General features: G+C 65.3%; 56 protein-coding genes and 2 tRNA genes (1 of these 58 only partly in view). 37 read left to right on the top strand and 21 right to left on the bottom strand.

The window, feature by feature from the left end; all coding sequences use genetic code 11:
- The 4 genes from PV773_RS19665 to PV773_RS19680 form a co-directional block, all read left to right on the top strand.
- Positions 1–151, top strand: the 3' end of a protein-coding gene (locus PV773_RS19665; protein WP_347967978.1) for a 23S rRNA (adenine(2030)-N(6))-methyltransferase RlmJ. It extends 710 nt beyond the left edge of the window; the window shows 151 of its 861 coding nt (coding positions 711–861); its start codon lies beyond the left edge, outside the window; the stop codon is at positions 149–151.
- A gap of 54 nt (positions 152–205) precedes the next feature.
- Positions 206–649 carry a hypothetical protein gene (locus PV773_RS19670; RefSeq protein WP_347967979.1) on the top strand — a complete coding sequence of 148 codons (444 nt, stop codon included), beginning with the start codon at positions 206–208 and terminating at the stop codon, positions 647–649.
- A 15-nt stretch (positions 650–664) separates the two neighbouring features.
- Positions 665–1,381, top strand: coding sequence for a ribonuclease (locus PV773_RS19675; RefSeq protein ID WP_347967980.1), 717 nt, complete (start codon positions 665–667; stop codon positions 1,379–1,381).
- Between the two features lie 71 nt (positions 1,382–1,452).
- Positions 1,453–2,052: a glutathione S-transferase family protein gene (locus PV773_RS19680; RefSeq protein WP_347967981.1), complete on the top strand. Its 600-nt coding sequence runs from the start codon at positions 1,453–1,455 to the stop codon at positions 2,050–2,052.
- A gap of 92 nt (positions 2,053–2,144) precedes the next feature.
- Here the strand turns inward: PV773_RS19680 and PV773_RS19685 are convergent, their stop codons facing one another.
- Positions 2,145–2,804, bottom strand: a complete 660-nt coding sequence (locus PV773_RS19685) for an outer membrane protein (RefSeq protein WP_347967982.1) — start codon at positions 2,802–2,804, stop codon at positions 2,145–2,147.
- 412 nt (positions 2,805–3,216) lie between these two features.
- On the opposite strand from PV773_RS19685, the gene PV773_RS19690 reads away from it, so the two are divergent.
- The 6 genes from PV773_RS19690 to PV773_RS19715 all read left to right on the top strand — a co-directional run bounded on the left by PV773_RS19690 (position 3,217) and on the right by PV773_RS19715 (position 8,350).
- Positions 3,217–3,981, top strand: coding sequence for an SDR family oxidoreductase (locus PV773_RS19690; RefSeq protein WP_347967983.1), 765 nt, complete (start codon positions 3,217–3,219; stop codon positions 3,979–3,981).
- Positions 3,978–6,032 carry an excinuclease ABC subunit UvrC gene (gene uvrC / locus PV773_RS19695; protein ID WP_347967984.1) on the top strand — a complete coding sequence of 685 codons (2,055 nt, stop codon included), beginning with the start codon at positions 3,978–3,980 and terminating at the stop codon, positions 6,030–6,032. The genes PV773_RS19690 and uvrC overlap by 4 nt, the downstream gene beginning before the upstream one ends.
- 104 nt (positions 6,033–6,136) lie before the next feature.
- A complete protein-coding gene (gene pgsA, locus PV773_RS19700; protein ID WP_347967985.1) occupies positions 6,137–6,733 on the top strand; it encodes a CDP-diacylglycerol--glycerol-3-phosphate 3-phosphatidyltransferase in 597 nt (198 codons plus the stop codon).
- 4 nt (positions 6,734–6,737) lie between these two features.
- Positions 6,738–6,992, top strand: coding sequence for a molybdopterin converting factor subunit 1 (gene moaD, locus PV773_RS19705; protein WP_347967986.1), 255 nt, complete (start codon positions 6,738–6,740; stop codon positions 6,990–6,992).
- Between the two features lie 4 nt (positions 6,993–6,996).
- The gene (locus PV773_RS19710) at positions 6,997–7,470 is read left to right on the top strand and encodes a molybdenum cofactor biosynthesis protein MoaE (RefSeq protein ID WP_347967987.1); all 474 of its coding nucleotides are present in this window, start codon (positions 6,997–6,999) and stop codon (positions 7,468–7,470) included.
- Between the two features lie 112 nt (positions 7,471–7,582).
- The gene (locus PV773_RS19715; protein WP_347967988.1) at positions 7,583–8,350 is read left to right on the top strand and encodes a YbaY family lipoprotein; all 768 of its coding nucleotides are present in this window, start codon (positions 7,583–7,585) and stop codon (positions 8,348–8,350) included.
- Positions 8,351–8,521: 171 nt separating this feature from the next.
- Here PV773_RS19715 and ndk read toward each other — a convergent pair whose 3' ends face one another.
- Positions 8,522–8,944, bottom strand: a complete 423-nt coding sequence (ndk, locus tag PV773_RS19720) for a nucleoside-diphosphate kinase (RefSeq protein ID WP_347967989.1) — start codon at positions 8,942–8,944, stop codon at positions 8,522–8,524.
- 74 nt (positions 8,945–9,018) lie between these two features.
- Positions 9,019–9,711, bottom strand: coding sequence for a glutathione S-transferase family protein (locus PV773_RS19725; protein WP_347967990.1), 693 nt, complete (start codon positions 9,709–9,711; stop codon positions 9,019–9,021).
- A gap of 63 nt (positions 9,712–9,774) precedes the next feature.
- On the opposite strand from PV773_RS19725, the gene PV773_RS19730 reads away from it, so the two are divergent.
- The 8 genes from PV773_RS19730 (at position 9,775) to PV773_RS19765 (ending at position 18,676) form a co-directional block, all read left to right on the top strand.
- Positions 9,775–10,287, top strand: coding sequence for a DinB family protein (locus PV773_RS19730; protein ID WP_347967991.1), 513 nt, complete (start codon positions 9,775–9,777; stop codon positions 10,285–10,287).
- A gap of 211 nt (positions 10,288–10,498) precedes the next feature.
- Positions 10,499–11,122: a hypothetical protein gene (locus PV773_RS19735; protein ID WP_347967992.1), complete on the top strand. Its 624-nt coding sequence runs from the start codon at positions 10,499–10,501 to the stop codon at positions 11,120–11,122.
- 203 nt (positions 11,123–11,325) lie between these two features.
- Positions 11,326–12,594 (top strand): MFS transporter, encoded by a 1,269-nt coding sequence (locus PV773_RS19740; RefSeq protein WP_347967993.1) that lies wholly within the window; start codon positions 11,326–11,328, stop codon positions 12,592–12,594.
- Positions 12,595–12,692: 98 nt separating this feature from the next.
- A complete protein-coding gene (locus PV773_RS19745) occupies positions 12,693–14,570 on the top strand; it encodes an ABC-F family ATP-binding cassette domain-containing protein (RefSeq protein WP_347967994.1) in 1,878 nt (625 codons plus the stop codon).
- Positions 14,571–14,577: 7 nt separating this feature from the next.
- Positions 14,578–14,880: a hypothetical protein gene (locus tag PV773_RS19750; RefSeq protein ID WP_347967995.1), complete on the top strand. Its 303-nt coding sequence runs from the start codon at positions 14,578–14,580 to the stop codon at positions 14,878–14,880.
- A gap of 54 nt (positions 14,881–14,934) precedes the next feature.
- Positions 14,935–17,043: a molybdopterin oxidoreductase family protein gene (locus tag PV773_RS19755; RefSeq protein WP_347967996.1), complete on the top strand. Its 2,109-nt coding sequence runs from the start codon at positions 14,935–14,937 to the stop codon at positions 17,041–17,043.
- Between the two features lie 25 nt (positions 17,044–17,068).
- On the top strand, positions 17,069–17,962 hold the full coding sequence (locus tag PV773_RS19760; RefSeq protein WP_347967997.1) for a cation diffusion facilitator family transporter: 894 nt from the start codon (positions 17,069–17,071) through the stop codon (positions 17,960–17,962).
- 123 nt (positions 17,963–18,085) lie between these two features.
- Positions 18,086–18,676 (top strand): hypothetical protein, encoded by a 591-nt coding sequence (locus tag PV773_RS19765; protein WP_347967998.1) that lies wholly within the window; start codon positions 18,086–18,088, stop codon positions 18,674–18,676.
- Here PV773_RS19765 and PV773_RS19770 read toward each other — a convergent pair.
- Genes PV773_RS19770 through purM form a run of 3 tightly spaced genes read right to left on the bottom strand, consistent with a single transcriptional unit; the run spans position 18,673 to position 20,980 of the window.
- Positions 18,673–19,182, bottom strand: a complete 510-nt coding sequence (locus PV773_RS19770; protein ID WP_347967999.1) for a histidine phosphatase family protein — start codon at positions 19,180–19,182, stop codon at positions 18,673–18,675. The genes PV773_RS19765 and PV773_RS19770 overlap by 4 nt on opposite strands.
- Positions 19,183–19,211: 29 nt before the next feature.
- Positions 19,212–19,919: a phosphoribosylglycinamide formyltransferase gene (gene purN, locus PV773_RS19775; protein WP_347968000.1), complete on the bottom strand. Its 708-nt coding sequence runs from the start codon at positions 19,917–19,919 to the stop codon at positions 19,212–19,214.
- Complete coding sequence (gene purM, locus PV773_RS19780) at positions 19,916–20,980, bottom strand: phosphoribosylformylglycinamidine cyclo-ligase (protein ID WP_347968001.1); 1,065 nt, start codon at positions 20,978–20,980, stop codon at positions 19,916–19,918. Before purM ends, purN begins: the two co-directional genes overlap by 4 nt.
- A gap of 190 nt (positions 20,981–21,170) precedes the next feature.
- On the opposite strand from purM, the gene PV773_RS19785 reads away from it, so the two are divergent.
- Genes PV773_RS19785 through hdaA form a run of 3 tightly spaced genes read left to right on the top strand, consistent with a single transcriptional unit; the run spans position 21,171 to position 23,564 of the window.
- Positions 21,171–21,728, top strand: coding sequence for a CDP-alcohol phosphatidyltransferase family protein (locus PV773_RS19785; RefSeq protein ID WP_347968002.1), 558 nt, complete (start codon positions 21,171–21,173; stop codon positions 21,726–21,728).
- A complete protein-coding gene (locus PV773_RS19790; protein WP_347968003.1) occupies positions 21,700–22,860 on the top strand; it encodes an AI-2E family transporter in 1,161 nt (386 codons plus the stop codon). The genes PV773_RS19785 and PV773_RS19790 overlap by 29 nt, the downstream gene beginning before the upstream one ends.
- The gene (gene hdaA, locus PV773_RS19795; RefSeq protein WP_347968004.1) at positions 22,857–23,564 is read left to right on the top strand and encodes a DnaA regulatory inactivator HdaA; all 708 of its coding nucleotides are present in this window, start codon (positions 22,857–22,859) and stop codon (positions 23,562–23,564) included. Before PV773_RS19790 ends, hdaA begins: the two co-directional genes overlap by 4 nt.
- 16 nt (positions 23,565–23,580) lie before the next feature.
- Here the strand turns inward: hdaA and PV773_RS19800 are convergent, their stop codons facing one another.
- The 3 genes from PV773_RS19800 to PV773_RS19810 form a co-directional block, all read right to left on the bottom strand.
- Positions 23,581–23,859, bottom strand: a complete 279-nt coding sequence (locus tag PV773_RS19800; RefSeq protein WP_347968005.1) for a hypothetical protein — start codon at positions 23,857–23,859, stop codon at positions 23,581–23,583.
- 67 nt (positions 23,860–23,926) lie between these two features.
- Positions 23,927–25,027: a helix-turn-helix transcriptional regulator gene (locus PV773_RS19805; protein WP_347968030.1), complete on the bottom strand. Its 1,101-nt coding sequence runs from the start codon at positions 25,025–25,027 to the stop codon at positions 23,927–23,929.
- 248 nt (positions 25,028–25,275) lie between these two features.
- Positions 25,276–25,352, bottom strand: a tRNA-Pro gene (locus PV773_RS19810).
- 156 nt (positions 25,353–25,508) lie between these two features.
- Between PV773_RS19810 and PV773_RS19815 the strand changes: the two genes are divergently transcribed.
- Positions 25,509–25,814, top strand: a complete 306-nt coding sequence (locus tag PV773_RS19815; protein ID WP_347968006.1) for an ETC complex I subunit — start codon at positions 25,509–25,511, stop codon at positions 25,812–25,814.
- 39 nt (positions 25,815–25,853) lie between these two features.
- Positions 25,854–25,930, top strand: a tRNA-Arg gene (locus PV773_RS19820).
- Between the two features lie 135 nt (positions 25,931–26,065).
- On the opposite strand, the gene PV773_RS19825 is transcribed toward PV773_RS19820, so the two are convergent.
- Both PV773_RS19825 and PV773_RS19830 read right to left on the bottom strand, forming a co-directional pair.
- Positions 26,066–26,701 carry a sulfotransferase family 2 domain-containing protein gene (locus PV773_RS19825; RefSeq protein ID WP_347968007.1) on the bottom strand — a complete coding sequence of 212 codons (636 nt, stop codon included), beginning with the start codon at positions 26,699–26,701 and terminating at the stop codon, positions 26,066–26,068.
- A 365-nt stretch (positions 26,702–27,066) separates the two neighbouring features.
- The gene (locus PV773_RS19830) at positions 27,067–28,242 is read right to left on the bottom strand and encodes a cystathionine beta-lyase (RefSeq protein ID WP_347968008.1); all 1,176 of its coding nucleotides are present in this window, start codon (positions 28,240–28,242) and stop codon (positions 27,067–27,069) included.
- Between the two features lie 79 nt (positions 28,243–28,321).
- On the opposite strand from PV773_RS19830, the gene PV773_RS19835 reads away from it, so the two are divergent.
- From PV773_RS19835 to PV773_RS19860, 6 genes are all read left to right on the top strand, one after another.
- Positions 28,322–29,122 carry a phosphatase PAP2 family protein gene (locus PV773_RS19835; protein ID WP_347968009.1) on the top strand — a complete coding sequence of 267 codons (801 nt, stop codon included), beginning with the start codon at positions 28,322–28,324 and terminating at the stop codon, positions 29,120–29,122.
- A gap of 252 nt (positions 29,123–29,374) precedes the next feature.
- Entirely contained in the window at positions 29,375–30,403 is a 1,029-nt protein-coding gene (locus PV773_RS19840; protein WP_347968010.1) for an amino acid ABC transporter substrate-binding protein, read from the top strand.
- Positions 30,404–30,465: 62 nt separating this feature from the next.
- A complete protein-coding gene (locus tag PV773_RS19845) occupies positions 30,466–31,656 on the top strand; it encodes an amino acid ABC transporter permease (protein WP_347968011.1) in 1,191 nt (396 codons plus the stop codon).
- A 9-nt stretch (positions 31,657–31,665) separates the two neighbouring features.
- Positions 31,666–32,823: an amino acid ABC transporter permease gene (locus PV773_RS19850; protein WP_347968012.1), complete on the top strand. Its 1,158-nt coding sequence runs from the start codon at positions 31,666–31,668 to the stop codon at positions 32,821–32,823.
- A gap of 23 nt (positions 32,824–32,846) precedes the next feature.
- The gene (locus tag PV773_RS19855) at positions 32,847–33,650 is read left to right on the top strand and encodes an amino acid ABC transporter ATP-binding protein (protein ID WP_340035804.1); all 804 of its coding nucleotides are present in this window, start codon (positions 32,847–32,849) and stop codon (positions 33,648–33,650) included.
- Positions 33,651–33,737: 87 nt separating this feature from the next.
- The gene (locus PV773_RS19860; protein ID WP_347968013.1) at positions 33,738–34,448 is read left to right on the top strand and encodes a TIGR02117 family protein; all 711 of its coding nucleotides are present in this window, start codon (positions 33,738–33,740) and stop codon (positions 34,446–34,448) included.
- Here the strand turns inward: PV773_RS19860 and PV773_RS19865 are convergent.
- The gene (locus tag PV773_RS19865; protein ID WP_347968014.1) at positions 34,406–35,623 is read right to left on the bottom strand and encodes an FAD-dependent monooxygenase; all 1,218 of its coding nucleotides are present in this window, start codon (positions 35,621–35,623) and stop codon (positions 34,406–34,408) included. The two genes, PV773_RS19860 and PV773_RS19865, sit on opposite strands and share 43 nt — an antisense overlap.
- A gap of 10 nt (positions 35,624–35,633) precedes the next feature.
- Positions 35,634–35,882: a zinc-finger domain-containing protein gene (locus PV773_RS19870; RefSeq protein WP_340035928.1), complete on the bottom strand. Its 249-nt coding sequence runs from the start codon at positions 35,880–35,882 to the stop codon at positions 35,634–35,636.
- A gap of 150 nt (positions 35,883–36,032) precedes the next feature.
- On the opposite strand from PV773_RS19870, the gene PV773_RS19875 reads away from it, so the two are divergent.
- Both PV773_RS19875 and ppx read left to right on the top strand, forming a co-directional pair.
- Positions 36,033–38,240: an RNA degradosome polyphosphate kinase gene (locus PV773_RS19875; RefSeq protein WP_347968015.1), complete on the top strand. Its 2,208-nt coding sequence runs from the start codon at positions 36,033–36,035 to the stop codon at positions 38,238–38,240.
- Positions 38,240–39,775, top strand: coding sequence for an exopolyphosphatase (gene ppx / locus PV773_RS19880; protein ID WP_347968016.1), 1,536 nt, complete (start codon positions 38,240–38,242; stop codon positions 39,773–39,775). Before PV773_RS19875 ends, ppx begins: the two co-directional genes overlap by 1 nt.
- Before the next feature lie 5 nt (positions 39,776–39,780).
- Here ppx and PV773_RS19885 read toward each other — a convergent pair whose 3' ends face one another.
- From PV773_RS19885 to PV773_RS19900, 4 genes are all read right to left on the bottom strand, one after another.
- Complete coding sequence (locus tag PV773_RS19885) at positions 39,781–40,176, bottom strand: DoxX family protein (RefSeq protein WP_347968017.1); 396 nt, start codon at positions 40,174–40,176, stop codon at positions 39,781–39,783.
- Between the two features lie 131 nt (positions 40,177–40,307).
- Positions 40,308–40,733, bottom strand: a complete 426-nt coding sequence (locus tag PV773_RS19890) for a DoxX family protein (protein ID WP_347968018.1) — start codon at positions 40,731–40,733, stop codon at positions 40,308–40,310.
- Between the two features lie 189 nt (positions 40,734–40,922).
- Complete coding sequence (gene fumC, locus PV773_RS19895; protein ID WP_347968019.1) at positions 40,923–42,320, bottom strand: class II fumarate hydratase; 1,398 nt, start codon at positions 42,318–42,320, stop codon at positions 40,923–40,925.
- A gap of 313 nt (positions 42,321–42,633) precedes the next feature.
- Entirely contained in the window at positions 42,634–42,990 is a 357-nt protein-coding gene (locus tag PV773_RS19900; protein WP_347968031.1) for a DUF4406 domain-containing protein, read from the bottom strand.
- Between the two features lie 68 nt (positions 42,991–43,058).
- Between PV773_RS19900 and PV773_RS19905 the strand changes: the two genes are divergently transcribed.
- Complete coding sequence (locus PV773_RS19905) at positions 43,059–43,871, top strand: DeoR/GlpR family DNA-binding transcription regulator (protein ID WP_347968020.1); 813 nt, start codon at positions 43,059–43,061, stop codon at positions 43,869–43,871.
- A 176-nt stretch (positions 43,872–44,047) separates the two neighbouring features.
- On the opposite strand, the gene groL is transcribed toward PV773_RS19905, so the two are convergent.
- The 3 genes from groL to PV773_RS19920 form a co-directional block, all read right to left on the bottom strand.
- Complete coding sequence (gene groL / locus PV773_RS19910; protein ID WP_347968021.1) at positions 44,048–45,691, bottom strand: chaperonin GroEL; 1,644 nt, start codon at positions 45,689–45,691, stop codon at positions 44,048–44,050.
- A gap of 70 nt (positions 45,692–45,761) precedes the next feature.
- Positions 45,762–46,058, bottom strand: a complete 297-nt coding sequence (gene groES, locus PV773_RS19915) for a co-chaperone GroES (protein WP_347968022.1) — start codon at positions 46,056–46,058, stop codon at positions 45,762–45,764.
- Positions 46,059–46,220: 162 nt separating this feature from the next.
- Entirely contained in the window at positions 46,221–46,844 is a 624-nt protein-coding gene (locus PV773_RS19920) for a DsbA family protein (protein WP_347968023.1), read from the bottom strand.
- 166 nt (positions 46,845–47,010) lie between these two features.
- Between PV773_RS19920 and PV773_RS19925 the strand changes: the two genes are divergently transcribed.
- The 3 genes from PV773_RS19925 (at position 47,011) to PV773_RS19935 (ending at position 50,269) form a co-directional block, all read left to right on the top strand.
- Positions 47,011–47,481 (top strand): MarR family transcriptional regulator, encoded by a 471-nt coding sequence (locus PV773_RS19925; protein ID WP_347968032.1) that lies wholly within the window; start codon positions 47,011–47,013, stop codon positions 47,479–47,481.
- Positions 47,478–48,617, top strand: a complete 1,140-nt coding sequence (locus tag PV773_RS19930; RefSeq protein WP_347968024.1) for an HlyD family secretion protein — start codon at positions 47,478–47,480, stop codon at positions 48,615–48,617. Before PV773_RS19925 ends, PV773_RS19930 begins: the two co-directional genes overlap by 4 nt.
- Before the next feature lie 113 nt (positions 48,618–48,730).
- On the top strand, positions 48,731–50,269 hold the full coding sequence (locus tag PV773_RS19935; RefSeq protein WP_347968025.1) for a DHA2 family efflux MFS transporter permease subunit: 1,539 nt from the start codon (positions 48,731–48,733) through the stop codon (positions 50,267–50,269).
- 75 nt (positions 50,270–50,344) lie between these two features.
- Here the strand turns inward: PV773_RS19935 and PV773_RS19940 are convergent, their stop codons facing one another.
- Positions 50,345–52,321 (bottom strand): pilus assembly protein TadG-related protein, encoded by a 1,977-nt coding sequence (locus PV773_RS19940; protein WP_347968026.1) that lies wholly within the window; start codon positions 52,319–52,321, stop codon positions 50,345–50,347.
- A 265-nt stretch (positions 52,322–52,586) separates the two neighbouring features.
- Here PV773_RS19940 and PV773_RS19945 point away from each other — a divergent pair, with 265 nt between their 5' ends.
- Both PV773_RS19945 and PV773_RS19950 read left to right on the top strand, forming a co-directional pair.
- A complete protein-coding gene (locus tag PV773_RS19945) occupies positions 52,587–53,447 on the top strand; it encodes a TIGR01459 family HAD-type hydrolase (protein ID WP_347968027.1) in 861 nt (286 codons plus the stop codon).
- 9 nt (positions 53,448–53,456) lie between these two features.
- Positions 53,457–54,440, top strand: coding sequence for a bifunctional riboflavin kinase/FAD synthetase (locus PV773_RS19950; RefSeq protein WP_347968028.1), 984 nt, complete (start codon positions 53,457–53,459; stop codon positions 54,438–54,440).
- Positions 54,441–54,513 lie beyond the last annotated feature (73 nt).

The following is a 54,513-nucleotide window of genomic DNA, read 5'->3' on the forward strand; positions in this document are numbered from 1 at the left end:
CGACGGTACCGGCATGGTGGTGGTCAATCCGCCCTACGCGCTGGAGGCCGAGCTGCGCGTACTTATGCCGGTGCTCGGCAAGATCCTCGTCCAGGACGGAACGGCCCGCTGGTCGGCCGAGTGGCTGGCCGGCGAAGCGCCGGCTGCTTGACCGGAACACGGCGACGCCGCAAACTGCCTGGCAGCAGTCTTGGAGAGGGAAGCCATGAGTCGCGTCGCCAGCACCATCCTTGCCGTAACCCTCGGTGCCGGAGCAGCTCTGCTCGGTACGGGCGCCGCCAGCGCCGCCGACCTCGCCGTCGGCGCGGACTATGGCGATCCGGGCATCTGCGGCAACGCCTCGGTCCTCAACCGCATCACCGAGCGCTTCAGCTACCAGGTGCGGCATGTGCCGAACCTGCCGGACGTGGCCATCACCGACTTCCAGCGCGTCCACGAGCATCGCTATCTGGCGGCCGACGAGGACCACCCGATCGCCCGCCGCTATTGCGGGGCGACGGTGGCGCTGTCGGACGGCGGCTCCCGCGACATCTGGTACCTGATCGAGGAAGGCATGGGCTTCGCCTCGATCGGCGACAATGTCGAATTCTGTGTCGCGGGCTTCGACCGCTGGTACGTCTACAACGGCCGCTGCCGCGTCCTGCGCTGAGGCTTGGCGATCCCGATGAGGCTTGCATTGCGCGGCCGGGTCTCCGCGCTTTCGGTCGCGGGCCTTTTTGCGCTGGGCGCCTGTGCGCCATCAGAGCAGCAATCGGCCGATGCCGCACCGCAGGCGGCCGCGAAAGCGCCCGCGGCGGTGCCGCGCGGCGAGGGCTTCGACTTTTACGTGCTCGCGCTGTCCTGGTCGCCGAGCTATTGCGAGGCGGAGGGCGGCGAGGCTGACGGCCAGCAGTGCCGGTCGGGCCGGCCCTATGCCTTCGTCGTCCACGGCCTGTGGCCCCAGTTCGAGCGCGGCTATCCAGAATTCTGCCGGACGCGCGAGGCCGACGTCGCCACTGACAGGGCCCGCTCGCTCCTCGACCTGATGCCTTCCGCCGGGCTCATCCGCCATCAGTGGCGCAAGCACGGATCATGCACCGGGCTCGCCCAGGACGACTATTTCGAGGTGCTGCGGGCGGCACGCGAAAAGGTGGCGATCCCGGCCGACTTCAAGCGGCTGGAGGCTTACCGAGCGCTCGGGCCGGGAGAGGCCGAACGTGCCTTCCTGCATTCCAATCCCGGGATGGCGGCGGACGGCGTGGCCGTGACCTGCGACCGGCGCTTCCTGCGCGAGGTGCGCATCTGCATGGACAAGGACCTCGGCTTCCGCGCCTGCCCGGAGCTGGAGCGCAGCGCCTGCAGCCGCGACAGGGTGGTGATGCCGCCGGTGCGCGGCGGTTGAATTTCCGCGCGACCCGCGTTGCCCGCGGCACGGTTGCTGCATAAGGTCCACCGCCAAAAGGGGACCCTATCATGCCGAAACTGTTCTATTCTTCCGCCTCGCCCTACAGCGCCAAGGTCCGTATGGCGGCCGCCCATGCCGGCATCGCCGTCGAGGCGGTCACCGTCGAGACCGGCCCGCAGCCGGCCATGCTCACCGACGCCAACCCGCTCGGCAAGATCCCGGTCTGGATCACCGACGAGGGCGACGGCATCTATGACAGCCGGGTGATCACGCAGTATCTGAACCGGCTGTCCGGCCAGAAGCTGTTCCCGCGCAATGCCGCAAAGCGGCTCGAGGCGGAACGGCTCGAGGCCATGGCCGACGGCATTTGCGATTGCCTGCTGGCGATCGTCTACGAGCGCCGGTCCCGGCCCGAGGACATCGTCCACCAGCCGTGGATCGACAAGCAGTGGGCCAAGGTCACCCGCGCGCTCGACCTGCTCAACGCCAATCCGCCGAAGCTGCCGAAATCCATCACCGTGGGGCAGATCGCGCTGCGCGCCGCCATTGGCTACATGCAGCTCAGATTTGCCGGCAAGTGGGAGAAGGGGCGGTCCAGGCTGACCCGCTGGGCGGCGCGCTTCGACGAGAAGTTCCCCGAACTCAAGGCGGTCATCCCGCAAGGCTGAGCCGGCGCGGCCGGCGAGCGGCTTGCAGACGACGCGGCCAACAAAAAAGCCGGGCGCGAGGCCCGGCTTCTTCGTTGTTGCCGATCTTGCGATCAGAACTTCATACCGACGCCGAACTGGATGCGGTGATCCTTGCTCGACACTTCGGTCGTGGTGCCACCGAGATTGTAGTCGTCGCTGCCGAAGTCGGTGTAGCGATACTCGACGCGGCCGAAGACCGATTCCGTCAGCTTGACGTCGGTGCCGACGCCGGCCGTCCAGCCAAGCGCGGTGTTCGTGTCTTCGCCTACGGCGTTGCTGACCTCGATGCGCTTGCCGGCGCCGCCGGCGGTACCGTAGAGCAGGATGTCCGGCGAAACGGCATAACCGAGGCGGGCGCGCAGCGAGCCTTCGAAGCCCGACTTGACGTTGATGTCGGCGTTGTCGCCTTCCACGCCGCTGTAGCCGATGTCGCCTTCGGCACCGATCACGAAGTTGTTCATCTCGTAGTTGTAGCCGACGAAGGCGCCGCCGAGGAAGCCGTCGGTGTCGACGTTGGTGCCGCCGACATCGGACTCACCGCTGAAGCCGTAGCCGAGGAACACACCGGCGTAGGGCCCGCCCCAGCTGGCGACCGGGGGCACTTCCATCGGAACGGAGGGTGCCGGCGGCTCCTGCATGACGACGTCGGCGGCGAAGGCGGGCATTGCCGCCAGGGCGACCAGGCCGAACGCCGCGGCAAGCGGGCGACCGTGCTTGAGAATGGCAGTCATTGTTTTACTCCTTAAGCCAACGAAACACTGGCTTTCTTTCAAATTGGCGCCCTAGACCCGTCCGGGGGGAGAAACGGCGTGGGCGCCGGACGGTTCCGAATGTCGTGCCGAAATGCGGCTGAACCGAACCTGAAGTGAGGTGATTGGGGGGCGCAAATGAGGCTGAAGCTTGACGTTGCTGGAATGCAACAACACTTGTCAGTAGCCTTGGCGGCCTTTGGCTTCAGCCCGCTTGGTGCAACGGGTCGAGCGTTCTATATCTCGTTGGCAGTCACAGCTCGCCGACCCGGCCGTGCGGTGGTGGGAAGCGACTTTGCCGCATTGTTGCCCCATCATTGAACGGCTTTTTACCTAGGTTACCGGCGTGGCGCGGTGGCTTGCACTGGCCGAGGAATGCTCGAGAGGTCGATTGATGGCGAAGAAAGTTGGCAACGTGCTGGTGACGGGTGGGGCCAAGCGCATTGGACGCGCCGTGACCGAAGACCTTGCCGCGCACGGCTTCGGCGTCGTCATCCACTGCAACCGCTCATACGAGGAAGCTGAACGGCTGGCGGCCACCATCAAGGCGCGTGGCGGGCAGGCCGCCGTCGTCCAGGCAGAGCTCACCGACATGGCCGCCGTCGACCGGCTGATCGCTGCGGCCGAAGCCGCGCTGGGGCCGATTTCATTGCTCGTCAACAGCGCGTCCACCTTCGACAACGATTCGGTCACCGATTTCGATTGGGAGGCCTGGGACAGGCATTTTGCCCTGCACGTGAAGGCCCCGGCGCTGCTGGCCAGGAATTTCGCCGCGGCGCTGCCTGCGGGCATGGAAGGCTTGATCGTCAACATCATCGACCAGCGGGTGCTGAAACCGACGCCGCAATTCTTCTCCTACTCGCTGTCGAAGGCGGCGCTGTGGGCCGCGACCCGGACCATGGCGCAGGCGCTGGCGCCGCGCATCCGGGTGAACGCCATCGGTCCCGGGCCGACGCTGCCGAGCGCGCGCCAGGACGAAGCCGCCTTCGCGGCCCAGCTCGACGGGCTGATCCTGAAGCATGGACCCGAGCTCGCCGAGTTCGGCGCGACGATCCGCTATCTCTGGGAGGCGCGGTCGGTGACTGGCCAGATGATCGCTATCGACGGCGGCCAGCACCTTGCCTGGCAGACACCCGATGTGACAGGCATGCCCGAATGAGTGCACGCGAATCCGATACCGGCGCGAGCCTCCGCAAGGGTGGCAAGGCTGCCGAAGACCTGCCCGACCTCGACGACGACGAGGCGGTGGAGGAGGAAGTCCAGCCGGCCGGGCCGGACCTGCCGTTCACGGCAATCGACTGGACCGTGCATGCCGGCGACGCCGACGGCCTCGTCGGGGCGGAGGTCATCCAGGCGCTGGTGAAGCGCCTGCCCAATGCGCCGGGCGTCTACCGGATGATGAACGCCGCCGGCGACGTGCTCTATGTCGGCAAGGCGCGCAGCCTGAAGAAGCGCGTCACCAACTATGCGCAGGGGCGGTTCCACACCAACCGCATCGGCAAGATGGTGCGCGAGACGGCGACGATGGAATTCGTCGTCACCCGCACCGAGATCGAGGCGCTGCTGCTCGAGGCCAACCTCATCAAGCGGCTGAGGCCGCGCTTCAACGTGCTGATGCGGGACGACAAATCGTTCCCCTACATCATGCTGACCAGCGACCACGCCTCGCCGGGCATCTACAAGCATCGCGGCGCGCGCTCGCGCAAGGGCGGCGACTATTTCGGCCCCTTCGCCTCGGCGCAGGCGGTGGGGCGGACCATCAATTCGCTGCAGCGCGCCTTCCTGCTGCGCAGCTGCACCGACAGCTTCTTCGACAACCGCACCCGGCCGTGCCTGTTGTTCCAGATCAAGCGCTGCGCCGGCCCGTGCACCGGCGAGATCTCCCCGGAGGGTTATGCCGAGCTGGTCAGCGAGGCCAAGGACTTCCTGTCCGGCCGCAGCCAGAAGGTGAAGACCGAGATCTCCGCCCAGATGCAGCAGGCGGCCGAGGACCTCGATTTCGAGCGCGCCGCCATCTACCGCGACCGCCTCGCGGCGCTGTCGCACGTGCAGAGCCACCAGGGCATCAATCCGCAGACGGTCGACGAGGCGGACGTCTTCGCCATCCACCAGGAAGGCGGCCAGACCTGCATCCAGGTATTCTTCTTCCGCACCGGGCAGAACTGGGGCAACCGCGCCTATTTCCCCAAGGCGGATCCCGCCATCGAGGCCGCCGAGGTGCTGGGCTCGTTCCTGGCCCAGTTCTATGACGACAAGCCGTCGCCGCGCTCCATCCTGCTCTCCCAGACGGTCGAGGAGCAGGAACTGCTGGCCGAAGCGCTCACCACCCGCGCCGGCCACAAGGTGGCGATCGCTGTGCCGCAGCGGGGCGAGAAGAAGGATATCGTCGACCAGGCGGCGCAGAATGCCCGCGAGGCGCTCGGACGCAGGCTCGCCGAGACCTCGACCCAGGCGCGCCTGCTCGAGGGCTTCGCCCGGACCTTCGATCTCGAAAAGCCACCCGCACGCATCGAGGTCTACGACAACTCGCACATCATGGGTACCAACGCGGTCGGCGCCATGATCGTCGCGGGGCCGGAAGGCTTCGTGAAGAACCAGTACCGCAAGTTCAACATCCGCTCGACCGACATCACCCCCGGCGACGACTTCGGCATGATGCGCGAGGTGATGCAGCGGCGCTTCACGCGCCTGCTGAAGGAGCACGGCGACGAGCCGGCGGACACCGACGACGGTCTCGAGGCCAATGGTGCGTTCCCGGCCTGGCCCGACGTCATCCTGATCGACGGCGGCCAGGGGCAGATGACGGCGGTGCGCGCGATGCTCGCCGAACTCGGCGTCGAGGACCGGGTCGTGGCGATCGGCGTCGCCAAGGGCCAGGACCGCGAGGCCGGTCGCGAGCGTTTCTTCGCCAGGGGCAAGGATTCGTTCTCGCTGCCGGTCCGCGACCCGGTGCTCTATTTCGTGCAGCGGCTGCGCGACGAGGCGCACCGCTTCGCCATCGGTTCGCACCGCGCCCGCCGCAAGAAGGAGATGGTCAAGAACCCGCTCGACGAGATCGGCGGCATCGGGCCGGCGCGCAAGCGCGCACTGCTCTTGGCCTTCGGAACGGCCAAGGCGGTGAGCCGCGCGGCAGTCGAGGATCTGATGGCGGTGGAGGGCATCTCGGAATCGATCGCACGCCTTGTTTACAACCATTTTCACGACAATTGATGGCCGCGATTGGCGTCGATGCGGGGCTGGACTATCTATAGCCAGTTGACCCCCGGCATAGCCTTCTGATTTCACTACGCAGACGAAAGAGCACAAGAGAAACCATGGCCAAGCGCGCATTCAACCTGCCCAACATGCTTACCTATGCGCGCATCGTGGCCGTGCCGCTGGTGGTGCTCTGCTTTTTCCTGGAGGGCCGCCTGCAGTCGAGCGATTTCGCCCGCTGGAGCGCGCTGGGCATCTTCATCGCCGCCAGCGTGACCGACTATCTCGACGGCTACCTGGCGCGCGCCTGGAAGCAGACCTCGAATATCGGCAAGATGCTCGACCCCATAGCCGACAAGCTGCTGGTGGCGACCTGCCTGCTGCTGCTTGCCGCAGACACCGACAACCGCGGCGGCATCGCCGGCTGGTCGCTGTGGGCGGCGATCATCATCCTCTGCCGCGAGATTCTGGTTTCGGGCCTGCGCGAATATCTCGCAGCGCTCAAGGTCAGCGTGCCGGTGACCCAACTGGCGAAGTGGAAGACGGCCATCCAGATGGTGGCGATCGCGTTCCTGCTGGCCGGTCCGGCCGGCGACAAGATCTTCCCGCTCACCACCCAGGTCGGCCTGACGCTGCTGTGGATCGCCGCCATCGTCACCCTGTATACCGGCTACGACTACTTCCGCGCCGGCCTCAAGCACATCATGGACGAATGAGGCGATGACCAAGCTCATCTATTTTGCCTGGGTGCGCGAGCGGATCGGCAAGGCCGAGGAGGACGTCGACCTGCCGGCCGAGGTGAGGACGGTGTCCGACCTCTTGCTGTGGCTCAAGTCGCGCGGCGAAGAATTCGAAAGCGCGCTGCAGCACCCGGAAGTCATCCGCGTGGCGATCAACCAGGAGCATGTCGACCATCGTGAGGCGGTGGCCGGCGCGCGCGAGATCGCGCTCTTCCCGCCGATGACGGGGGGCTGAGGCCGTGACCGCCGCGGTCGTGCCGGTGGTTCGCATCCAGGCGGCGGATTTCGACGTCGCCGCCGAGATCGCGCGGCTGACGCGTGGCAGGGCGGATGTCGGCGCGGTCGTCACTTTCACCGGGCTTTGCCGCGACGAGGCCGGCACGCTGGCGGCCCTCGAACTCGAGCATTATCCCGGCATGGCGGAGGCCGAGATCAGCCGCATCGCCGGCGAGGCGCTTGCACGCTGGCCGCTCACCGGCATCACTGCCATCCATCGCTTTGGCCGCATCGCGCCGGGCCAGAACATCGTGCTGGTGGTTGCGGCTTCCGCGCACCGGCACGCCGCGTTCGAGGCTGCGAGCTTCCTGATGGATTACCTCAAGTCGCGCGCACCCTTCTGGAAGAAGGAGCATCGGGCAGACGGAAGCGAAGGGGCCTGGGTCGACGCCAAGGAAAGCGACGACGCCGCCGCTGCCCGCTGGGCGAAAATTTGAATCGTCACGTCAGCGAAGTCATCGAACGACCGTAATTCGTTGCACATTCGGTTGCCGGATCCCGATGCCTGAATGGAGAGGCAGGGACAATAGAGCAGACGGAGTGATGGCCATGATGGGCAAGCTTGCAGAGTATTTCGTGTTCGGTGTCGCGCCGCTGCTGGTAGGCCTGCTGGCGATACCGTCGCTGGCCACCGCCGAGGACAAGACGATCAGCGGCGAGGTGCTTTACCGCGAGCGCATTGCCCTGCCGCCGCAGGCGGTCCTGACGGTTCAGCTGGTCGACGTGTCGCTGGCGGACGCGCCGGCGAAGGTCATCGGGCAGCAGAAGATCGAGCCTGCCGGCCAGGTGCCGGCCAAGTTCGCCGTCAAGTTTGATGAAGCCGCCATCCGCAGCGGCATGAGCTACGCGCTCCAGGCCCGCATCACCGTCGACGACCGGCTCTGGTTCATCAACGACGTCCGCCACTCGGTCGAGCCGCTGACGGCCGGGCCGCAGTCGATGCTGCTCAAGATGGTCAGCCAGTCGGAGCCTGCCGACGAGGCCGGCATCTTCGAGCGCGACTGGGTCGCCGAGGACATCGACGGCGGCGGCGTGATCGACAAGGCCAAATCGACCCTGCGCATCGGCAAGGACGGTGGGGTCTCCGGACGCGGCGGCTGCAACGGCTATTTCGGCAGCGCCAAGATCGACGGCAACAACATCACCTTCGGTCAGATCGGGGCGACGCAGATGGCCTGCGAGCAGGCTATGATGGACCAGGAGCACAAGTTCCACGACGCGCTCGGTCGTGTCGCCACCTACGCCATCGCCGACGGCAAGCTGGTCATGGCGGACAAGGACGGCAAGGCGATCCTCCGCCTTGCGGCTGGCAGCTGATTGAATCCGTTTCGCCGGAATTTCAGCCAAGTCGTTGAAATTCCAGCGGTCAGAGACGGCATCGCGATAGCGACTTCCGCTTGCCGGCACCTGTAGCGCAAAAGAAAAAAGCCGGGGCGTATGCCCCGGCTTTTCGATTCTGTGCCAGCGGCTTGAAGCCCGCGGCTCAGGTCAGCCGACGATCTCGGTGCCCGAGAACCAGTAGGCGATCTCTTCGGCCGCGGTCTCCGGGGCGTCCGAACCGTGCACCGAGTTCTCGCCGATCGACAGCGCATGAACCTTGCGGATGGTGCCTTCGGCAGCGTTGGCCGGGTTGGTGGCGCCCATCACGTCGCGGTTCTTGGTGATGGCGTTCTCGCCTTCGAGGACCTGGACGATCGTCGGGCCCGACGACATGAACTCGACCAGTTCGCCGAAGAAGGGGCGTTCCTTGTGGACGGCGTAGAAGCCTTCGGCCTCGCGGCGGCTCATCCACACGCGCTTGGAAGCAACGACGCGCAGGCCGGCATCCTCGAGCATCTTGGTGATGGCGCCCGTCAGATTGCGCTTGGTTGCGTCCGGCTTGATCATCGAAAAGGTGCGTTCGATCGCCATGATAGGTCCTTGTTGTCTGGGGATTTGCAGTGTGGCGGGCTCTATACAGGCCGCCCGCCGCATTGCCAAGTGGCCTATGCTGCCGCAGCGACGCGCCGCCCCGTGCCGCCGTGCAGGTCGAGGCAGCGCTCGAACCAGCCGGCAACGGGGTCTTCCTGTTCGAGCAGATGGAACGGCGAGGCGACGCGGGCCCACTGCAGCGCGCCGAACACGATATAGTCGGCAAAAAGCGGACCGTCGCCGCCGATCCAGGGCTGATAGGCGAGCATGTTGCGCAGCGGCTCCAGCGACGCGCGGAAGGCTGCGAGGCCGGCGTCGCGGCCCGCGGTCACCTCCTCGAGCGTCTTGCCGAAGCGCGCTTCGCGACTTGCACGGAAATAGGCGGCGTTCGGTTCGTCCTGCATTGCGTGGAGCGCGGTCAGCGCGGCGACGGCGAGATAGGGATGCAGGGTCAGCTGCGACCAGCGTTCGATGAAGCGCGCATGGGCCTTGCCACCCGAGCCGCCGAACAGCGTCGCCCGGTCCGGGTAGGCCGCTTCGAGATGGAGCGCGATGGCAAAGGAGTCGGCGATCGTCTTTTCGCCGTCGCGGATGACCGGGATGGTCTTGGAGGCGCCGTCCTCGATGCGCGGCACGTCCAGGAAGCGCGTCGGCACGATGCGGTGGCCGAGGCCCTTGTGCGCCAGCGCCATCGCCACTTTCCAGCAATGCGGGCTGAACGGACGCGAGCTGTCGCGGCCCACGAGGTCGTAGAAGACAATAGTCATTGGCGATGCTTTCCGATGGACTTAGGAAGGACTGGAAGGTTTCGAAGCACCGAAGGAAGTTCGATGAAACAGCATTTCATGATGATGGCCGCCTATAATCAATGGGCCAATGAGAGGATTTACGAGGCCGCCGCCGATCTCAGCGACGAGGAATTCGGCCGCGATACCGGCGCCTTCTTCAAGTCGATGCGGGGGACGCTCAACCACCTGCTGGTCGCCGACCGCATCTGGATGAAGCGCTTCAGCGGCGAAGGCGATGCACCGGCTGCGCTCGACACCGTGCTCCACGCCGATTTTGCCAGGCTCCGGGTGGCCCGCCAGGCAGAGGACAAGCGCATACTGGATTGGGTCAACGGCTTGAGCGAAAAGGCCTTTGCCGGCCGCTTCACCTACATGACGGTGACCGACATGCGGACCATCTCGCAAAGGCTGGCGCCTGCGCTCGATCATTTCTTCAACCATCAAACACACCACCGCGGCCAGGCGCACATGGTGCTCACAGTGTTGGGGAGATCGTCTACTGTCCTCGACTTGGTTTATTTCCAGAGGACGGAAGACGGGCGCGCCTTTGCCTAATGATCTTAAAATTTTATGCTTTAAAAGCAAATTGTAAAAAGGATTCATGTGTTTACTCTGCTCAGTGACGCACATTGACTCTCTGTTTAGAAAACACAGAGTGAAGCAGTTGGGCGAAACTATTTGCCCGATCGAAGCGTTGCTGGTTAGGCGACTGGCCTTTTTATAGAAGGCCGGATCGCCGGGGTTTGGTAACCACAGGGAGACATCCATGACTGGTATTTCGAAGGCATTAGCAACGGCATTGGCTGGGGGCATGGTATTCGCCGCGCTCAGCGCGCCGGTCAGCGCGATCGAAATCGGTGACCGCAGCGGCGGGCTGGGCGTATCGGTCGACTCCGGAGGAGTCGGTGGGTCCATAGGCGGTTCCGGCGGGGTCAACGCCGACATCGGGTTCGGCGGCAGCGGCTCAAGCACCAAGGCGACCGTAGGCGGCAGCAACGGGGCGAGCGTCGATATCGGGCTCGGCGGTGGCGGCGTAGGCACCAAGGCGACCGTGGGCGGCAGCGGTGGGCTTACTGCGGGTGTCGGCGCCAATCTCGGCGGCGGCCTGGCCAACGTCAACACCACTCTTGGCCTGGGTGGCAACACGCTTGCCGATATCGACATCGGCATCGGTGGGCCTGCCGGTCCCGGCGGGCCTGGTGGCCCCGGCGGTCCGGGCGGACCTGGTGGTCCTGGCGGCCCAGGCATCAATCCGGGCGTCGTGAAGGGTATGTCGCAGGCCCAGGTCGCCACCTACGTCAAGCGCTGCAAGATGGTGCTTTCGAACCCGATGGCCTTCGAGAGCGACCTGCGCGAACTCTGCAAGCTGCTGCGCACGGCCAGCCGCTGAGCGTCTTCGCGACAGTCCCGAAATTTCGAGCGGCCCGCCTTGGCGGGCCGTTTCGATTCCGTGACGGGCGGCGCGGCGGCATCGGCTGTTCTGGACCAGCCTTCGCCCTGTCGAGGTGCCTTGCCTTTCACCGCGGGCCTGACCAGAACGGTGGAGAATGCGGCAGGCCATGGCCGCCCTTCCCATCTGCGAGGAAACCAACGTTGCGTGCTCGAGGCGAAAAGCTTGGCCAGACGATCGTGCTGCTGCTCATCGCGGGGGCGGGCGCGCTCGCCATCGCCCGCGGCATGACGCTGACGTTCCTCGCGATCCGCCTGCAGCGGGACTTTGGCCTCGGCCCGGCGACCATCGGCATGCTGATCGGCGCCGGTCCGCTTCTTGGGGCCTGCGCCAGCCCGTTTGCCGGAACGCTGTCCGACCGGATCGGCCGCCGCATCGTGCTGACGGTCGCGCTGGCTTTCGCCGGCCTCGGCCTGATCGGCCTGGGGCTGGCACAGTCGGTCGCGGCCTTTACGCTCGCCCATATCGTCTCTTCCGTCGCCGCTGCGGTCTACGAGCCGGTGGCGCGGGCGCTGATGAGCGACGCCGCTCCCGAGCGGCTCAGGCTGCGCATGTTCTCGTGGCGCTACCTGGTCATCAACGCCGGCTGGGCGGTGGGGCCGATGATCGGCATCGCCATTGGCGCGAATTCTGCGGCGCCGTTCATCATCGCCGGCGTCGTGCATTTCGCCTTTTCGGCCGCGATTTTTGCCATCGTGCCGGCCGTTCTCTTGGGTAGCGCCGCCGCCGGAGCTGCGTCGCAGCTACCGGGCCTGCGCCGCCTGGGCGCTGCCCTGCGCGACCGCCGGCTGGTCTTCTACCTCGGCGGCGGAATCTTGCTGCTCGCCGTCTACGGGCAATGGTCGGTAACGCTGTCGCAATATGTCACCGCCAACCTGGAGGACGGGGTGAAGGTCTTCGCCTGGCTGGTGACCACCAATGCCACGGTCGTGGTGCTGGCCACCGCACCGGCACGGCTGCTGATCGAGAAGATCGGGCCGATGAAGGCAATGGTCGTGGGCTGCCTGCTGTTCCTCGGCGGCGAGGTCGGTTTTGCCTTCGCCACCAGTGCGACGATGCTGATCGGCTTCATGGTGCTGTTCACCGTGGGCGAGGTGCTGGTCGTTCCGGCCGAGTATGTGCTGGTCGACAAGATCGCCAGCGACGACAACCGCGGTGCCTATTTCGGTGCGCATTCACTGGCCTCCGTGGGCAACTTCCTCGGGCCGTTGCTCGGCGGGCTGGCGCTCGGCGCCTTCGGCGGGCAGGGCATGTTCATGCTCTTTGCCGTGCTTGCGGCGGGCAGCGCCGTATTGTTCGCGCTGGGCCATGCGTCGCCGCCGCCCGCATCGCTGGACGGTCGCGCAGCCGGCCTCGGCGGCGAGGTGGCCGGAGACGCCATGCACCGCATGGGCAGACCGGTTTTCGCCTAGGCCTCCGGTGCCTGCTTCGATTTTCGACCGTGCGTTGCCGCCGTGCGGTGCGCGCGCACTTGCCATCGTCGTGACACTTCGTCAGAAACCCTCTCGTCATGCTTATCATCAACGATCTCTCCCTCCGCATTGCCGGACGTCTGCTTCTCGATCATGCGTCGCTGACCCTGCCCGCCGGCACCAAGGCGGGTCTCGTCGGCCGCAACGGCACGGGCAAGACCACGCTGTTCAAGGCGATCACCGGCGACTTCAGCTCGGAAACCGGCAGCATCAGCCTGCCCAAGAACACCCGCATCGGCCAGGTGGCGCAGGAAGCGCCCGGCACCGAGGAGCCGCTGCTCGACATCGTGCTCAAGGCCGATGTCGAGCGCACCTCGCTTCTCGCCGAGGAGCAGACGGCCACCGACCCGCATCGCATCGCCGAGATCCACGTCCGCCTGGCCGACATCGACGCGCATTCGGCGGAAGCCCGCGCGGCGACGATTCTCGCCGGCTTGGGTTTCGACGACGAGGCGCAACGGCGGCCGGCGTCGTCCTTCTCTGGCGGCTGGCGCATGCGCGTGGCGCTCGCCGCCGTCCTGTTCTCGGAACCCGATCTGCTTCTGCTCGACGAGCCGACCAACTACCTCGATCTCGAAGGCACGCTGTGGCTCGAGAACTACGTGTCGAAATATCCGCACACGGTTCTCCTGATCAGCCACGATCGCGACCTGCTCAACCGCGCCGTCAACTCGATCGTCCATCTCGACCAGAAGAAGATGACCTTCTGGCGCGGCGGCTACGACCAGTTCGAGCGCCAGATCGCCGAGCAGCGAGAACTGCAGGAGAAGGGCCGGGTCAAGCAGGAAGCGGCGCGCAAGCACCTGCAGTCCTTCGTCGATCGTTTCCGCGCCAAGGCCTCCAAGGCGCGCCAGGCGCAGTCGCGTATCAAGGCGCTGGAGAAGATGAAGCCGATCGCAGCACTGATCGAAGACAACGTGCGCCCGTTCAGCTTCCCAGAGCCGGTGAAGACCGTTGCCTCGCCGATCGTCGCGCTCGACCGCGTCAATGTCGGCTACCAGGCCGACAAGCCGATCCTCAAGAAGATGACGCTGCGCATCGACGCCGACGACCGCATCGCGCTATTGGGCGCCAACGGCAACGGCAAGTCGACCTTCGCCAAGCTGTTGGCCGGACGCCTGCAGGCCGAGACGGGATCGGTGACGATCGCGCCTGGCCTCAAGGTCGCGATCTTCGCCCAGCACCAGCTCGACGATCTCCGCCCAGAGGAAAACGCCTACGAGCACGTGCGTCGGCTGATGCCGGAGGCGCCGGAATCGAAGGTGCGTGCCCGTGTCGCCCAGTTCGGCCTGCCCACCGAGAAGATGAACACCGCCGCCAAGGATCTGTCCGGCGGCGAGAAGGCGCGGCTGCTGATGGGGCTTTCCGCCTTTGACGGACCGAACCTGTTCATCCTCGACGAGCCGACCAACCACCTGGACATCGACAGCCGCGAAGCGCTGATCATGGCGCTGAACGACTTTCCGGGCGCGGTGATCCTGATCAGCCACGACCGCCATCTGCTCGAGGCGACAGCCGACCGGCTGTGGCTGGTCAAGGACGGTGCGGTCAATCCGTATGACGGCGACCTCGAGGACTACAAGACGCTGGTGACGGGTGTATCGGGCGACCGGCGCGACAAGCGCGAGGCGGAGAAGGCGTCGAAGGCCGACCGGAGGCGCGAGGCCGCGGCGCGGCGCGCGGCGCTCGAGCCGCTGGCCAAGGAAATCCGTGCCACCGAGGCGCTGATGGACCGCATCCGCAAGCGCATCGACCTCATCGAGGACCAGCTGGCGGATCCCAAGCTCTACGAGAGGGACCCAACGACCGCGACCCAGCTCGCCAAGGAGCGCTCGCAGCTTGGCGCCCAGCTCGGCCAGAACGAGGACAAGTGGCTGACGATGTCGGCAGAGTACGAGGAAGGCATCGCGGAGTAGGAGGGACATGGACGCCCTTGCTGCACTTGAGCAGGAGTTTGTTTCTCCCGACGGCTTTTTCCATCGGTTGCGCTTTGGCACCTTCGACATCGCTGCGGCGCAACGGACGTTGGGTCTGCTTCGGCAAACCGAAGCGAGCCGTGAACCGCACACAAACTATCGACTCGCCTATCTCTTGTGGTCGGCGCACGCTGAACTCGAAGGCATCTCGGTCGACGCAGGGGAGCACGTCGCCCGCTATCGAAGCCTTTTCTTCGCCGAGGTGTCGGCGCGCTTTGAGACGATTGGTAAACTTGGCGGGATGGCTTAGACCAGTGCCTGGCGCAAGCTACCAGCTTTTTGCAAATTGGGGTAAACCCCTCGCATGAACCAGCACGCCAAGATGAGGATCGGCCATTCGGCCTGTCCGCACGACTGCCCGTCGACCTGTGCCCTCGACGTCGAGCTCATCGACGACAAGCGCATCGGCCGCGTCCACGGTGCCAAGGACAATAGCTACACCGCAGGCGTCATCTGCGCCAAGGTCGCGCGTTATGCCGACCGCGTGCATCATCCCGACCGCCTGCTGAAGCCGCTGATCCGGTCCGGCGCCAAGGGCGAGGGGCAGTGGAAGGAAGCGAGCTGGGAGGCGGCGCTCGACCTGGTGGCGGAAAGGTTCATCGCGGCGGAAGAAAGATACGGCTCGGAGACCGTCTGGCCCTATTTCTACGCCGGCACGATGGGGCTGGTGCAGCGCGACGGCATCGAGCGGCTGCGGCACGCCAAGAAATATTCCGGCTTCTTCGGCTCGATCTGCACCAATCTCGCCTGGACGGGCTACGTCATGGGCACGGGCGCGCTGCGAGGCACCGATCCGCGCGAGATCACAAAGTCCGACTGCGTGGTGATCTGGGGCACCAATGCGGTGGTCACCCAGGTCAACGTCATGACCCATGCGGTGAAGGCCCGCAAGGAGCGCGGCGCCAGGATCGTCGTCATCGACATCTACGAGACCGCGACGATGAAGCAGGCCGATATGGGCCTGGTGCTGAAGCCCGGCACGGACGGCGCGCTCGCCTGCGCGGTCATGCACGTGCTTTTCAAGGAAGGGTTTGCCGACCGCGCCTACCTCGAAAAATACACCGACGATCCCAAGGGGCTTGAGGCGCATCTTGCGACGCGCACGCCCGAATGGGCCTCCACCATCACCGGCCTGTCGGTCGAGGAGATCGAGGCCTTCGCCCGGCTCGTCGGCGCGACCAAGAAGACGTTCTTCCGCCTCGGCTATGGCTTCTCGCGCCAGCGCAACGGCTCGGTCAACATGCATGCGGCGCTGTCGATCCCCGCGGTGACGGGCGCGTGGCAATATGAGGGCGGCGGCGCCTTCCATTCCAACTCGGGCATCTTCAAGCTCAACGGCGAGCTTTTGGAGGGCACGAAGTTTCGCGATCCCAACATCCGCTATCTCGACCACTCGCGTATCGGCCCGGTGCTGACCAATGCCGAGGACGCGCTCTATGGCGGCCCGCCGGTGACGGCGCTGCTGGTCCAGAACACCAATCCGGTCAACGTCGCGCCCGAGCAGCGGCTGGTCGTGAAGGGCTTCATGCGCGACGACCTGTTCGCTTGCGTGCACGAGCAGTTCATGACCGATACGGCCAAGCTCGCCGACGTCGTGCTGCCGGCAACGATGTTCCTCGAGCACGACGACATCTACAAAGGTGGCGGCAACCAGCACATCACGCTGGGGCCGAAGCTCATCGACCCGCCGGCAGGCCCGCGCACCAACCATTATGTCATAGAGGAACTGGCCAAGCGGCTCGGCGTGTCGCACATGCCCGGCTTTGGCCTGACCGAGCGCCAGCATATCGACCATATGCTGGAGAAGCGCGGCATCGGCGATTTCGACGGCCTGAAGGCCAGCCGCTGGGTCGACATGCAGCCGGAATTCGAGAGCGCGCATTTCCTGAAGGGCTTCGGCCATCCCGACGGCAAGTTCCGCTTCAAGCCGCAATGGAACGGCGGCGCCGCACCCAACAAGCCGCCGCGCAGCATGGGCATCTTCGGGCCCTACCAGCGGCTGCCGGAGTTCCCCGACCATGTCGACCTGATCGAGGTGGCCGATGCCGAGCATCCGTTCCGGCTGGCGACGTCGCCGGCGCGCAACTTCCTCAACTCGACCTTCGCCGAGACGCCGGTGTCGCGCGAGAAGGAGGGGCGGCCCGAGCTGCTGATCCATCCCGACGACGCCGCTGTCATGGGCGTTGCGACCGGAGACCGCGTCGAGGTCGGCAACAGGCGCGGCGAGGTCGTGCTGCATGCCCGGCTGTTCGACAGGATCAAGCGCGGCGTGGTCATCGCCGAGGGCATCTGGCCGAATTCGGACCACGAGCGCGGCGAGGGGATCAACGTGCTGACAGGCGCCGACGCTCCCGCACCTTATGGCGGTGCGGCCGTGCACGACAACAAGGTCTGGGTGCGCGCGGCCGCATAGCCACGGCGCCGGAGAGAGACAGGCGATGAGCGGCGACCACCAGCATGTCGACATGGAAAGCACGCCGGTGCCGCGGCTCTGGATCGCCCTCGGCTTGGCCGGCTCTTTCATGGTGGCCGAGGTGGTGGGGGGCATCGTAACCGGCAGCCTGGCGCTGATCTCCGACGCCGCGCACATGCTGACCGACGCCATGGCGCTGGCGATAGCGCTGCTGGCGATCCGTGTCGGACGCCGCCCGGCCGACATCCTGCGCACCTACGGTTATGCCCGTTTCGAGATCCTGGCCGCGGCGTTCAACGCGTTGCTGCTGCTCGGCGTCGCCTTCTACATCCTCTACGAGGCCTACAAGCGCCTGTACGAGCCGGCCGAGATCGCCTCGCTCGGCATGCTGGCGATCGCCGTGGTCGGCCTGCTGGTCAATCTCGTGGCGATGCGCATCCTCACCGGGCACAAGGACAAGAGCCTCAACGTCAAGGGCGCCTATCTGGAGGTCTGGGCCGACATGCTGGGCTCGATCGGGGTCATCGCCGGCGCCGGGCTGATCTGGCTCACCGGTTGGGAATGGGTCGATTCCCTGGTCGCCGTGGGTATCGGCTTCATGGTCTTCCCGCGCACCTGGGTCCTGCTCAAGGAATGCGTCAACATCCTGCTCGAGGGTGTTCCCCCCGGCATGAGCCTGGCCGAGGTCGAACAGACAATCGTTTCCGTGCCAGGGGTCGCGTCGGTGCACGACCTGCACCTCTGGGCGATCACCCAGAGCAAGGCTTCGCTCAGCGCCCATGCCGTGCTGGCCGAGCGCGCCGACGCCGAGACGGTGCGCCGGGCGATCGAAGCGCAGCTGCAGCAGAAATTCGACCTGCACCACACGACGCTGCAGCTGGAGCGTGAGAACTGCGCGCCGATGGAAACCATCCACTGAGCGGCCTTTGCGACATCCTGTCTCGCCGGCATTTTTCCTCTTTAACCTCTAGCAGCTGGAGGAATTAGTCTTCCGACAGCTTCGGGGAAGGCCCGAAGCGGCTGCTGTTGAGGAGGCAATCCGATGGGATGGCACGGCAAGTCCGGGCATCGCGGCAATCACGGCCTGACCAGGCGCCATGGCGCGGGCGACGGGCAAGGCGGGCGGGCCAGCGACTTGCTTGGCGCGCTCGGCATCGACAAGGCCCGCATGACGTCGGAACCGGGCCACACGCCGGAACGGGAAAAGCCGGCGAAAGTCGAATGGGGCAGGGCCGACCCTCGGCGACAGATATCCCAAGACGGGCAACGCGCCGTGACCAGAATCCCGAGGATGGGAACCGGCATGGTGCTGGCGATGCTGGCTTTGTGGACGCTGCTTGCCTGGGCGGGATACAGCCTCGTCGACGGACTGGGTGCCTGGCTGGCGGGCAATGCCAGCGCCGTCATCCAGGGCGGCAAGGACGCCGCCACCGTCGGCGGATTGGACCAGAGCCTCGTAGGCATGCTCAACGTCGATCAGGCGTCGGGTTTCGTCGCGCAGGTCGCAGCACTCGCCCGGACTATCGCCAAGCCGTTGATCGTCCTGGCCTGGTTCCTGGGCGCCTTGGCCATAATTGCCATGCCGATGGTGCTGAGGCTGCTTGCCGGCAGGTTCGGCGGCCACCAGCGCTAGCCGATATCCTTCGGCCTCAGCAGATGTGTCAGGGTCGCGCTGCCGGGGCCGCGCGTATCCCAGCCGCCGGACAGTTCGAGCCGGGCAAGCGCGCCGGTCGGGAATTTGGCCCCGACCAACCGCAGGGCGGTTTCGGCCGATGCTGGGCCGGCGAGCATGCGAATGAAGGTTTCGAGGCCCGGATTGTGGCCTAGAACAAGGAGTGTGCCGACAGTGCGCGGCACCGACTGGACCTGGGCCAGGATTTCGGCGGCGGAGGCCTCGTAGAGTTCCTGCGGATAGGTAACCGGCGGCAGCGGCTGCGGCCAGGATGCGGTGGCCAGCCGCCAGGTCTCGCGGGTGCGCAGGGAAGGGGAGACGAGTGCGAACTCAGGCAGCCAGCCGCGCCTTGCGATCTCCGCGCCCATCAATGGCGCCGTCTTTTCGCCGCGCGGCGCCAGCGGCCGGTCGAAATCGGCGAGCGAGGCGTCGTCCCAGCTCGACTTCGCATGACGCAGGACAAGCAATTGCCGTTTCCCCGCCATGCCTGCCTCCGTCAAGGCGTGATGCGCGCCAGTTGTTCCAGGTCGATCTCTTCGCGCGCCGGAGTGGGAGCGGCGATGTGGTCCTGGCTGGTGGCGTCGGTGAAGCCCGAGAAGGCGGAGCGGCTGCCTTCCATGCGGACCTTGCCTTCGGCGAACAGCTTGAGCGCCAGCGGATAGAGCCGGTGCTCGGCCTTGAGCACGCGGGCGGCGAGCGTGGCCTCGTCGTCGTCGATCAGCACCGGAACCGCGGCCTGGGCGATGATCGGGCCGTCGTCCATGGCGGGCGTGACGAAATGTACGGTGCAGCCATGGACGCGGATACCCGCGTCCAACGCGCGCTGGTGGGTGTCGAGGCCCCTGAAGGAGGGCAGCAGCGCGGGATGGATGTTGATCATCCGGCCCTGCCACGTCTCTACGAAACCCGTCGTCAGCAGCCGCATGTAGCCGGCAAGCGCCACGATCTCGGCGCCGAAGGTGGCTAGTGCCGCGTCGATGGCGGCGTCATGCGCATCCTTGCTGGCATGGTCGGCGCGGGTCACGACCTTGGTCGCGATGCCGCGGCTGGCGGCAATGCCGAGGCCCTTGGCGTCGGCCTGGTCGGAGATGACGCCGACGATCTCGGCCGGGAAAGCCGGATCGGCGGCCGCGTCGATGAGGGCGGCCATGTTGGAGCCGCGGCCGGAAATGAGGATGACGGTGCGCTTGCGATTAATGCTCATAGCGCCAGCGACCCGCGATAGATGACGCCCGTGTCGCGGCGCGGCACGATGCGGCCGATGGGCGCGACCGTCTCGCCGGCTTCCTGCAGGACGGCGGCAACCTGTGCGGCCTGGCCGGCGGCCACGATCGCGATCATGCCGATGCCGCTGTTGAAGGTGCGCATCATTTCCTCCGGCGCGACCCCGCCGGTCTTGGCAAGCCAGGAGAAGACCGCGGGCACTTCGATGGCCGACAGGTCCAGCTCGGCCGAGAATTCCTTGGGCAGCACCCTGGGGATGTTTTCGGGGAAGCCGCCGCCGGTGATGTGGGCGAGCGCCTTGATGCCATGGGTTTCGCGGACCGCCTTGAGCAACGACTTGACGTAGATGCGGGTCGGCTCGAGCAGGGCTTCCGCCAGCGTCGGACCGTCGGCGAAGGGCGCGCGGTCGCCCCAGCCGAGGCCGGACTGTTCGACGATGCGGCGGACGAGCGAGTAGCCGTTGGAATGGACGCCGGACGAGGCGAGCCCCAGCAGCACGTCGCCCTCGACGACGTCGTCGGTGGGCAGCAGCTGTCCGCGCTCGGCGGCGCCGACGGCAAAGCCGGCGAGGTCGTAGTCGTTGCCGTGGTACATGCCCGGCATCTCGGCGGTCTCGCCGCCGATCAGCGCACAGCCGGCCTGCCGGCAGCCCTCGGCGATGCCGGAGACGATGTCGGCGCCCTGGTTGGGGTCGAGCTTGCCGGTGGCGAAGTAGTCGAGGAACAGCAGCGGCTCGGCGCCCTGGACGACGATGTCGTTGACGCACATGGCGACGAGGTCGATGCCGATGGTGTCGTGCTTGCCCGCGTCGATGGCGATCTTGAGCTTGGTGCCGACGCCGTCGTTGGCCGCGACCAGGATCGGGTCGATGAAACCGGCCGCCCTGAGGTCGAACAGCCCGCCGAAGCCGCCGATCTCGCTGTCGGCACCCGGCCGGCGCGTCGAGCGCACCAGCGGCTTGATCTTCTCGACCATCAGGTTGCCCGCGTCGATGTCGACGCCCGCCTGCGCGTAGGTGAGACCGTTCTTGCCTTCGCTCATCGTCAAATCCTGGTGCCGTGCGCCTTTTGCGCGCTATTCGCATGAACGGACCCGTCCCGCAAGCGACAGTGGCCATATGCGATGCCTGGGAGCGGCCAAAGCCGTGGACAGGCTTGCCGTGCGCCTTGTCCCTTGCGGCGATCGGAAGTCTCTCCCATGTTTCGAAGAAACACAAAGGCGGGATGAAGCAGTGACTGTTCCGAACCTGATCACGATAGGCAGACTGGTGCTGGTGCCCTGCGTGATCTACGCCATGCTGACGGGGAGCTGGGACTGGGCCTTTGCCGGCTTCGTCGTCGCCGGCGTGTCCGATGCCGTCGACGGGTTCATCGCCCGCCACTTCAACCAGTATTCCAAGCTCGGCGCCTATCTCGACCCGATGGCCGACAAGCTGCTGCTGGTCAGCGTCTTCGTCGTTCTCGGCATCATGGGCCACCTGCCGCTGTGGCTGGTGGTGCTGGCGGTCTCGCGCGACGCGCTGATCGTCTGCGCGGTGCTGTTGTCGACGGTCATGGGCAATCCTGTGGTGGTGAAGCCGTTGATGGTCTCCAAGATCAACACCGCCGTCCAGATCGTGCTTGCGGCGCTGGTACTGGCCGAATTGTCGTTTGGTTTCGGGTTCGGCCCGCTTCGCCCGGCGTTGATAACGGTCTCCGGCCTCTTGACCGCCGCTTCGGCGGCGGCCTATCTCGTTGCCTGGCTGAGACATATGAGCGGCTATGGCGAAGGCGAAACTCCCGATCGATAACGAGGCTCTGGAAGCTGCCGCCGCGGCGGCCTTCCGCAAGCAGATCCGCTTCTGGCTGATATCGGCCGTTCTGTTTGTCGGCTTCCTCTATTTGTTCAGCAACATCCTGCTGCCGTTCGTGGCCGGCATGGCGCTCGCCTATTTCCTCGACCCGGTGGCCGACCGCCTGCAGCGGCTCGGCCTGTCGCGCCTGATGGCGACGGTGGTCATCCTCGTCTGTTTCCTGGTCTTCCTCGTACTGGCGCTGGTCATCATCGTTCCGGTGCTGGCGTCGCAGATGGCCGATTTCGCCGCCAAGGTGCCGGGCTATGTCGAGAAGCTCCAGCAGCTGGTCACCAACTTCAACCCCGAATGGCTCGAGCAGCGCTTCGGCGTCGATGCGGCCGGATTGCGCGAGGGGCTCAATTCGCTGCTGACGACCGGCTTCGGTTTCCTGACCACCATCTTCCAGTCGATCTGGAGTTCGGGCGTCGCTCTGTTCTCCATTGCCAGCCTTTTCGTGGTCACGCCGGTCGTGGCGTTCTACATGCTGCTCGACTGGGACCGCATGGTCGCCGTGGTCGACAGCTGGATCCCCCGCGACCACGTCGACACCGTCAGGCAGATCGCTCGCGACATCAACACGGCCGTTGCCGGCTTCGTCCGCGGGCAGGGCACGCTCTGCCTCGTGCTCGGCATCCTGTATGCGGTGGGGCTGACGCTGACGGGCTTGAACTTCGGCGTTCTCATCGGCCTGTTCGCGGGCCTGATCAGCTTCATCCCCTATGTCGGTTCGCTGACCGGCCTGGTGCTTTCGCTCGGCGTCGCCATCGTCCAGTTCTGGCCCGACTGGACCATGGTCCTGGCCGTGGCCGCGGTCTTCTTCGTCGGCCAGTTCATCGAGGGCAACATCCTGCAGCCGCGTCTCGTCGGAAAGAGCGTCGGTCTCCACCCGGTCTGGCTGATGTTCGCACTCGTCGCCTTCGGCGCCATGTTCGGTTTCGTCGGCCTGCTGGTTGCCGTTCCCTCGGCGGCGGCGGTGGCCGTGCTGGTGCGCTTCGCCATCTCGCGCTACCTCGATTCGCCGCTCTATCATGGCCATGCGACGCACGCCGCGGCCGAGGAGCCGGGCGACGCCGGCCCGGAAAAATGAACGTGTCGCGCGAGCCTCTAAAACCGCGCCAGCTGCCGCTCGACCTAGGACACCTGCCGGGCCTGTCGCGCGACGACCTCGTGGTGTCGAGCGCCAACCTGCAGGCGGTCGGCATGATCGATCGCTGGCCCGACTGGCCCGCGCCCGTGGTGCTGCTGGCCGGTCCTGCCGGTTCGGGCAAGACCCATCTCGCCGCCATCTGGCGCGAGCACTCGGGCGCGATCCAGCTCGACGCGTCCGATATCGTGGCCCATGTGGGCGAAATCGGCGCGTCGCCGGTGCTGATCGATGATGCGGATCAGGGTAAACTCGATCAGGAGGGCCTGTTCCACCTCATCAACGCGATCCGAGGCGCGCACTCGCACCTGCTCATCACCGCGCGAAGCTTTCCTTCGGCCTGGGGCGTGTCGCTGCCCGACCTCGCCTCGCGGCTCAAGGCTGCCGCGACGGTGGAGATCGAGGAGCCGGACGACCTCCTGCTCGTCGGCGTCATCACCAAGCTGTTCGCCGACCGCCAGGTCGATGTCGAGCCGCATGTGGTGCAGTTCCTCGTCCGCCGCATCGAGCGCTCGCTGTCGACCGCGATCCGGGTGGTGGAGAAGCTCGACCGTGCGGCACTGGAGCACAAGTCGCGCATCACCCGCGTGCTGGCTGCCGAGATGATCGGCGCGCTCGACGCCGGGCAGGGCGAATTGGAGCTCTGAGCCCCAGGGGAGCGCGTCAGCTCAGCCGCGCATAGGCCGCCTTGGCGGCAAATAGCACCGCCAGGATGGTTGCGTTGGAAATGAGCCCGACCAGGATCGGCGCTGCCGTGCCCTCGCTCGCGCCCGCGCCGATGCTGTAGGGGATCAGCACGGCCACGAACACGATGCCGAGCGCGATGGGGATCCAGCGATTGATCTGACTTGAGGTGTTGGCCGCCGTCAGCACGAGGGCGATCAGCAGGCCGATGCGGAACGGATCGGCGAGCTGACTGAGATAGATGTCGAGATATGGCATGGCGGTCGCTCCTCCTCGCCACAGATGTGCAGGTTCCCGGCTCAACTGTCGAGTCGGTGCCCGGCGCTCAGTCGCCGGCATCCGCGGCGCTCGGCAGCGTCACGCTCAACAGCAGGCGCACCAGGGCGGATTGCTTGGAAACGCCGGACTTGGCGAAGATCGAACGCAGGTGGGAGCGCACGGTTTCGCGCGCGACCCCGAACTCCCGGCTGATCGTGTCGATCGAGCGGCCTGCGGCCAGCGCCGAGGCGATTCGCGCTTCGCTGGGCGTGAGGTCGAACATCGCCTGCAGGATGCCGGGCGGCGGAGCCACCGGGGCGGCCAGCGGGGTGACCACCAGGATGCTGTGGATTTGGCTGAACAGGTCGTGCGCGGCGCCCCGCACCGGCAGCAGATGGACGACGCCGGTCGGCCGGCCGGTGCCGTCGGCGACCGGGAAAGACTGGGCGATGCCTTGCCTGGCGCCGAATGCCAGAGCCGAGAGCGCGCCCGCGAGAAGGCTATCGGCCTTGCGGTCGACGATCTGGATGCGTCCCGTCCTGTCCCGGATGGTGCCCGGGATCAGGCCCTCCATGAGGCGGTTGCAGGCAACCATCTGGCCGTTCGCGCCGAGCACCGCGGCGGGCAGTCCGAGCGCTTCGAGTGCGCCCGCGCCGGCCTGTGCCTTGTCGAGGCCGATGCGGGTGCAGACGACTGCTGCGCGAACGATATGCGGGCGCAGGCGGTCGAGGGCTTCGACATGGGCGCGCTCGAAGGGGCCGCGCGCGGTCGACCTTTCGACGCTGAAGGCGAGCAGGTCGCCGGTCGGCAGCGGGATGAGCGTGCCGGCCGCCCAACCCAGGTCGCGGGGATGAAGGAAGTCCCGGTATATCGGCTCGGTCGCCAGTTCGGACACGCTGTAGAGGTCCAGGTCGGTGAGGAAGCCGGGATGGGCAAGCGCCTCGGCGCGCGTCGTGCGCGTGTTGATGGTCACCCAGCCGTCGCGCATGAACTCCTCGAGATCCGCGGCGATCGCTTCCGATCCGACATGGGCGGCGGCACCGCGGGTGAGCGTGAACAGGCAGCCGCCCTTGCCGTCGACGGCCTGGGACAGGTCCGCCAGCAACTCCGGCCATTTTTCAGGAGCGAAGGACGCTTCGTAGATCTGATCGATGAACTGTTCGGACACCTCCGCCAATTTTCGTCGCTCCCCCGAGCTGATCCGCGTCGAAATCGATTTCAGACGATGTCGATACGGTTTTGTCGGGCCGGTGCATGCGCAAGAATGATCTCTTGCACGCCAATGCCCAGCCACGCCCCAATAGATCGATAGCACTTGGCTATTTTAGATCAAGATCATCTTTAGACGCAGAAGCACTCAGCCTCCGCGCGATGGCGGCGGAGAACTGGCAAATACTTGGCATATCTTGGATGCGGTGGTCGGAGTGGCAGGATTCGAACCTGCGACCCCCTGATCCCAAATCAGGTGCGCTACCAGGCTGCGCTACACTCCGGACCGATTTGCGTTGCCGTGCGTAGTGACTTCCGATCGACATGGCAAGGGCAAAAAGCAGCCGGCCGGCTTTCGCCTTGCGGCGGCGGCCAATGCGCAGTAATGACGGCGCATCTTAAGTCTGCGCCGCCGGCGCGGACCCGTTAGCGAGGTAGGCATGTCCGCGCGAATCTACAGCCCCGCCAAGACCGCCATGCAGTCGGGCAAGGCCAAGACCGGGAACTGGGTGCTCGAATTCGACGCCGAGAAGCCGAAGAAGATCGATCCGCTCATGGGCTACACCACCTCGGGCGACATGAGGAGCCAGATTCGGCTGACCTTCGAGACGCGCGAGGAGGCGATCGCTTACGCCGAGAAGGAAGGACTGGATTTCCGGGTGCAGGAGCCGAAGGAGTCCAAGCGCCGGCAGATTTCCTATTCCGACAATTTCCGCTATGACCGCAGGACGCCCTGGACCCATTGACGGCCTGCCAAGCACTTGCCGGCCTTCCTGCCGGCCAGCGGTCCCGTAGCTCAGCTGGATAGAGCACCGGCCTTCTAAGCCGATGGTCACAGGTTCGAATCCTGTCGGGATCGCCATTACCTTTCGGCTCGCACCACAGGCGGGCGGCACGCGTAGGCCGCGCAATTGCCGAAGCAAGGGATTGGTCCTACCGCCTCGCTTTGACCCTCGGGTGTCTGGGCCGATCCGTGCAGGAGACAAGGCCCCCTAGACTAGGGTTCATAGCCCAATCTGTCGAAATCATTCCGATATAGGTCGAGAATCAGGCCGCGCGTTCGGGGCGTCAGGTACTCGTCCACGGTGCGCCGCACAGAGGCGTTGCGACGCGACATTGTCGGGCGACCCGGCAGGGCCAGTTCGGTCCAAATCGCCTCGATGTCTGCTTCCAGAGATTCGTACCGGAGAATTCGATCGACAATTATCGCTCCTCCGCCGTCGACCAGGAAATCGATCTGGCGTAGGCGTCTCCCGGCGGGCTTTCCCGCCAGGTATTTGAGGTATTGTTCGAAGTTCATTTCTTTTACCAACTTATGTTGGTGATGCCCATCATGCTGGTTGATGAACTGATAGTACGAAATGGCTCGGTCATACGGGTGTCTAACGACTGCAAACGATGTCAATTTGGAATAGCAATCCTCTCCAAGCTTGCGGCGGGCCCATTCCGCCGTCGCATGCTGCGGCGGGTTAAAGAACGTTTGATTTTCTCGGACGGGCAATTTGGAAAGTACGCGGCGCAAGAGGGTCCGCTTCGGACGATTTGAGTAAGGACGAAATGTATCCTTAACTGACAAACCCGCCGTCTTTGGTATGTGAACGAACAAGAAATTGAATTGATTGGAGATCAGCACGCATCGGCCCCGCCAGTCCTAGAGCGTCGATCTACCACTACGTTCTCATCCGAGCAATCACGCGCAATTTTGGCGAGGTAGGGCGGGTCAGCCAGTTCGTGGGGCAAGACGGCAATGCTGTCGACACCATTCGACACGGCTGCTCGTTCCACCCTGAGCTCACGGCGTCGGCTGAAGGCTGGTTCAGGCCCGCACAGGATGAGCATCGTCGATGCAACTAGCTCTCCCGTCAGGCGTTGGACGAGCGGAGACCGTCATGAGCGAGTTCGATCCCATCGCCCCCACTCGTCCTCGCTTGCGATCGCGATGATGCTCACGGCGTCGCTTCACTAGACCAGCTAGGTCCGGAAGACCCGCGACCGCGGTCACGCCACCGCGTTTGCTGCGGCAAGCCCGGCGGCGATGTCGGCCTTGAGGTCCTCGACGTCCTCGAGCCCGATCTGCAGGCGAATGATCGGCCCGTCATAGGGGCCCTTGGCGATCCTGCGGTCGGTGAGGTTCACCGGCACGGCGAGGCTTTCGAAACCGCCCCAGGAATAGCCCAGTCCGAAGATCTCCAGTGCGTCGAGGAAGGCATGCGCCTTCTCGGTGCCGCCCCCGGCGAGCACGACCGAGAAGATGCCGCTCGAGCCTGCGAAGTCGCGTTTCCACATCGCATGGTCGGCATGGCTTTCGAGGCCCGGATGCAGCACCTGGGCGACGCCAGGCTGGCCCTCGAGCCAGCGCGCGATCTCCAAAGCGCTCCTTTCATGATGCGCGAGCCTTACGCCCATGGTGCGCAGGCCGCGCAGGACCTGGTAGACGTCGTCCGGGCCGGCGCAGCAGCCGAGCGTGAAGAAGGCCTCGCGCAGCCTGGGCCAGCAGGCGGCGTTGGCCGAAACCGTGCCGCTGAGCACGTCCGAATGGCCGGCCGGATACTTCGTCGCTGCATGGATGGTGACGTCGACGCCGAAGTCGAGCGCCTTGAAATAGAGCGGGGTCGCCCAGGTGTTGTCCATCATGACGATGGCTCCGGCGGCGTGCGCCGCCTTGGCGATAGCCGGGATGTCCTGGATCTCGAAGGTGTTGGACGCCGGCGATTCGGTGAAGACGACCCTGGTGTTGGGCTTGATGAGCGCGGCGATGCCGGTGCCGATGCGCGGTTCGTAATATTCGACCTCGACGCCGAGCCGCTCGAGCATCGTGTCGGCGAAATGCCGCGTCGGGTGGTAGACCGAATCGGTGATCAGTATGTGGTCGCCCGCCGAGAGGAAGCCGAGCAGGGGAATCGTGACCGCCGCAAGCCCCGAGGGCACGGCGATGGTGCCGGCCGAGCCTTCCAGTTCGTCTATGGCCTGGCAGAGCGCGTCCGTCGTCGGGGTTCCGCGGGTCCCATATGTGTATTTCTGGGCACGCGCGGCCATTGTCGCAGCGTTCGGATAGAGCACGGTCGACGCATGCACGACTGGTGGATTGACAAAGCCATGGAAGCTGTGCGGATCGTGGCCGGAATGCGCAAGCCGCGTGTTGATGCCCTTGGTCCTGCCGTTGTCCTGAGTCATGAAGCCGCATCCTTTCAGCGAAGACGCCAGCAATAGTGCGCCGGCCGATCCGGCGCAACCGCAGAAGGCGGCTGTTCGGATGGGCCAGATCTGGCCCGGCGGCCGCTTGCGTCGGCTGGGGAGGACGGTGTCGTTCTCCTGGCGCCGGCTCTGGCGGAAACCGGTGGGCACGCCGCTGCCCGTGTGGCCGGCGGCACTCACGCCGGTCGTCGTGGCCGGCGCCGTTGCCATCGCCGTGCTGTTTCCGATCGATGCGATGACCATCGACTTCATGCTCGGGCATCGCAATGCGCTGACCGCCTGGCTGGCCTGGCTGAGCGACGTCGGGCTGTCGCAATGGTATCTCGTGCCGGCGCTTGCCATCTACCTGGCAGCGGCGACCGCCGACTGGCAGAACGCCGGCTACCGGCTGAAAGCGCGCCTGACGCTGCTTTTCGGTCAAGCCGCCTTCATGTTCGCGGCGGTCGCGATCAGCGGGATCGCGGTCAACCTGGTGAAGATCGCGTTCGGACGCGCCCGACCGTCGATGTTCGGCGAACTGGGCGCCTATCATTTCTCTCCGCTCGTCGTAAGCAAGTATTTCTCGAGCTTCCCGTCGGGCCATGCGACGACGCTGGGCGCCGCCGCCGCGGTGCTCGCCATCTGGTTTCCGCGCCACTGGCTGCCGATAACGGTCGTCGCCTTGGGCTTTGCGATGCTGAGGGTGGTGGCGAGGGCGCATTATCCTTCCGATGTCGCGGCCGGCTTCCTCTTCGGCTGGGTCGTCGTCGCCCTGATGGCGCGCATGCTGGCCGCGCGACGGATGGGGTTCCGTCCGCGCGAGGGCAAGATCCTGCCGGAGGCGATCGGCATCCGGCGCTCCAGGCCGGACCGCGGCTGACGCAGGGGCAGGGCGCCACCTGTGCTATACTAGTCTCGAAAGGGTGTTCTGCGGCCTGTGGGAGGCGACGTTCCAGTAGGTCTTTCGTACTTGACCTTACAAGAATAATCGCCTTCGATGGCATTCGTGAACCGGACTGCAGCAACGCGCTCCGCAAGGATGCGCATCCGGAAATGGGCCGGAAGGGGATGCTGAGTTCACATATTAAAAAGACAGGCTTGAGCCTGGAAAACAGAAAAGGGTTCGTGGGTCATGAAATACACAGCATCGGGCATTCTTGGGGTTGCCGCACTTGGCCTCATGACGGCGACCGCCTCGGCGGGCACGCTCGAGGACGTCAAGGCCAAGGGGTTCGTGCAATGCGGCGTGAGCACCGGTCTGGCCGGGTTCTCGGCACCGAACGACAAGGGGGATTGGACCGGTCTGGACGCCGATTTCTGCCGCGCCGTGGCCGCTGCGGTCTTCGGGGACGGGAGCAAGGTGAAGTTCACGCCGCTGTCGGCCAAGGAGCGCTTCACCGCCCTGCAGTCCGGCGAGATCGACCTTCTGTCGCGCAACACCACCTGGACGATCAACCGGGACACCGCGCTTGGGCTGAATTTCGTCGGCGTCACCTATTTTGACGGCCAGGGCTTCATGATCAACGCCAAGAAGCTTCCGGGCGTGAACTCCGCCCTTCAGCTTTCGGGCGCCGCCGTCTGCGTGCAGACGGGCACTACGACCGAGCTCAATCTCGCCGACTACTTCAAGGCGAACAAGATGGAGTACAACCCGGTCGTCTTCGAGAAGCTCGAGGAAGTCAACGCCGCCTACGACGCCGGCCGCTGCGACGTCTACACCACCGACCAGTCCGGCCTCTACGGCATCCGCCTGACGCTGGGTGCGCCGGACGATCACGTCGTGCTACCCGAGATCATTTCCAAGGAACCGCTTGGCCCGGCCGTGCGCCAGGGCGACGACAAGTGGTACCACATCGTCAAGTGGACCTACTTCGCGCTGCTGACGGCCGAGGAACTGGGCATCACCCAGGCCAATGTCGAGGAGATGAAGACGTCGGGCAATCCCGAGATCAAGCGCGTGCTGGGCACCGAGGCCGACACCAAGATCGGCACCGACCTCGGCCTCTCCAACGACTGGGTCGTCAACATCGTCAAGGCCGTGGGCAACTACGGCGAAGTCTTCGAACGCAACGTCGGCCAGGGCAGCCCGCTGAAGATCGCCCGTGGCATCAATGCGCTCTGGACCAAGGGCGGACTGCAGTACGCGCCGCCGATCCGCTGATCCGAAGTCTGGTCCGAGAGGCGGCATGACCGCCTCTCGGGACTCTGTCAGAGGGACTTCCGATGGCTACGCAGGACATTTCCCATGACGTAGGGAGCGGCCGCGCGTCGCTCCTCTACGACCCGAAGGTGCGTGGCATCTTCTTCCAGGTACTCGTCGTCGCCGTGCTTGTGGCGCTCGTCTGGTGGATCGTCGGCAACACCGCCGAAAATCTCAGGCGCGCCAACATCGCGTCCGGCTACGGCTTCCTCAACGGTCGCGCCGGCTTCGACGTCAGCGACACGCTGATCGCCTTCGATTCGGATTCGACCTACAAGCGGGCGCTGCTGGTCGGTCTGCTGAACACCGTCGTCGTAGCGCTGGCCGGCGTCGTGACGGCGTCGATCCTCGGCTTCCTCATCGGCATCGGGCGGCTGGCCAACAACTGGCTGATCCGCAAGATCTGCACCGTCTATGTCGAGCTTTTCCGCAACATCCCGCCGCTGCTGGTGATCTTCTTCTGGTATTTCGGCGTGCTGTCGGTGCTGCCGCTGCCGCGGGACAGCATCGAACTGCCCTTCGGCTCCTACCTCAACAGCCGCGGTTTCTATTTCCCGAAGCTGGTGTGGGGTGAGGGGAGCTGGCTGATCCCGGTTGCATTCCTGCTCGGCATTGCCATGTCGGTCTTCGTGGCCCGCGCCGCCAGGCAAAGGCAGATGGCGACCGGCCAGGCGTTCCCGGTGCTGTGGACCTCGATCGCCCTGATCGTCGGTCTGCCGCTGCTGGCGCTGCTCGCCATGGGTGCTCCGCTGAGCTTCGACTTCCCGCAGAAGTCGACCTTCAACCTGACCGGCGGCCTGCAGGTGAAGCCCGAGTTCCTGTCGCTCTATCTGGCCTTGTCCTTCTATACGGCAGCCTTCATCGCCGAGATCGTGCGGGCAGGCATCAGGGGCGTGAGCAAGGGCCAGAGCGAGGCGTCGGCCGCGCTTGGGCTGAGGTCGGGGCAGGCGCTCAGGCTGGTCGTGGTGCCGCAGGCCCTGCGCATCATCATCCCGCCGCTCACCAGCCAGTATCTGAACCTGACCAAGAACTCGTCGCTGGCGATCGCCATCGGCTATCCGGACCTGGTCGCGGTTGGAGGAACGGTGCTCAACCAGACCGGGCAGGCGATCGAGATCGTGGTGATCTGGATGGTCGTCTATCTCGGGCTCAGCCTGATCACCTCCGCTTTCATGAACTGGTTCAACGCCAAGATGGCGCTGGTGGAAAGGTAGGAGGCGGACATGTCGCAAACCGACTTGAGCTACGTCCGCACCGAAATGGCGCTGCCGCAGCCCGCACCCCCGCGGGAGCGCGGGCCGGTCGCCTGGATTCGCAAGAACCTATTCGCCAATCCGTTCGATTCGGTCCTGACGATCCTCGGCCTGCTGCTGGTCGTCGCCATCGTGCCGCCGCTGATCAACTGGGCGCTGATCCAGGCGCAATGGACGGGCACCGATCGCACCTTCTGCGCGACGGTGGCGCAGGGCGGCATCCACCCCGAAGGGTGGTCCGGCGCCTGCTGGGCCTTCGTGACGGCCAAGTTCGGCCAGTTCATGTTCGGCCGCTACCCGCTCGACGAACGCTGGCGCGTCATCCTCGTGGCGATCATGTTCGTGGGCCTGCTCGTGCCGCTGCTGATCCCGCGGGCTCCGCGCAAGGGCCTGAACGCGATCCTGCTGTTCCTGGTCTTCCCGGTGGTGGCCTTCTTCCTGCTGGTGGGTGGCGTGTTCGGCCTTCCGCATGTCGAGACACCGCTGTGGGGCGGCCTGCTGGTGACGCTCAGCCTGTCCTTCGTCGGCATCGTCGTGTCGCTGCCGCTCGGCATCTTGCTGGCGCTCGGCAGGCGCTCGAAGATGCCGGTGGTGAAGATGCTGTGCGTGATCTTCATCGAGACGGTGCGCGGCGTGCCGCTGATTACGGTGCTGTTCATGGCGAGCGTCATGCTGCCGCTGTTCCTGCCGGCGGGTGTGACCTTCGACAAGTTCCTGCGCGCACTGATCGGCGTGTCGCTGTTCGCCTCGGCCTATATGGCGGAGGTGGTGCGCGGCGGCCTGCAGGCGATCCCCAAGGGCCAGTACGAGGGCGCCGACTCGCTCGGCCTGAGCTATTGGCAGAAGATGGGGCTGATCGTGCTGCCGCAGGCGTTGAAGCTGGTCATCCCCGGCATCGTCAACACCTTCATCGGCATGTTCAAGGACACCAGCCTCGTCTACATCATCTCGATGTTCGACTTGCTCGGCGTCGTGCGCCAGAACTTCTCGGACGCGGCATGGGCGTCGCCGCAGACACCGGCTTCGGGCCTGGTCTTCGCCGCGCTCGTGTTCTGGATTTTCTGCTTCGGCATGTCGCGCTATTCTATCTACATGGAGCACCGGCTCGACACCGGTCACAAGCGTTAAGGCAATGAAAGGGGTACCGGCCTATGGCCACTGAAAACGCAGTCAGCGCCGAGGAGCTGAGGGTCGACGTCAAGAAGATGCACGTGTCGGACACCGATGTCGCCATCGACATCGTCGGCATGCACAAATGGTATGGCGAGTTCAACGTGCTCAAGGACATCAACCTGAAGGTGATGCGCGGCGAGCGCATCGTCATCTGCGGCCCGTCCGGCTCGGGCAAGTCGACGATGATCCGCTGCATCAACCGGCTGGAGGAACACCAGAAGGGCAAGATCATCGTCGACGGCAAGGAACTGACCAATGATCTCAAGAAGATCGACGAGGTCCGCCGCGAGGTCGGCATGGTGTTCCAGCACTTCAACCTTTTCCCGCACCTGACCATCCTGGAGAACTGCACGCTGGCGCCGATCTGGGTGCGCAAGACCCCGAAGAAGCAGGCGGAAGAGCAGGCGATGCACTTCCTGCGTCGGGTCAAGATCCCCGAGCAGGCCAACAAATATCCGGGCCAGCTGTCGGGCGGCCAGCAGCAGCGCGTGGCGATCGCTCGGTCTCTGTGCATGAACCCGCGCATCATGCTGTTCGACGAGCCGACCTCGGCGCTCGATCCGGAGATGATCAAGGAGGTGCTGGAGACCATGGTCGGCCTCGCCGAAGAGGGCATGACCATGCTGTGCGTGACCCACGAGATGGGCTTTGCGCGCAAGGTCGCCAACCGGGTGATCTTCATGGACCAGGGCCAGATCGTCGAGGAGAACACGCCGGCCGAGTTCTTCGACCATCCCCGCCACGAACGCACCAAGCTGTTCCTCAGCCAGATCCTGCATTAGGAAACCGGCACCGCTGATACATGAGAGCCCGGCCGTAATTCGGCCGGGCTCTTTTGTTGTGGTTGTAGCAACGTGCGGGAGGGCGCGATGGGTGTGAGGGCGGGACGGGGCGTTCGGCTTCTTGGCTGGGCGGTACTGGTGGTGGTTGTGGCGGTTGGCCTCGGCACGCTGGTGCCGCGGCCCCTGATCGGCGGCGCGCCGGCGGCCACCGGAGGACGGCACCTTTTGGTGCTGACCAATCCGATCCATACCGACATCGCCGTGCCCATCGACGAATCGGTGCTGCAAAAATTCGGCTTTCTGGCCGATGAAGGCATGCCCGCGGATGCTCCCGGCGCACGCTATCTGGTGTTCGGCTGGGGCAGCCGGGCATTCTATCTCGAAACCCCGACCTGGGCGGAGCTCAAGCCGGGCCCGCTGCTCAAGGCGCTCACCCTCGATCGCTCGGCCTTGCATGTCGACGTGATGGGCGAGGTCGGCATGGCTCACCCGGCGGTATCGCGCTTCGAGGTCGGTAAAACCGAGTTCGATGCGATGCTCGACTTCATTGCTGCGAGCTTCCAGCGTGACGATCGCGGCGTCCAGCGGATCGCCGGTGCTGGTTATGGCGACACCGACGCCTTCTTTGAGGCGAACGGCTACTTCACGGCTCTTGCCGGCTGCAACACCTGGGCGGCGGCGGCGTTGCGGAAGGCCGGCCTGACGACGGGCTGGTGGAACCCGCTGCCGGTCACGCTCGGTTGGTCGCTCGACCTCTACAATTCCGCTTCGGACCAGCCGGGCGGCCTCCAGCCATAGAGCCAGTCCATGTCGGCGGCGAGGCTGTCGGCGGACTTGATGCCGAGGAAAAGATTGCGCGCCAGGGCGACGGGGCCCGAGGCGTGCCAGGCCATGTGGTTCAGCCGGCCGCGCCGCGCCACCCTGGCGATGCGCGCCTTGCGCGCCACCTCCCACTGCGAAAGCCCGTGCGCGTATCGTGGCGAAGCCACGACGTCGGCCAGCGTGTAGGCATCCTCGATCGCCATGGCGGCACCCTGGGCGGCGAAGGGCGTCATGGCGTGCGCCGCGTCGCCGATCAGCACGATGCGGTCGGAGGCGGTCCATGGCCTGGCGCTGTCGACCGTGTGCAGCGGCCACACCGTCCACGGCCCGGCGTGGTCGAGCAACGCCGTGAGCGCAGGCGCGCTCCCCCGCGAGGCGCGCTTCAGCGCGTCGGCATCCGTCTCGCCCGACCACTGTTCGGCGATCGCCGCGCCGGGCGTGAAGGCGACGAGGTTGATCGCGGCTCCAGCGCGGATCGGATAGGCGACCATGTGGAAGCCGCGATGGAGGAAGGTCGTCACTGCCTGCATCGAGCCGAGGGATGCAAAGCTGCGGCCGGCCGCGCTGTCGGCGGCGATGGTCGTGCGCCATGCCAGCTCGCCGGCGAAGCGGCTCCGTTCGTTCGGGCCGACAAGTCGGCGGCTGTGCGACCAGACCCCATCCGCCGCCACGAGCATCTCGGCCTCAAGCGACACGGCATTGCCGTCATGCTCGACGCCGACCTTGACTGCCCGTCCATCGACTGCGGCCCCTGCCACCGTTGCGCCGGTGCTGATCTCGATGAGGGGATTTTGTTGGGCGGCCATCAGCAGGGCGTGCTGCAGGTCGGCGCGGTGGGCCACGAGATAGGGCGATTGCCACCTCAGCTCGGCGGACGCGCCGAGTGGGACCCGGGCAAGCTCCTTGAGCGACGCGGCATCGCGAAGGACGATGGCTTCGGGCTGCACGGTCGACGGCCGCACGAGGTCGAGCGCGCCGAGGCGACCGAGGATGCGGGTTGCGTTGGGGGACAGTTGCAGGCCGGCGCCGACTTCTTCGAGCGCCGCTGCGCGTTCGAGGACGCGGACCCCAAGGCCTTTCCTGGCAAAGGCGAGCGCGGCGGTGAGACCGGCGACGCCCGCGCCGGCGATGACGACCTGCCGCGATCTCATGGCGATTGGGTCAGGCGGCGCGGTCGGCCACGTAGAGGCAGCCGGCGGGCAGGGTTTCGGTGGCCTTCAGCTTCGCCGAGTAGCGATAGAGCGTCGAGCAGTAGGGGCAGACCTTTTCGGAATCCGCGCCCATGTCGAGGTAGACATGCGGATGGTCGAAGGGCGGGTTGGCGCCCACGCACATGAACTCCTTCACGCCGATCTCGATCACGGCATGTCCAGCGTCGTTCTGGAAGTGGGGAATGGAGCCGCCGGCCATCATTTTCTCCGTCTGAGAAACCTTCTCCGAGAGCGTTTGTATCATTAGGGACGGGTTTGCAAGATGCTGAAATGAAACTGTCGCAATTGCCTGTCAGAGGATAATCTGAGCCGGATAAGCGGCGAGCGCGGCAGTGGGGAAGGGTTGTCCATGAATCAATTGAGGCCGGTGCATACCGATTTCGTGAACGACAAGTCGCCGACCGGGCCGGTCGACGGCAACCCTGACCGCTTCGTCAATCGCGAATTCTCCTGGCTGCAGTTCAACCGGCGCGTGCTCGAGCAGTCGCAGAACCCGAACCATCCGCTGCTCGAACGCGTCCGCTTCCTGTCGATCTCGGCCGGCAATCTCGACGAGTTCTTCATGGTGCGCGTCGCGGGTCTCGCGGGCCAGGTTCGTGAGGGCATCGCGATCCGCAGCCCCGACGGCCGCACCCCGCAGCAGCAGCTGGACCAGTTGCTGCACGAGGTCGAACGGCTGCAGGAGGACCAGCAGAAGAGCCTCTCGAGCCTCATGGAACTGCTCAAGCTCGAGGGCATCGAGAGCATATCGGCGGCGGCCCTCGCCAAGGACGAGAAGAAGTGGCTCGAAGAGCACTTCATGGAGCAGATCTTTCCGGTGCTGACGCCGCTGTCGATCGACCCGGCGCACCCGTTCCCCTTCATCCCCAATCTCGGCTTCTCGATCGCGCTGCAGCTCCGCCACCGCAAGAACGGCGAGGAGATGACCGCCCTGCTGCGCCTGCCGGTGGCGCTCAAGCGCTATATCCGCCTGCCGGACCGCAAGCGCGCGGTGCGCTTCATCCCGATCGAGGAGACGGTCAACCTGTTCATCGGCAAGCTGTTCCCGGGCTACGAGGTCAAGGGTTCCGGCACGTTCCAGATCATCCGAGATAGCGATATCGAGGTCGAGGAGGAATCGGAGGACCTCGTGCGGCTGTTCGAGACCGCGTTGAAGCGCCGGCGCCGCGGCTCGGTCATCCGCATCGAGTTCGACAGCCAGATGCCGGCCGAACTGCGTGAGTTCGTCGCCGGCGAACTTGGGGTCTCGGCGAGCCGGGTCAGCGTGCTGAGCGGGCCGCTGGCCATCAACCAGATATCCGAGATCGTGGCGGTCGCGCGCGACGACCTCAAGTTCCCGCCCTTCAATCCGCGCTTCCCCGAGCGCATTCGCGACCACCGCGGCGATTGCTTCGCGGCGATCCGCGAGAAGGATTTCGTCGTCCACCACCCTTACGAATCCTTCGACGTGGTGGTGCAGTTCCTGCGCCAGGCGGCGATGGACCCAGAGGTGGTGGCGATCAAGCAGACGCTCTACCGCACCTCGAACGACAGCCCGATCGTCCGCGCCCTGATCGACGCGGCCGAGGCCGGCAAGTCGGTGACGGCCCTGGTCGAGCTCAAGGCGCGCTTCGACGAGGAGGCCAACATCCGCTGGGCGCGCGACCTCGAGCGCGCCGGCGTGCAGGTGGTCTTCGGCTTCCTGGAACTCAAGACCCACGCCAAGATGTCGCTGGTGGTGCGCCGCGAGGACGGCCGGCTGCGCAACTACGTGCATCTCGGCACCGGCAACTACCACCCGATCACCGCCCGCATCTACACCGACCTGTCCTTCTTCACCACCGACTCGGCGATCGCCCGGGACGTGGCCCAGATATTCAACTTCATCACCGGTTACGCCGAGCCGGCCGATGAAATGTGCATCGCGCTGTCGCCCTATACGCTGAGGAGCCGCATCCTCAAGCACATCGCCGACGAGGTCGAGCATGCCCGAGCAGGCAAGCCGGCGCAGATCTGGATGAAGATGAACGCTCTCGTCGATCCGCTCATCATCGATGCGCTCTACGAGGCGAGCCGAGCCGGCGTCGAGATCGACCTCGTCGTGCGCGGCATCTGCTGCCTCAGGCCGCAGGTTCCCGGCCTGTCGGAAAATATCCGCGTGAAATCGATCGTCGGCCGCTTCCTCGAGCACAGCCGCATCTATTGCTTCGGCAACGGCCACGGCCTGCCTTCGGACGAGGCGATCGTCTACATCAGTTCGGCGGATCTGATGCCGCGCAACCTCGACCGACGGGTCGAATGCATGGTGCCGATTGCCATGCACTCGACGGTGCATGAACAGGTGCTCGGCCAGGTCATGCTGGGAAACATCATGGACAACCAGCAAAGTTTCGAAGTATTGGCGGATGGTACCTCTCGCCGGGTGACGCTGGACGAGGGCGAAGAGCCGTTCAATGCGCAGGAATATTTCATGACCAATCCGAGCCTTTCCGGACGGGGTGACGCGCTGAAGTCTCATGCGCCCAAGCGCATCGCGCAGTTCAAGCGCCGCAAGAAGGCGGAGGCGGCGGCCGGCTGATGGCGGAACTCTCGCAGGGCCGGCTCAAGGATCGCCGACCGCTGTCGATCATCGATATCGGCTCGAACTCCATTCGTCTCGTGGTCTATGAAGGGTTGGCGCGCTCGCCGACCCTGCTGTTCAATGAAAAAATGCTGGCCGGCCTCGGCCGCGGCATCGTCTCCACCGGCAAGCTCGACCCCGAGGGCGTGACGCGCTCGATGGAGGAGTTCCGCCGTTTTCGCGCGCTGTCGGAACAGGCCGGCGCAGACAGGATGTATGTGCTGGCGACCGCCGCCGCCCGCGAGGCGGTGAACGGGCCCGACTTCATCCACCGCGCCGAGGAAGTGCTGGGGACCGAGATCAGGGTGCTGACCGGCCGCGAGGAGGCCTATTTCTCTGCCTTGGGCGTGATCTCCGGCTTCCACCCGGCCGACGGCATCGCAGGCGACCTTGGCGGCGGCAGTCTCGAACTGGTCGACGTCAGGGGCGAGGCCATCGGCGACGGCATCACCCTGCCGCTCGGCGGCCTCAGGCTGCAGGATATGTCGAAGGGATCGCTGGCGCAGGCCGCCAGGATCGCCCGCACCGAGCTTGCGCGTGCGAAGCTGCTCAACGTTGGTCGCGGCAGAACTTTCTATGCCGTCGGCGGCACCTGGCGAAACCTTGCCCGCCTGCACATGAACACCACCGGCTATCCGCTGGAAGTGATGCACCACTACCGGATGGACCCGGCGAGCCTGGTGCCGTTCCTGCGCCAGGTAGCGCGCGGCGACGTCGAAAAGATCAAGGGCATCGAGGGCGTGTCGAAGAACCGTCGCGCGCTCCTGCCTTACGGTGCGGCCGTGCTCAACGAGATCGTCACCGCCATGGAGCCGACCAATGTGGTGGTTTCGGCGCTCGGCGTGCGCGAGGGCTTCCTCTATTCGCTGCTGAACGACGAGGAGCGGCGCTCCGACCCGCTGATCTCCGCCGCCGAAGAACTGGCGCTGCTGCGCGCACGCTCGGTGCGTCACGCGCACGAGCTGACCGAGTGGACGCGCAAGTCCTTCGTCGCCTTCGGCCTGGACGAGACCGACGAGGAGGCGCGCTACCGTCACGCCGCCTGCCTGCTCGCCGACATCGGCTGGCGCGCGCACCCTGAGTACCGCGGGCGGCAATCGCTCAATATCATCGCCCATGCGTCGTTCATCGGGGTCGACCACCCGGGACGTGCCTTCCTCGCCCTCGCCAACCTGTTCCGCCACGATGGCGTCTTCAACGAAAGCTTCGCCCCGGAACTCAAGGAACTGGCTACGCCGCGCTACCTCGAGCGGGCCCGCGTCCTCGGTGCGATGATGCGCGTGGTCTATCTGCTTACCGCGTCCATGCCGGGCGTCATGCCCAAGCTGCGCTGGGAGGACAAGGGCAACGGCGTTCTGGCGCTGATCATCCCCGCGGCCTTCGGCCAGCTCTACGGCGAACGGCCGGCCGGACGGCTGGCGCAACTGGCCAAAGTGACCGGGCGCAAGCTGGTGCTGGCCGTCGAGGACGGCCCGAGCGTTGCGGTGAAGTAGCCCGCTCAGCCGCGGTCCAGGGAAAAGGCTCCCGCCCCGGCCACCGACAGCGCCAGCAGGCCGCCGGCGGTGGCGATGTCCTTCATCAACGCCTGCGAATGCATGAAGGCGAGCACCGGGTCGTCGCCGCCCTGGCCATAATGGCCGATGAAGCCCGCGGCGAGGGCGAACGCAGCCAGCAAGAGAGCTGCGGCGCGTGTCTGGTAACCGACGAGCACGAGCGCGCCGCCTGCCAGCTCGAACAGGCCGACGCCCCAGGCGACGAGCGTCGGCAGCGGGAAGCCGAGACCGGCGAAGTAGCCTGAGGATCCGGCGATGTTGGAAAGGGTGGAAACACCTGCCGGGACGAACATCGCGGCGATCAGGATTCGAGCGGCGAGCAGCAGCAGGTTCTTCGACATCGGCGCACTTCCCATTCTGCCGGGAGGATGCGCCTGCTGGTCGGCAAAGTCACCCAGTGCCGCACATTGCGACCGGGCGAGAAAAAGCCCGGGACGTGCCCGGGCCATTCCTTGGGAGGATATCGGGAATGTCAGCGACGGCGGGCGTCGACCGACAGGGTACCGGGGCCGACGGCGGCGAGCACGAAGAGACCGCCGGCAATCGCCAGGTTCTTCTGCAGGAACATCATCTGAACCATGTCATTGAGATCGGTGTGGGCGACCGCGGAGGCGGCGAGCGTGAAGAGGGCGAGCACGATCGCGGCAATGCGCGTCTGGTAGCCGACCAGGATCGCAAGGCCGGCCACGACCTCGACGACGCCGACGACCACCGTGGTCACCGTCGGCAGGGGCAGACCGAGGCTGCCGAAATAGCCGGCCGTGCCTGCGATGGCGGTCAGCTTGGCAAAGCCGGCGACGATGAAGATGATCGACAGCAGCACGCGGCCGGCAAGGATGAGTGCCGACGAACTGGCTGCGAGGCCGGGCTTTGCAGATGCGATGGAAGCGTTCGACATTGATGTGGGCTCCGTGGAAAATTCGATGGCCCACATGTAGCGAAGTCGAACTGTTCACCAAAGGTCCGAATTCGTCGACAGATCGTTCACAATTGGAGCGTTTTGCTCGCCAGGCGGCTCCGGCGAATCGCGGCGAGCGCGCTAAGCGGAGAGGGCGGCGCAGCGGGCTGGCCGCTGCGCCGATGATAGTCAGCCCGGACGGGTCATGTCCTCGGGGCGGACGATGCGGTCATAGTCTTCGGCGCTGACGAGGCCGGTGGCGAGCGCTTCCTCGCGCAGCGTGGTGCCGTTCTTGTGCGCGGTCTTGGCGATCTTGGCGGCGTTGTCGTAGCCGATGGTCGGCGCCAGCGCGGTGACCAGCATCAACGAGCGGTCGAGAGCGGCCTTGATGTTGTCCTCGCGGGCCTCGATGCCGACGACGCAGTTGTCGGTGAAGGAGACCGCCGCATCGGCCATCAGCTGCACCGACTGCAGGAAGTTGTAGGCCATGACCGGGTTGTAGACGTTGAGCTCGAAGTGGCCCTGGCTGCCGGCGAAGGTCAGCGCCGCGTTGTTGCCGAACACCTGGACGCAGACCTGGGTCAGCGCCTCGCACTGGGTCGGGTTGACCTTGCCCGGCATGATCGACGAGCCGGGTTCGTTTTCCGGCAGCGCCAGCTCGCCGAGGCCCGAACGCGGGCCCGAACCGAGGAAGCGGATGTCGTTGGCGATCTTGAACAGCGCGGCCGCAGCTGCGTTGATGGCGCCATGGCTGAACACCATCGAGTCGTGCGCGGCGAGCGCTTCGAACTTGTTCGGCGCGGTGACGAAGGGCAGGCCGGTGATGGCGGCGATCTGCTCGGCCACCTTCTCGGCGAAGCCGATCGGCGCGTTGAGGCCGGTGCCGACGGCGGTGCCGCCCTGGGCGAGCTCGCACAGGCCCGGCAGCGTCAGCTCGACGCGCCTGATCGACGAGGCGACCTGCGCGGCATAGCCGCCGAACTCCTGGCCGAGCGTCAGCGGCGTCGCGTCCTGCGTGTGGGTGCGGCCGATCTTGATGATGTGGTCGAATTCGCGCGCCTTCTTGTCGAGTGCGGCATGCAGGTGCTTCAGCGCCGGCAACAGGTCGTGGACGATGCGCTCGGCGCAGGCGATGTGCATGGCCGTCGGATAGGTGTCGTTCGACGACTGGCTCATGTTGACGTGGTCATTGGGGTGGACCGGCTTCTTTGAGCCCATCTCGCCGCCCAGCATCTCGATGGCGCGGTTCGAGATCACCTCGTTGGCGTTCATGTTCGACTGCGTGCCCGAGCCGGTCTGCCACACGACCAGCGGGAAGTGGTCGTTGAGCTTGCCGTCGATGACTTCCTGGGCGGCGGCGACGATGGTGTCGCCGACCTTCGGGTCGAGACGGCCGAGCGCCATGTTGGCTTCGGCTGCGGCGCGCTTGACGATGCCCAGCGCCCGGACGACCGACAGGGGCTGCTTCTCCCAGCCGATCTTGAAGTTGCCCAGCGAACGCTGCGCCTGCGCACCCCAGTAGCGGTCCGCCGCCACTTCGATCGGTCCGAAGGTGTCGGTCTCGGTTCTGGTCTTCTGGGCTGTCACGATCTGTCTCCGGGAAAATGACGTTGCGGGCAACGGCCTATCGCGTTGCACACTGGGCATCAAGCGGAGATTGGGCCGGCTGGGAAACCTAATCGGTTCAGGCGCAGCACCCATGGCGAGGGCCCCAAAACAGAACGCCTCCCGCACCTTTGGAGAGTGCTGGAGGCGTCCTATGTGTCCTTCGGTTTTCCTTCAGGATTTCTCCATCCGGACGTACCTCGAACAGGGCGGAAACGTCGACGTGCGGAAAAGGTTCCGCCTCGTTGCAAATATTTTTCGGGAAATTTGGCGGACCGAAAAAGGGGCTGGGGCCTCACGCCGCTCCCGGCACTTCGGAAAGGTCGTAGTAGACCTTGAGACCGCGCTCCACGGCTAGGCGCACATCCTCGTCGGCGCCCTTCGATGCGCCGGGCAAGCGCAGGACGGCATCGCAATGGCACAGCAGCCGGTCGGCGACCGGGTAGGCGAATTCGTCATAGAGCGGATCGCCGGCACCCCGCGAACCGACCTGACGCCCGAGTGGAAGCGCCACCCATTCGCCGATCATCGGGATGTGGCCAGCCCGAAAGAGCGGAACGGCGACGCTTTCGAGACGGCTCAGATTTTCTGCCATCTTGATCGGGTCGTCGCCCGTGCCGGAGCGATAGGGGCCGGCGATCAAGATGAGCATCGGTTTGGAAACGGCGTTCATGATATCTCCTGGTTTTGCACGAATCTGCACGAAATTAGTATATCTTCATGCGATTTCATGCAATATCATGTGATATCGCTGAACTGACGGATTTCTCGAAAGTGCTCACCAGCCAACGCAAGCGTTTGATCCTCGACCTCCTGGACAGAGACGGGCAGGTCATAGCCAAGCGTCTCAGCCATGAACTGCAGCTGTCGGAAGACACGATCAGGCGCGATCTGAGGGAACTTGCGGCGGAAGGATTGCTGTTGCGCGTGCATGGCGGCGCGATGCCGGTGTCGCCAACGGCGGTCCCGATCGCAGAGCGTCGGACCATGGCGATGCAAGCCAAGCCGGCCCTCGGCAAGGCTGGCGCCGCGATGATCGGGGACGGCATGACGGTGGTGTTCGACGGTGGCACGTCGAACCTGGAGATCATCCGGCACTTGCCGGCCGAGGTGCGCTTCACGGCCATCACCCATAGCCCGACCATCGCCGTTGCGCTGGAGGATAAGCCAAACGTCGACGTCGTCGTTATCGGCGGAAAACTCTTCCGTCACTCGATGGTGGCGGTCGGAGCTCTTGCGGCCGAAGCGATTTCACGGATTCGCGCCGATCTGTTTTTCCTTGGGGTCACGGGCGTGCATGCGACCCAGGGGCTGACCACCGGGGACATGGAGGAGGCAGCGATCAAGCGGCAGCTGATATCGTGCTCCGCCGAAACGGCGGTGCTTGCGACAAGCGACAAGCTGGGCGCCGTGTCGCCATTCCAGGTCGGCGTGCTCGGCGACCTGACGACGCTGATAGTCGAGGGAAACGTTGTCGACGAGCGCATCGCGGCCTTCGTTGACGGTGGCGTTTCGGTCCTGCGCGCCGCGTAGGGCTCGGACACGCTGGAGCGCCTCCGCCTTTCTTCGAACCGCGAAAACGCTCTGTCTCTTTGTTTTTACGCAATTCCGGACGGAAAACCGCCTCGCACTTTTCCTGGAATTGCTTTGGCTCCAAACAGAAAAGGGCGCCCGAGGGCGCCCTTTCCGTAAGCTTCTGGAAGCTGGACTTAGAAGTCCATGCCACCCATGCCGCCCATGCCGCCGCCGGGCATAGCCGGCATCGGGGAGTCCTTCTTCGGAGCCTCAGCGATCATGGCCTCGGTGGTGACCAGCAGGCCGGCGACCGAAGCGGCGTCCTGCAGGGCCGTGCGGACGACCTTGACCGGATCGACGATGCCCATGGCGATCATGTCGCCGAACTCGCCGGTCTGGGCGTTGTAGCCGAACGTGACGCTCTTGTTCTCGAGGATCTTGCCGGCGACGATCGACGCTTCAGCGCCGGCGTTGGCAGCGATCTGGCGAACCGGAGCCTGGAGGGCGCGGCGAACGATGTTGATGCCGGCTTCCTGGTCGGGGTTCTCGCCCTTGGCCTTGATGACCGAAGACGAACGCAGCAGAGCCGTGCCGCCGCCCGGGACGATGCCCTCTTCGACGGCAGCGCGGGTTGCGTTCAGGGCGTCGTCGACGCGGTCCTTCTTTTCCTTGACCTCGATCTCGGTCGCGCCGCCGACGCGGATGACGGCAACGCCGCCGGCCAGCTTGGCGAGACGCTCCTGGAGCTTCTCACGGTCGTAGTCCGAAGTGGTCTCTTCGATCTGCTGCTTGATCTGGGCGACGCGGCCCTGGATCTCGGCCTTCTTGCCGGCGCCGTCGACGATGGTGGTGTTCTCCTTGGAGATCGACACCTTCTTGGCGCGGCCGAGCATGTTGAGGCCGACGTTCTCGAGCTTGATGCCGAGGTCTTCGGAGATGACCTGGCCACCGGTCAGGATGGCGATGTCTTCCAGCATGGCCTTGCGGCGATCGCCGAAGCCCGGAGCCTTGACGGCAGCGATCTTCAGGCCGCCACGCAGCTTGTTGACGACGAGCGTGGCCAGGGCCTCGCCTTCGACGTCTTCCGAGATGATGAGCAGCGGCTTCGAGGTCTGCACGACGGCCTCGAGGACCGGCAGCATGGCCTGGAGGTTCGACAGCTTCTTCTCGTGGAGCAGGATGTAGGCGTCCTCGAGGTCAGCAACCATCTTGTCGGGGTTGGTGACGAAGTAGGGCGACAGGTAGCCGCGGTCGAACTGCATGCCTTCGACGACTTCGAGTTCGGTCTCGGCGGTCTTGGCTTCCTCGACGGTGATGACGCCTTCGTTGCCGACCTTCTGCATGGCCTCGGCGATCATCTCGCCGATCGACTTCTCGCCGTTGGCCGAAATGGTGCCGACCTGGGCGACTTCTTCCGAGGTCTTGATCTTCTTGGCCTTCTTGACGAGGTCGGTGACGACTTCGGCGACGGCCAGGTCGATGCCGCGCTTCAGGTCCATCGGGTTCATGCCGGCGGCAACAGCCTTGGCGCCCTCCTGGACGATCGCCTGGGCGAGAACGGTGGCGGTGGTGGTGCCGTCACCGGCGATGTCGTTGGTCTTCGAAGCGACTTCGCGGACCATCTGGGCGCCCATGTTCTCGAACTTGTCGGCCAGCTCGATCTCCTTGGCGACGGTGACGCCGTCCTTGGTGATGCGCGGAGCGCCGAACGACTTGTCGATCACGACGTTGCGGCCCTTCGGGCCGAGGGTCACCTTCACCGCGTCGGCGAGGATGTTGACACCGGCAAGCATGCGCTCACGGGCGTCGCGGGAGAATTTTACTTCCTTGGCAGCCATGTTTAGCTCCTGGTTGGGTTCCTTTGGCAAGGACCCGAATTTCACATTGGATGGATGCGGGTCGGCTGGATCAGCCGATGATGCCCATGATGTCGGATTCCTTCATGATCAGAAGGTCTTCGCCATTGAGCTTCACTTCGGTGCCGGACCACTTGCCGAACAGGACGCGGTCGCCGGCCTTGACGTCCAGTGGGACCAGCTTGCCGTTCTCGTCGCGAGCACCCGAGCCCACGGCGATCACTTCGCCTTCCTGCGGCTTTTCCTTGGCGGTGTCGGGGATGATGATGCCACCCTTGGTCTTCTCTTCGGATTCGACCCTGCGAACGACCACGCGGTCATGAAGCGGGCGGAACTTCGACTTTGCCATTTGAATTTCCTCGGTGAAAAGGTGAAAGAATGCCTCCGTCCGGCGCAACCGGACCCCGTTAGCACTCGCTGTTGGTGAGTGCTAGCGTGGCGGTGAGATAGTCTTTCGCCATTTGCGAGTCAAGGGAACGGCAGTCGCGCGGCGAGATGATTCTTTGGGTATTTATGCCCTGGCGGCGGCTCTTGCCGCGGCGACCGCCTTGCGGAAGTCGTCGGCCGTCATGCCACGCTTGTAGAGGGCGGTGCCGATGAGGAAGCCCGGAGTTCCCGGCAACTCAAAGGCCTTGGCCTGGGCTTCGGTGCGCGACAGGATGCCGACGAAGCTGTCCCCCCTGGTCGCGATTTCCCGCCGGGCCAGTTCCATGTCGACCCCGACTTCCTGCAGCAGCTGCGCCGTGCGCTTGAACGACAGGCGCTCGCGGTTGGTCATCAGGATGTGGAAGGCCTCGGCGTAGCGGCCCTGGCTGTTTGCGGCGAGCGTGAGAAGGGCCGCGTTGCGCGACACCTGTCCGAAGATCGGCCAGTCGCGCATGACGACGCGAATGCCCGGGTCTTCGGCCATCACCTTCATCATCTCGATGTAGCTGAGCTTGCAGTATGGGCACTGATAGTCCGTGTACTCGACGATCGTGACGTCGCCCTCGGGATTGCCGAGGACGGGTATCTCGGGATCGAAGGCGACCTCTTCCACGGAAGGCAACTGCCCGGCCATCAGGCGCGTGGGCAGAACCAGGCCGATCGCCGCCGCGCCGAGTATTGCCCGTCTGTTGATGAGTGGCGCCTGCATGCCTGGCTCCTGGGGCTGGCCCGTCTGCGAAAAGGATCGTGGAGGACGATTAACGGCATCTTAATCACGTCCACAGGGGGCAACCTGTCGCATGAGGTTCACAAATCGGTGTGTCGGAGTTCAATTGGTGCTTGAAAGGTAAGCATGCTTATAATATATGGTGCTCATGAAAACGGACGGCATCGAAAGATTGGGTTTCCTCATTCACGACGCGGCGCGCCTGATGCGGCGCTGCTTCGAGCAGCGCGGCAGCGAATATGGCCTGTCGGCGGCGCAGTGGCGCTTGCTTGTCAGGCTGGTCAAGGAGGAGGGGGTAGCGCAGGCGCGTCTCGCCGAACTCCTCGAGATCGAGCCGATCAGCGTGTCGCGTCTGCTGGACCGAATGGAGGAGGGCGGCTGGATCGAGCGCCGTCAGGCAACTGCCGATAGGCGGGTGCGCATGATCTTCCCGACCGACAAGGCGCGCGATGCCTTTGCCAAGGTCAAGGCGGTTGCCGGCGAGGTGTACGAACTCGCGCTGGCGGGCCTTTCCCAGGAGGAGCGCCTGGCAACGGTCCACGGCCTGCGCACGGTCGTCGACAACCTGACCGCCCACGCAGCCGGCGAAACGAATAGCACGAGAGAGACGAAGAAATGAACGCGGTGGCAAAAGTGAACGAGAACAGCCAGAAGACGGAACTCGAAAGCGCGGCGAGTGAGCCGCAGCCCGCTGCAGCCGCACCCGCGCGCCGCAACCGCGGCCGCTTCCTCGCCATGGCGGCGCTGCCCTTGGCGCTCGTCGCCGCCGGTGGGTACTACTGGGTGACCGGCGGCCGCTACCAGGAGACCGAGAACGCCAACCTGCGCCAGGCCAAGGTGAGCATCGCCTCGGAAGCCGCCGGGCGCATCGTCAAGGTCGGCGTGGCCGACAATGCCTCAGTCAAGGCCGGCGATATCCTCTTCGAGGTCGACCCGGAACCGTACCGGATCGCGTTCGCCCAGGCCGACGCGACCCTTGCCGCCGCACGGCTCAACGTCGAGCAGCTGCGGGCCGCCTACAGCCAGGCCACCGCGCAGGAACGCGTAGCCGCCAGCGCGCTCGACTTTGCCCAGTCGCAATTCGACCGCAGCAACGATCTCGTCCGCAAGGGGGTCAACGCCCAGTCGGCGCTCGACGAGGCGCGCATGGACCTCGACAAGGCCAAGGAGCAGCACAGCGCCGCCCTCCAGGGCATCGTCAGCGCCAAGGCGGCGCTGGGTGGCAACCCGGATATTCCGACCGAACAGCATCCGACCGTGCTGTCGGCGCAGGCGGCGCGCGACAAGGCCGCGTTCAGCCTGGCGCAAACCACGGTGCGCGCGCCGGCCGACGGCACGGTCTCGCAGGCCGCCTCCTTCAAGGTCGGCCAGTTCGTCGGCACCGGCACGCCGGTGTTCAGCCTGGTCGAGACCGGCGACACCTGGGTGGAAGCGAACTTCAAGGAAACGCAGCTCACCAACATGAAGCCCGGCCAGGAGGCCGAGATCGTGCTCGACACCTATCCCGATCGGACCTTCCGCGGCACGGTCGTAGCGATCGGCGCCGGCACCGGTGCGGAGTTCTCGCTGCTGCCGGCGCAGAACGCCACCGGCAACTGGGTCAAGGTCACGCAGCGCATTCCCGTCCGCATCAAGCTCGACGACGACGCCGCAAGGCCGGCGCTGCGTACCGGCATGAGCGCGACGGTGTCGATCGACACGGGCGTTTCGCGCGGCTTCGGTTCGATGTTCGGGCACGCCGTGGCCGCCGAATAGCGCCGATCGCCGGAACGAACGAACCCGCCTGCCGCGTCGTGCGGCTGGCGGGCCGAATACACGGGTGAGGTCGCCGCCTGGCGGCCCGCAATCTTGCCCACAGGGCCGCTTCCATGAGCCAGACAGCCGAAAAGTCCTTCACCGAGGTGCCGCATCGCGGCCTGATCACGATCGCCATCATGCTGGCGACCGTGATGCAGGTGCTCGACACCACCATCGCCAACGTCGCCTTGCCGTCGATGGTCGGCGACCTCGGCGCCTCCCAGGACACCATCAACTGGGTGCTGACCTCCTATATCGTGGCCGCGGCCATCATCACGCCGCTGACCGGCTGGTTGGCCGACCGGTTCGGGGCCAAGCAGCTCTTCCTTGCTTCGGTGGTCGGCTTCACGATCACGTCCATGCTCTGCGGCGCTGCCTGGAACCTCGAGTCTATGGTGCTGTTCCGCGTGCTGCAGGGCGTGTTCGGCGCGGCCATCGTGCCGCTCAGCCAGACCTTCCTGCTCAACATCAACCCCAGGGAACGCCACGGCCAGGCCATGGCGATGTGGGGCGCGGGCATCATGGTCGGTCCGATCATCGGCCCGACGCTGGGCGGATGGCTCACCGAGAGCTTCAACTGGCGCTGGGTGTTCTTCATCAACCTGCCGGTCGGCATCGCCGCGTTTCTCGGCCTGGCAGCCTACCTGCCGGCGGTGGCCAAACGCCTGCGCGGCTTCGACTTCTTCGGCTTCGCGATGCTGTCGCTCGGCGTCGGCGCCCTGCAGCTGATGCTCGACCGCGGCGGCGAGGTCGACTGGTTCTCCGCCGCCGAGATCTGGATCGAACTCGGCCTGTCGATCACCGGGTTCTGGATCTTCGCCGTCCACATGATGACGTCGGACAGGACATTCATCGAGCCGAAAATCTTCACCGACCGCAATTTCGTGACCGGGCTGGTCTTCATCTTCGTGATCGGCGTGATCCTGCTGGCGAGCCTCGCGCTGCTGCCGCCGATGCTGTCGCGCATCTACGGCTATCCGACCATAACCACGGGCATCGTCATGGCGCCGCGCGGCGTCGGCACGATGATCTCGATGCTCTTGGTCGGCCGCCTGATCCGGGCCGTCGACGCCCGCATCCTCGTGGTGACGGGGCTCGTCTTCACCGCGGCCTCGCTCTATTACATGACCGGTTTCACGCCGCAGATGGACAGCTTCCTGATCGTCTCGACCGGTATCCTGCAGGGTCTCGGCCTCGGCCTCGTTTTCGTGCCGCTGTCGACGGTCGCGTTCGCCACGCTCGCCCCGCAATACCGAACGGATGCAGCGAGCCTTTTCAGCCTGGTGCGCAACATCGGCTCGTCGATCGGTATCTCGATCGTCTCGGTGCTGTTGTCGCGCAATGTCCAGATCAACCACTCGGAGCTGGCCGCGAACATCACGCCGTTCAATCCCAACTTGGCCGCGCTGTCGCCGGCCGCTGCCGGCGGCAATGCCCAGGCGCTGTCGCAGATCGATGGGCTGGTCAACATCCAGGCGCTGATGATTTCCTATGTCGACGATTTCAAGCTGATGATGATCGTTACGCTGTGCGCCATGCCGCTGGCCCTTTTGCTGCGCAAGCCGAAGGCGCAGGCGAGGGGCGGCGCGCCGGCCGCGCATATGGACTGACGTCTGCAGATTAGGTCCTGAAAACAGCGAAGGCGCCCGCGGTGACGGGCGCCTTCGTCGTTTGGGGACCGGCGATCAGCTGACGATGCGCAGGTTGGACAACTCGTCGGCGATCTCCTTGAAGACCTTCATGAGGGTGTCGCCGGTGGCGTTCCAGAACAGCTTCTTGCCGGCCGTGCTGCGCGAATAGGACGCGCAGTTGGTCAGGGCCTCGATCGCCTTCTTTTCGTCCGAATATTTGTCGCTGAGATCCAGTGCCACGGTCATCACGATGACGTTGTCGGTGCCGGAACCATCTGCCTTGCGGGCATTCGGTCCCTTGGCGTTGGCGCAGACCTTCTGCATCTGCTCGTCCATGGCGGCCTGATAGTTGCCGGACGTGTAGGTGGTCTTGCTCACGGACGTGTCCTTGAAGATACGCGTGACGCCACTTGTGCCGTACTTCTGGCCGGCATAGCCGAAGGCAGCATAAGTGGACTTGTTGCCGGCGCCGTCGGAACTGCTCGGCGTGTTGCTGTAGGTGTTGGCGCCATCGGTCAGGACAATGACGACCTTGTCATTGCCTTTTTGCCCGTCGGGACGGCCCTCGCTGAAGGGGGCACCGCTCGATACGACGCGCCAGCCCCAGGCCGTCCCCTCGGGCACGTTGGTGTTGCCCGAGGGTTGCATGGCGTCGATGGCGTCTTTGATCTTCTGCTTGCCAGCGGCCTTGCTTACGTCGGCAAGAGGGGTGATCGAATTGGTCGTGCAGGAGAAATTCGGCCCATAGCCGCTACCGGCCGATGATGCCTCGTAGGGCTTGGTCCGGAAGTACTTCCGCATGTCGCGCTGACGGGACACAGCGTCGGTGTTGGCCCAGTCCGCCCACCAGTCGTTCCTGTAGCCGAAGGTGTCAGCGTTCAACTCCAAGACGTTGTCGTCATTGAGGTCGCGCCAGAGGTGCTTTGGCTCGTCCGGTGCAAACATGGGCACGAACAGGGTGGCCGGGTTGGCTGTGGTTGCAGGGGTGTCGTCATTGTTGTAGGGCGACGGGCGTGCTTCCACGCAACCTTGCCAGCTGGTGTATTGCGCGACCGTATACTGATATTCCGGCTCGTCCGTATACTTGGTGCAGGTGCCTGTCGTCGGCGATTTGCAAACGCGGCGTTTAGTATTGGGGATGGCCTCGCGGTCGGACTGTGCGACGATGTCCTGATAAAGGCTGAAGCGTGTGAGCGGCTGGTTCTCGGTAGCGCCCCAACCTTTACCGCGTTTACGCCAAATTCCGCCGGAATACTCAGCAAAGCGTTCGCCAATCTGGGCGATGTCGGCCGTGGTCATGTTGGCGCGTGTCATCGTCGACCAGTCGAAGTTCTCATGGTGGACCGGTGACAGTCCATCGGTGTCTAGCCAGGGCTTGTCATCCGTGTCGGGTGCTACGTTTACCGACGCGGCGAAGGGCACAATGCCGAACCTGACAGGCTCGGCGATCTGTTTCATCTGCGCCGCCTGGGCGGCAAGCGTGTCGACAAGCTGCTTGGAGGCAGACTTGAGCAGATCGATGCGCTGCTGTCCGGAGTCACCGCCATACTCGCTCATCGAACCCGAGTTATCGAGCACGAGAGCCACTTCCAGCGTGTTCTTGAGGCGTATCTCGGACATCGCGTCGAAGTCGAGCCGGTAGGAAGCGCTGGTCTTGCCGAGCAGGGTCGCCACGACCGGCAGGAAATAGGGATCGTATTTGAGCTTCGCCTCGAGCTTCAGGGTTCCGCCGCCGGTGGGGCTGCTCGGCAAGGTCACGATCAGCGTGGCCTTGGCCGGGTCGACCTGTTGCAAGTTGGCCCGAAAGAAGTCGAGTGCGTAGGTCTTGAGCTGATCGTCGGTGGCGCCTTCGACAAGGCGCCGCGCCGTTGCGATGCCTGCGGCGTCCAGCGCGTTGCGGGTCGCTTCGCGCTGTCGCGACATTTCCGCATAGTCGATCGCCAGGGCCAGCGCGCCCATGATCGGCACCATCGCGGCAACCGTCAGGATGGCATAGCTGCCGCGTCTGTCATTCCAGAATCTGCGGATCATCACCGGTGTCCCCAAGCTCAACCCAGGGATGATTTCACAAAAACCTTAAAATTACGGTTTGCAGGTTGAGGTGAAAATCCAGGACATGCTTGAAATTGCGTTAACCAGGAGGATCGATGAACGGGTTGCCGGCGCGACAGGTCCAAGGCAGGCCGCAACCGCCTTTTTGGCGAAAGCTGATGACAGGCAGGGCCGGTTCGGATAATTCCGGGCAGCTTGGCCAGCCGGCCAGACTCTCCCTGCGGGATCGATCGAAGGACTTGCCATGGCGGGTTTGCCGCAATCAATCGCGTCGCTGGAAGCGCTCACGGACCGCTACTCGGCCTTGCTCTGTGACGTCTGGGGCGTCATCCACAACGGCGTCAGCGCCTTTCCCGCAGCCGTAGCGGCGCTGCGCGCGGCGCGCGAGAAGGGCGTGGCGGTCGTGCTCATCACCAACGCTCCGCGTCCGCGCGACGGCGTCATCGCCCAACTCGCCAGCCTCGGCGTTCCGGACACGACCTGGGACCGCGTCGTCACCTCCGGCGACGTAACGCGCGAGCTGATCCGTACGGGCCCGCGCCGCGTCTTCCACATCGGTCCGGAGCGCGACTATTCGATCTATGACGGCCTCGACATCGACCTCGTCGAGGAGTTCGAGGCTTCGTCCGTGGTGTGCACCGGGCTGTTCGACGACGACATCGAGACTCCCGACGACTATTCCGAGATGCTGCGGCGCCTGCGCGCCCGCGACCTGCCGTTCATCTGCGCCAATCCCGACATCGTGGTCGAGCGCGGCCACCAGCTGATCTGGTGCGCCGGTGCGCTCGCCCGCGATTACGGCCAGCTCGGCGGCCGCACCCTGGTTTCAGGCAAGCCGCACCGGCCGATCTACGAGGCGGCGCTGCAGGCCGCAGGCGAGGTTCTCGGTCGCGAAATCGCCAAGTCCGAAGCGCTGGCGATCGGCGACGGCATGCTGACCGACGTCAAGGGCGCCGCCGACAACGGCATCGACGTGCTCTATGTCTCGGGCGGGATCCATGCGCGCGACTATGGCGAGCCGCACGATCCCGATCCGGCGCGGCTGGCGGCCTTCCTCGACAAGCACGGCTACGCGCCGGTCGCCACCATTCCGAGGCTTCGGTAAGGCAAGAAGATGGACCACGGCTTTGTCCGCATTTCCGGGGAGGACGCAGTTCCGGCGCGGCTGCGCGGCGGGGTCGTCGCCATCGGCAATTTCGACGGCATCCATCGCGGCCACCAGGCGGTGCTGGAGCGGGCACTGGAGGAGGCACGGCACCGCGGCGTACCGGCCCTGGTGCTGACCTTCGAGCCGCATCCGCGCAAGGTGTTCCGCCCCGATGTTCCGCTGTTCGTGTTGACGCCGCCGCACGTTAAGGCGCGCCTCATCGAGGCTCTCGGCTTCGATGCCGTCATCGAGCGGCCGTTCACGCGCGAATTCTCGGGCCTGTCGGCCGAGGAGTTCGTCACCGCCATCCTCCAGGATCAGCTCGGCATCAGCCATGCCGTGACCGGATTCGATTTCCATTTCGGCAAGAACCGGCAGGGCGGCCCGGCATTCCTGATGGCATCGGGCGAACGCCACGGCTTCGGCGTCACCCTGGTCGATCCGTTTCGCGACGAGGGTGCCGAGATCATCTCGTCGAGCCGCATCCGCGAACTCTTGTCGGAGGGCGATGCCGCCGAGGCGGCCGGGCTGCTCGGCTATCGTTTCACCGTCGAAGCCGAGGTCGTCGGCGGCGCCCGGCTGGGCCGCACGCTGGGCTTTCCCACCGCGAACATGCGCCTTTCGCCCGATTTCGCCTTGAAGGAAGGCATCTATGCCGTGCGCTTCCGCCGTGGCGACGGAACGCTCCACGACGGCGTCGCCAGCTTCGGCCGGCGTCCGACCGTGGACGACCACGGCGCGCCGCTGCTCGAGACATTCGTGTTCGACCTCTCCGGCGATCTCTATGGCGAGGTCGCCTCGGTGTCGTTCTTCGGCTACCTGCGCGGGGAGGTGAAGTTCGAAGGGCTCGACGCCCTTGTCGCCCAGATGAAGCGCGACGAGATGGAGGCGGGGGCGCTGCTCTCGGGCGTGCGCCCCCACTCCGAACTCGACCGGGCGATCGCTTTCTAGCTGTGAGCTTTCGGGAGGTTGTCCATTCGGACCGGACCGAGGAGACTGGAGTTACCACGCTTCAGCACTCACC

This window comes from Mesorhizobium sp. CC13 (assembly GCF_039907765.1).
Classification (GTDB): domain Bacteria; phylum Pseudomonadota; class Alphaproteobacteria; order Rhizobiales; family Rhizobiaceae; genus Aminobacter.

Excerpts from the sequence above, each read along its gene's own strand:
- PV773_RS19945 (WP_347968027.1), top strand. The coding sequence starts at position 52,587 with ATGGCGGGTTTGCCGCAATCAATCGCGTCGCTGGAAGCGCTCACGGAC.
- PV773_RS19755 (WP_347967996.1), top strand. The coding sequence starts at position 14,935 with ATGAACCAGCACGCCAAGATGAGGATCGGCCATTCGGCCTGTCCGCAC.
- PV773_RS19950 (WP_347968028.1), top strand. The coding sequence starts at position 53,457 with ATGGACCACGGCTTTGTCCGCATTTCCGGGGAGGACGCAGTTCCGGCG.
- ppx (WP_347968016.1), top strand. The coding sequence starts at position 38,240 with ATGGCGGAACTCTCGCAGGGCCGGCTCAAGGATCGCCGACCGCTGTCG.
- PV773_RS19850 (WP_347968012.1), top strand. The coding sequence starts at position 31,666 with ATGTCGCAAACCGACTTGAGCTACGTCCGCACCGAAATGGCGCTGCCG.
- PV773_RS19870 (WP_340035928.1), bottom strand. The coding sequence starts at position 35,882 with ATGGCCGGCGGCTCCATTCCCCACTTCCAGAACGACGCTGGACATGCC.
- hdaA (WP_347968004.1), top strand. The coding sequence starts at position 22,857 with ATGAACGTGTCGCGCGAGCCTCTAAAACCGCGCCAGCTGCCGCTCGAC.
- PV773_RS19745 (WP_347967994.1), top strand. The coding sequence starts at position 12,693 with ATGCTTATCATCAACGATCTCTCCCTCCGCATTGCCGGACGTCTGCTT.
- PV773_RS19920 (WP_347968023.1), bottom strand. The coding sequence starts at position 46,844 with ATGCAGGCGCCACTCATCAACAGACGGGCAATACTCGGCGCGGCGGCG.
- groES (WP_347968022.1), bottom strand. The coding sequence starts at position 46,058 with ATGGCAAAGTCGAAGTTCCGCCCGCTTCATGACCGCGTGGTCGTTCGC.
- pgsA (WP_347967985.1), top strand. The coding sequence starts at position 6,137 with ATGGCCAAGCGCGCATTCAACCTGCCCAACATGCTTACCTATGCGCGC.
- PV773_RS19865 (WP_347968014.1), bottom strand. The coding sequence starts at position 35,623 with ATGAGATCGCGGCAGGTCGTCATCGCCGGCGCGGGCGTCGCCGGTCTC.
- uvrC (WP_347967984.1), top strand. The coding sequence starts at position 3,978 with ATGAGTGCACGCGAATCCGATACCGGCGCGAGCCTCCGCAAGGGTGGC.
- PV773_RS19900 (WP_347968031.1), bottom strand. The coding sequence starts at position 42,990 with ATGCTCATCTTGATCGCCGGCCCCTATCGCTCCGGCACGGGCGACGAC.
- PV773_RS19730 (WP_347967991.1), top strand. The coding sequence starts at position 9,775 with ATGAAACAGCATTTCATGATGATGGCCGCCTATAATCAATGGGCCAAT.
- PV773_RS19935 (WP_347968025.1), top strand. The coding sequence starts at position 48,731 with ATGAGCCAGACAGCCGAAAAGTCCTTCACCGAGGTGCCGCATCGCGGC.
- PV773_RS19925 (WP_347968032.1), top strand. The coding sequence starts at position 47,011 with ATGAAAACGGACGGCATCGAAAGATTGGGTTTCCTCATTCACGACGCG.
- PV773_RS19890 (WP_347968018.1), bottom strand. The coding sequence starts at position 40,733 with ATGTCGAACGCTTCCATCGCATCTGCAAAGCCCGGCCTCGCAGCCAGT.
- PV773_RS19685 (WP_347967982.1), bottom strand. The coding sequence starts at position 2,804 with ATGACTGCCATTCTCAAGCACGGTCGCCCGCTTGCCGCGGCGTTCGGC.
- PV773_RS19800 (WP_347968005.1), bottom strand. The coding sequence starts at position 23,859 with ATGCCATATCTCGACATCTATCTCAGTCAGCTCGCCGATCCGTTCCGC.
- PV773_RS19760 (WP_347967997.1), top strand. The coding sequence starts at position 17,069 with ATGAGCGGCGACCACCAGCATGTCGACATGGAAAGCACGCCGGTGCCG.
- ndk (WP_347967989.1), bottom strand. The coding sequence starts at position 8,944 with ATGGCGATCGAACGCACCTTTTCGATGATCAAGCCGGACGCAACCAAG.
- purM (WP_347968001.1), bottom strand. The coding sequence starts at position 20,980 with ATGAGCGAAGGCAAGAACGGTCTCACCTACGCGCAGGCGGGCGTCGAC.
- groL (WP_347968021.1), bottom strand. The coding sequence starts at position 45,691 with ATGGCTGCCAAGGAAGTAAAATTCTCCCGCGACGCCCGTGAGCGCATG.
- PV773_RS19715 (WP_347967988.1), top strand. The coding sequence starts at position 7,583 with ATGATGGGCAAGCTTGCAGAGTATTTCGTGTTCGGTGTCGCGCCGCTG.
- PV773_RS19735 (WP_347967992.1), top strand. The coding sequence starts at position 10,499 with ATGACTGGTATTTCGAAGGCATTAGCAACGGCATTGGCTGGGGGCATG.
- PV773_RS19690 (WP_347967983.1), top strand. The coding sequence starts at position 3,217 with ATGGCGAAGAAAGTTGGCAACGTGCTGGTGACGGGTGGGGCCAAGCGC.
- PV773_RS19790 (WP_347968003.1), top strand. The coding sequence starts at position 21,700 with ATGGCGAAGGCGAAACTCCCGATCGATAACGAGGCTCTGGAAGCTGCC.
- PV773_RS19860 (WP_347968013.1), top strand. The coding sequence starts at position 33,738 with ATGGGTGTGAGGGCGGGACGGGGCGTTCGGCTTCTTGGCTGGGCGGTA.
- PV773_RS19845 (WP_347968011.1), top strand. The coding sequence starts at position 30,466 with ATGGCTACGCAGGACATTTCCCATGACGTAGGGAGCGGCCGCGCGTCG.
- moaD (WP_347967986.1), top strand. The coding sequence starts at position 6,738 with ATGACCAAGCTCATCTATTTTGCCTGGGTGCGCGAGCGGATCGGCAAG.
- PV773_RS19750 (WP_347967995.1), top strand. The coding sequence starts at position 14,578 with ATGGACGCCCTTGCTGCACTTGAGCAGGAGTTTGTTTCTCCCGACGGC.
- PV773_RS19840 (WP_347968010.1), top strand. The coding sequence starts at position 29,375 with ATGAAATACACAGCATCGGGCATTCTTGGGGTTGCCGCACTTGGCCTC.
- PV773_RS19725 (WP_347967990.1), bottom strand. The coding sequence starts at position 9,711 with ATGACTATTGTCTTCTACGACCTCGTGGGCCGCGACAGCTCGCGTCCG.
- PV773_RS19815 (WP_347968006.1), top strand. The coding sequence starts at position 25,509 with ATGTCCGCGCGAATCTACAGCCCCGCCAAGACCGCCATGCAGTCGGGC.
- PV773_RS19905 (WP_347968020.1), top strand. The coding sequence starts at position 43,059 with ATGCGATTTCATGCAATATCATGTGATATCGCTGAACTGACGGATTTC.
- PV773_RS19875 (WP_347968015.1), top strand. The coding sequence starts at position 36,033 with ATGAATCAATTGAGGCCGGTGCATACCGATTTCGTGAACGACAAGTCG.
- PV773_RS19680 (WP_347967981.1), top strand. The coding sequence starts at position 1,453 with ATGCCGAAACTGTTCTATTCTTCCGCCTCGCCCTACAGCGCCAAGGTC.
- PV773_RS19885 (WP_347968017.1), bottom strand. The coding sequence starts at position 40,176 with ATGTCGAAGAACCTGCTGCTGCTCGCCGCTCGAATCCTGATCGCCGCG.
- PV773_RS19835 (WP_347968009.1), top strand. The coding sequence starts at position 28,322 with ATGGGCCAGATCTGGCCCGGCGGCCGCTTGCGTCGGCTGGGGAGGACG.
- PV773_RS19765 (WP_347967998.1), top strand. The coding sequence starts at position 18,086 with ATGGGATGGCACGGCAAGTCCGGGCATCGCGGCAATCACGGCCTGACC.
- purN (WP_347968000.1), bottom strand. The coding sequence starts at position 19,919 with ATGAGCATTAATCGCAAGCGCACCGTCATCCTCATTTCCGGCCGCGGC.
- PV773_RS19855 (WP_340035804.1), top strand. The coding sequence starts at position 32,847 with ATGGCCACTGAAAACGCAGTCAGCGCCGAGGAGCTGAGGGTCGACGTC.
- PV773_RS19675 (WP_347967980.1), top strand. The coding sequence starts at position 665 with ATGAGGCTTGCATTGCGCGGCCGGGTCTCCGCGCTTTCGGTCGCGGGC.
- PV773_RS19940 (WP_347968026.1), bottom strand. The coding sequence starts at position 52,321 with ATGATCCGCAGATTCTGGAATGACAGACGCGGCAGCTATGCCATCCTG.
- PV773_RS19930 (WP_347968024.1), top strand. The coding sequence starts at position 47,478 with ATGAACGCGGTGGCAAAAGTGAACGAGAACAGCCAGAAGACGGAACTC.
- PV773_RS19670 (WP_347967979.1), top strand. The coding sequence starts at position 206 with ATGAGTCGCGTCGCCAGCACCATCCTTGCCGTAACCCTCGGTGCCGGA.
- PV773_RS19830 (WP_347968008.1), bottom strand. The coding sequence starts at position 28,242 with ATGACTCAGGACAACGGCAGGACCAAGGGCATCAACACGCGGCTTGCG.